The following is a 57,671-nucleotide window of genomic DNA, read 5'->3' as shown; positions in this document are numbered from 1 at the left end:
TTTTTTACTGCAATATCCTGAGATCCAACTAGATATTAGGCTCTCGAATACTTTAATTGATATTGAAGCGCAAGCAATGGATGTGGTGTTTAGGGTGGGTAATACGGTGGTTGATAATTGGATTGCGAGGCCACTTAAAGATATTCACTTTATTTTGTGCAGTAATTCGCAGACGGTGGCCGACAGTGTTAAGCATCCCACTGATTTATGTGCAAAAAGCGCTGTGATTTGCCAGCCGATGTCTATTTGGCAATTAGTAAATAAACAAAATGATGACGCTTATGATTTTCAACCCAGTAAGGGCATTCGTTTAGAGCTTGATGAAATTCAAATGCTCACACACGCGGTTAAAAAAGGCTTGGGGATTGGTTATATTCCTGACTATTATGCATTACCAATGATAGCTCAAGGTGAGCTTCAGCATGTTTTGCCTGATTGGCAAAGCAAGGCACGCACTTTATTTATGTTATATCGGGATCGTGACCATTTACCATTGCGCGTCAGATTATTCATCGAATATGTGCTAGCTAGATTTGAGCAAGGTTAGTATGCTTTTTTATTATTTTTCTGAACTGTTGGGCAAGTGAAATACAGCCTGTTTAGTTATTAATAGCGCCGGACTACAAATTTTAGTGCCTGTATATTAAAAGGAGATATTAAATATGCAAACCAATCTAGTGGTTGAACGGTTTAAGCAGCAGGGTTTTGTACAAATTAAACAAGTACTTAAACCAAGTGTAATCTCAAAACTGCAGCACTTTTGTGATGAGTTGGTTGCTCAAGCACAGTCACGCTATGTAGCCGGTTTACCATTTGATAATATTGCTGTTATGCAAACTGCAGATGAGCCTTTTGTTTATCGCATTAATGAGCTTTTTCAATTTCAGCCACAATTTGCTCAACTGCTAGCGCAAACCGAACTAATGAGTTACGTTGAAGCGATTATCGGCGAAGCTGTTTTACCTAGCTATGAGTCACTTGTGATAAAAAATTCATTAGATGCATGCGGATTTGATTGGCACCGCGATATGGCGGTGAGAACTCAAGAGCCTATTTTTACCGTGGGGGTGTATTTAGATGATGCAATAGCGCAGCAAGGGGCGTTAACAGTGATCCCGCAGTCTCATTGTAGCCAAGCAAGTGTGTGTGATTTAAAGCGCCAGCTATCCATTGCACAATTACAAAGTGTGGATATTACGGCCAATGCAGGTGATGTGGTAATTCACCATGTAAACACGGTTCATGCATCAGGAAGACAGAAAGGTTCAGCTATACGTAGAACGATCTATTTTGAGTTCAGAGCAGTATCACATTTTATTGATAATCCGTGCTTTCCTAGTGAGTGGATCGAAAAGCGGCAAGCGTTAATGGCTAACCTCAACGCGCTTAATTCAGCTGATATGCCTAATAATGTGCAGCTACCCAATGATTTGTATGTAACTCAAGTACGAATAGAGCCGGCGGAATATTGTATTGAGTTTGCCAGTTAACAGTATCAACATAGATATTTACATGTGTGTAAATCCAGCCTAAATATATAAATTTGCTCTGAACTAATACAGCCAATACAAGTTAAGCGACTACGATACAATTACGACCTTGTGCTTTTGCCTCATAGAGTGCTTTATCTGCGCGATTAAAAATAACTGAACTCGAGTCATCTGCCTGATAACATGTTACCCCAAAGCTTGCGGTCACTTTAGGTAAGCTCACTTCATCTAATTCGCTAATATACACTCGTAATCGCTCTGCAAGTTGATGGGCTTGTTGCTTATCTTGTGTGGGGGAAATAATTGCAAACTCTTCGCCACCGATACGAAACAGCATATCCATGGTGCGTATTTGTGGCTGTAATTGTGTCGCAAGATGTTTTAATAACTTATCACCTATTTGATGGCCATATTGGTCGTTAACTCGTTTAAAGTGATCAATATCCAATATTATTAAAGCAAATAGATATTCGCTTCGTGCTGCCATATTGATCTGGTTTTCTATTTGTTCTTCCCACTTGTGTCGGTTAAATACACCGGTTAAACGATCTTGGGTTGCTAATATTATTAATTGTTTTTCAATTTCCTCACGGCTAGTCATTTCCTGATTCAAACGTGATATAACAATTTTTATATCGTGTTCTAATGCTGCAAGCTCATCTTTAGTTTTGATCTTTTTTTGAAGTTCCAAGGGTAACTCATGGTGTTCAACAGAAGAATTTAACGTTTCGATATTAGATTGGATGCGTTGAATACGACGTAAAATAATTTGAATAATAAAGGTCGTTAACAGCAAGCCGAGGATGATGGCGCATATACCGAGTAAGCTGCTGACAAATAGAAAGTCTTTTTCGTGCTGATCTGTGTAATACGCATCATCAGAGGTTAATTTATTTAATTGCGCTATTATTTGTTTTTCTGCACTTTCTAGCTCAGTTGCCATTGTTTCGACTTGCAACCGCGCTTGCTCAGTAAGTTGATTCTGTTGGTAAACATTTTCTAAATAGTTTTCGAACTCGTCACTTTTTTGCGTATAGTTTTCAATTGTGGTGGCCACTTTTTGATGTGCTTCAGGCTGTAATATGACTTCTTTTAATGCTAATGAGCGATTAATCATTGCTACCGCTTTATCGAGCAATTGTTTTATTTTTTGTTTTTCAAAAGCAAATTGTTGATGTGGGTTGAGCGGCCTATCATCAATTTGGTTTTTTAGTTGAAATTGCTCAAATTGCAGGTGTTGTTCAAGCTCAATGAATTCCACTTGTTGCATTAACTGACTTAACGGAATATCCAGAAAAGCCACTACGCGCATTTCACGTTCAATTTGATTTACTTTATAGGCCGAAAAAACAATAACACAAAACAAAAACGTTAATAAAAAAACAAATAATCCACCAATTTTTTGCTTTATTGACGCATTGTACCAGTTGAATACCGACATAAAGTTCCTCACTGCTTAATAGTCCCTCAAGTATAGTTTAAAAAGCGCGTAATTTAGCTTATTAAGTCTGACCACAGCAAGCATTAATTGACTAACCTTAGGACAGATTAATCAAAGTTATTAGATACTTTATTTAATAGAGATGATGTGCAGTTGATCAACCGTGTACTTACTTGACGATTGAGTTCGTAATATTGCAGGCGTGCCTTGTAAGGGAATACTAGCACTAAATGAGTAGAACGTTTGTCATTAGCTAAAGTCGGTCATCTTTGCATCACATTTAGCTTTTGTGTATTTAGTCACGTAACTTGAAGACCCCGATAAGACTCATACAGGAAATGCTGAAAATAGCTCAAGTAGGTAAAGTGAATTTACTAATAAAGCTAATTATTGCCTTAAATCAATCATCGCTTTTTGGTTAATTATTTTTTAACAAAACGTAATGTTTTGTAATATTTCTATAGGGTTTGATCAAGTAACATGAGCCTTAGCATAGAGGTTAATTAATAAATACGCCTTTAGGATGGTTTTTGGTATTAACTTGTAAATTATTAGCTTTATTAATGTTGATCTAGTTTTTTTGTACTAATCTCATGGTCGCAATATTAATTATTTTTATCACAGTAACTTTATTTATTGGTATTTATATACCAAATTTTAAATGAAAGTTATTGCAAAATTAAGGTGCAGTTGATTAGCGCAGCTGGTGGTTTTAGCGGTTAGTTTACCTTTAAGTTTCAATACGTTATTTATATTGTGCGGATTACAATATGTGCAATCGTTAAATAATGTTATGAATCTATGTAATTGATTATATTTCAATTTTAGTGGTTCATACACTGAGGCAACCAAGCTGTAGAAGTGCAGAGCTTTATTTTGGCTTTGGTGTTGCAGTGAGCCGCAAACCAAAATAGGTCATGGAATGAATATAAATTTAGCGGCTAGGTTAGTTAAATTAGCTAACACGCGTGGTAGTGATACTGCATATCAATATTTTTATGACGATCAGCAACCTTGTAAAACACTCACTTATGCACAGTTAGATGAACGTGCTAAGCAAATTGCTCGGCACTTGCAGGAGCATTTTTCGCAAGGGGATAGGGCGCTATTGCTATTTAATTCTGGTTTTGAATTTGTGGAGGCATTTTTTGCGTGTCTGTACGCTGGCATTGTTGCTGTTCCTGTCTATCCTCCCAAAAAGAATCAAAATATTGACCGTTTAAGAACTATTGTTGTTGATGCTGGTGCTAAAGGTGCACTGACCACAGAAAAAATTAATGAAATAGCACGTCCATTATTTGAAGCTGAACCTTTATTGGCTGATTTAGCTATTTTTACCACTGACGCTGAACCCACTTATCAAATTGACACTATAGATTTTCAGCACTGCGAAGTAGCAGCTGACGAATTAGCCTTTCTACAATATACATCTGGCTCAACGGGTGAGCCAAAAGGGGTAATGGTTAGCCAAGCCAATATTCTCGATAATCAAGAAATGATGAAGCAAGCCTTTGGTCATGATCACAGCACCGGTATTGTCAGCTGGTTACCGCACTTTCATGATATGGGTCTTATTTTTGGTATTTTGCATCCGATCTATATTGGTGCACCAGCGGCTTTGATGAATCCGACTTACTTTTTACAAAAGCCGTATCGCTGGCTCAAACTGTTAAGTGATACTAAAGCTGTAACCTCTAGTGCGCCTAACTTTGCTTATGATTTATGTGTCGATACGGTTAAAAATACTGATTTAAAAAACCTCGATTTATCACATTGGCGCTCTGCATTAAATGGTGCGGAGCCCGTTCGAGCGACGACGTTGGAGCGCTTTGTAGAGAAATTTAAAGGGTGTGGTTTTCGCCGTGACAGTATTTCTCCTTGCTATGGTATGGCGGAAACAACTTTATTTGCAAGCGGTGGTAAATTATCACACTCGCCAACTGTGTTACGTCTTATCACTGCAGAATTACAGACAGGTAAAGTAACAAACGTAACGCATGGCGATGATGATTCATTTTGTGATTTACACACATCATCCGATAACTCGCCTTATTATGCGGTGTCGTGTGGCATTACGTGGCACAACCATACAATGGCCATTGTTAATACTGACACTAATAAACGCTGTGCTGATGGCGAAACCGGCGAAATTTGGATCAAAGGTGCAAGTGTTGCACAAGGTTATTGGGGAAAAGCCGCATTAACAAAAGAAATATTTCAGGCCTATATTGATGATAATGATGGCCCATACTTACGCACTGGCGACTTAGGCTTTGTATATCGCGATGAGTTGTTCGTCACTGGGCGCTCTAAAGATGTATTAATTTTTCGCGGTAAAAATTATTACCCACAAGATATTGAATTGACGGTAAGTAACGCAAATGCTGCACTTGATAATAACGGTGGTGCGGCATTTTCAATAATGTGCGAACAGCAAGAGCGACTTGTCATTGTGCAACAAGTAAAACGTACTGCGGTTCGTAAACTTGATCCTGAAGCGATATGTAAAGATGTGATCCAAGCGATTACAGAGCAGCATGGTATTACGCCCTATGATGTTGTACTGATAAAACCTGGGCGAGTATTAAAAACATCTAGCGGAAAAATTCAACGTCAAGAAAACAAACGTCATTACTTAGCGCAGCAGCTAACGCCACTTTATCAATTGCGTGGTTCTTTTGAGAGCGAAACGTTTGAGCCACAATCAGCAGATATATTCAGTAGCCACTGTGCACTTGAAGATGAACAACATGCAAATTTACTTAGCTTGTTGCAAAGCGTCGTTGCACAGGAAGTTGATGTGGACCCGCAATCACTTGCTGTTGATGCTTCATTTCAATCTTTAGGGGTTGATTCAATGAAGGCGGTGCGTATTTCGGGTGAGTTAATGGAATTGCATGATATTGAGTTAGAGCCGACAGTTTTATATGACTATCCATCTATTTCAAAGCTTGCTAATTATTTATGGCAATTTGATGCGATCCGAACCGCTGCTATATCATCAAATACAGTCACTATGCCCGCGGCTATACCCACACTAAATGAAGCTGCTCAATCTCTAAGGGACTGCACGGACAAAGACATTGCCATTATAGGGATGGCATGTCGTTACCCTGAAGCTGAAAGTATAGAGGCGTTTTGGCAGCTATTATGTAACCAACAAGATGCAATTGGACTGCCAAACGAAAGTCGCGGCATGTTATGCCCACATTTGGATAATACCCGTTTAGGTGGTTACATCAGTGGCATTGAACAATTTGATGCAAATTTATTTGGTATTTCTCCAACCGAAGCTAAGCATATAGATCCTCAGCATCGATTGTTGCTAGAAACCAGTTACCATGCCATTGAAGCCGCAGGTTATGCGCCGCTGCAATTATCGGGTGCAAAAGTAGGGGTTTATATTGGTATCTCGCAAAATGATTACTTCTTACTTTCTCAGCAATATGAAAAGCAAAATGCTTATTTAGGTACTGGTACTGCGCTGAGTATTGCGGCTAATCGGTTATCGTATTATTACAACTTCAGCGGGCCAAGTGTTGCAGTTGATACAGCATGCTCATCTTCGTTAGTTGCATTGCATTTAGCCATGCAAAGTCTTCACAGTGGTGAAATAGCCCAAGCTCTGGTGGGTGGGGTGAATTTGATCCTCAGTGATGAGGTAACGAACGCCTGTGAAAACGCGCAAATGCTTGCAAAAGATGGCCGTTGTAAAACGTTTTCAGACTCTGCAGATGGCTATGTACGAAGTGAAGGGGTGGGATGTTTATTATTAAAGTCGTTAGCGCAGGCAGTACAGGATAACGACCCTATTTACGGGGTACTAAAAGGCAGTGCAGTCAATCAAGATGGCCGCAGTAATGGCATTACAGCACCTAATGGCTTGTCACAGCAAAGTGTTATTAAGTCGGCGTTAGCTAATGCACAAATTGCAGCAGATGACGTGCAATATGTTGAAGCCCATGGCACTGGTACAGAGCTGGGTGATCCAATAGAAGTATCGGCGCTGAGTAAAGTATATAGGCCACAAACAAGCTTAGCTGAGCCACTTACTGTGGGCGCTGTGAAAGCGAATATTGGCCATTTGGAATCGGGTGCAGGCATTGCTGGTGTGATCAAAACCATGTTATGCATGCAGCATAAAAAAATACCCGGCCAAGCTCATGCTAAAGAGCTTAACAAACACATTGCTTGGCATAAAATTGCGTTAAAAATTAATCGTGATTTACAGCCGTGGCCTGTTGGTTCAGACAATGGTTGTATTGCTGGTGTTAGCTCGTTTGGTTTTGGTGGCACCAATGCACATATTATCTGTGCGAGTGCACCTCAACGTGCGGTCGATACCATTGATTTAGCCTCGCAAACGGGATTTTATCTGTTACCGTTATCAGCTAAAACTCCAGATGCGTTAGCCAATTTACTGACGCGTTATGAAACGAGATTAAAGAGTTTATCTGATAATGAATTTGATGCGCTGATCTACACAGCAGCACATCTGACTAAGTTTAAAGAAGCAAAACGTGCCGTATGCGGCGAAGATCGTGCAGGTTTATTACGTGCGATGCGTGGCTTAAATACAACTTCGCATTTAAGTGCGGCTGAAAATGATAAAGCTGCGACAAATTATGAGTTAGTAATGCTATTTACTGGTCAGGGCTCGCAATATCCTGCAATGGCAAAACAATTGTATGATACGCAAATTGTATTTAAAAACGCGATTGATGAATGTGATCATTTACTTGGCGATAGACTCGGCGAGTCATTGCTAACGGTTCTGTATCAGCAAAGCCATAAACAGTTTTTAGAACAAACTAACTGGACTCAAGTCGGCTTATTTGCGGTTGAGTATGCTACGGCCAAATTAATGATCCACTTTGGCGCCACTCCTAAGCTGTTATTAGGTCACAGTGTTGGGGAGTATGCAGCCGCATGCATTGCTCAGGTGTTTTCGTTAGCTGATGCTATTTTATTGATAGCTGCGCGTGGCCAACTCATGCATGAACTTGCTGATAATGGGGGCATGTTTGCAGTGCGTTGTAGTGAGCAAGTTGCCCAGCAAGTCATTACAAAATGCCATGATAATGGCAAGACTCAAATTGCAATTTCAGCCTATCATGGTGCTTCTGGCGTGGTGTTCTCGGGCGAAAACTCAGCGCTTGAGATTGCCATTGAGTTATTAAAAGAACAAAATCTGACGATTAAACAGCTCAACACAGCACGTGCTTTTCATTCACCACTTATGGATCCGATGCTTGATTATTTTGCTGCTATAGCAGCGCAAGTAAACTATAGAAAACCTTGTTATCCCTTGTTGTCGTCGGTGACTGGCCAGCTAGAAACTGACGCCTTAGCAACACCTCAATACTGGATCGAGCAGATCACTAAACCTGTTCGCATTGATTTATGCGTGAGCGAGTTAGATAAACGTGAGCATTTGTGCGCGGTAGAAGTTGGACCAAAACCTGTTTTGATGGTGTTATTGCAAGAAAACTTGCCCCATTTAGATGCTGAGTATTTACCTATATTGCACAGTCAAGGTGCTGATAAAACACGTTTAGTAACCAGTTTAGGGCGTATTTTTGAACTAGGCATTGAGCTAAATTGGGCGCATATTTATCCACAAATAAATATTCAAAAACAGCCATTACCCGCTTATCCGTTTGCAAAAAATGCACATTGGATAGTGCCAACAGCAAAGCAACCAGCGCTAAAAAGTACTGCAATGCAGGAAAATATGCAGGCCAATAAATCGGTAACAAACATAAACCAAGTTGTTGCACGAACTGAGCTTATTCGTGACATCGTACTCTCTAATCTTGCAAATTTATTATCATTACCAGTTGATGCTATAAAAACGAATGTTCCCTTACTTGAAATGGGGGTTGATTCATTAATGATAATGCAAGCCGTACGCACCTATGAAAGAGAATTTGGCTTAGAGTTTAGCGTACGCCAGTTTTACGAAGAACTAAGCACAGTGGATAGTTTATTGGATTATATTGCGCAACATAGTGACTTTTACCCACACACTGAAGATGCCCAGTTAACCTCGGATATTGCAATTGTAGAGCAGAATACCCCTTCGTACTCTGATACAACAACTTCTTCAGCCAATATGGGGTTTGATCAACAGACTATCATGGCAATTTGCCAGCAGCAGCTGCAAGCTGCCGCGAGTGTAACTAATGATTTTGGCCGTCAAAGCATTGCCGCGGTGACAGCGCAACAATTACGTTTTCTACAGGGCAGTGCTATAACCTCCTCGGCAAGTGTAACGCCAGACAATATGCCTCAGCAGCAAGTAAAAACAGTTGCAATGCCCGTAAATAAGCGCGCCACAGAACTTCCTGCATCGCAAAGTAGACAATTACACATGCAGCATCAGTCACCCGCTATGCAGCAGCATTTTGAACAACTAAAAGCTGATTATTGCGCAAAAACCAGCGCATCGAAAAAGCTGGTTGCTCAACATCGTGGCAACTTAGCTGATTGCAGAGCCTCAGCGGGGTTTAGGTTATCAAGCAAGGAAATGCTTTATCCGATTTATGCAGACCACTGCGAGCAAGCCAGATTATGGGATATAGACGGCAATGAATACATTGATATTACAATGGATTTTGGAGTTAATTTATTTGGCCATAAAGCCGAATTTGTGACTGATGCTTTAGCGCAACAAGTAGATCAAGGTATTCAATTAGGCTTAGCCAGTCCTTTAGCGTGTGAAGTGGCTGCTTTGATCAGCGAATTAACTGGTTTGGCGCGTGTGACGTTTTGTAATTCAGGCACCGAGGCGGTCATGACCGCACTGCGCTTAGCACGCAATTATACAAAACGTGACAAAATTGTGCAGTTTAGTGGGGCATACCATGGTCATTATGATGGTACTTTGGCGCACTCTGTGGGCCAAGGAGACATCGAGCCTATGTGCGCAGGTGTTCGCCAAGGCGCAGTTAATGACAACTTAGTATTAGATTACGGTAGCGCGCAGGCGCTGGAAATTATTCGTGCAAATGCACATACAATTGCTGCGGTATTGGTTGAACCGGTTCAAAGCAGATACCCAGAAATACAACCGTGGGAATTTTTAAAAGAGCTCAGAGCAATAACCACAGAGCATGGAATAGCACTGATTTTTGATGAGATGATCACCGGGTTTCGCGCTCATCCAGGCGGCGTACAGGGATTAGTGGGGATCCAAGCTGATATGGCAACCTATGGCAAAATTGTTGGTGGAGGGTTGCCAATCGGAGTTGTTGCCGGCAGTGCCGATTACTTAGACGGTATTGATGGTGGTGTATGGCAATATGGTGATCAGTCTTATCCACAGGCAGATACGACTTTTTTTGCTGGAACATTTTGTAAACACCCAATGGCAATGGCCAGTGCAAAAGCGGTTTTAAGCGAAATTAAACGCCAAGGACCACAGTTACAACAAAGGCTAAGTGATAAAACCAATTATCTGAAAACAACCCTTAATCGCTTTTTTGCTGATGCAATGATCCCAATTCAAATTGAAGCTTTTAGCTCTTTATTTCGTTTTAGATTTAGCCAAAATCTAGATATGTTTTTTTATGAAATGCTTAATCGTGGCATCTTTATTTGGGAAGGACGTAACTGCTTTTTATCAGCAGCACATACAGATGCAGATATAGAGATCATTATTACCGCAGTTAAAGACAGTGCCTTGAGTTTAAAGGTGGCAGGTTATTTTGGTAGTGACCGTGATGATAAGATGAGCTTGGCCACCTTAGCGGCGACATTTCCATTGACCGAGGCGCAGCAGCAATTACTTGCCTTAGCGTCAAAGTCACCTGAGGGGGCTTTTGCGTATCACTTACAAGCCGTACTTAAATTAACAGGTCAGTTAGATATAAGTCGCTTAGTTACCGCAGTTGATAAAACAGTACGCGAGTGCACTATTTTACAGTATGCAATTGATAGCGATACGCTTTGCCATAGGTTAGTGGCTGAGCATCGTCCTCAATTGTTAGTTATTAATCTACAACACTCAGATAATAATATCGCTGTAGCAACTCAGTTGCAGGAGTTACGTTACCATGCTTTTGATTTTAATAATGAAGTTGCATGTCGCTTTGCGCTACTAAGAGAAAATGATAATACTGCTTACTTAAGTGTGGTTACGCATCATTTACTCTGTGATGGCGTATCGTTGCAGATTATTTTGAGTAAAGTTGCCCAACACTATAACAACACCCAGCACTATAAAAACACAACAGAGGCGTTGGCAGCACCGGTAGACTTTAGTGCATATGTTAAAGCACTTGACCACTATAAAGAGTCTGCTAATTACCAGCAAGATAAGGCATTTTGGTTGGCACAACTAGCGCCAAGTATGCCGTTGCAACTACCAACAAACACTGCGATTGCAACGACAACGAACTATGCAGTATCGGTATTGACTGTTGAGCTTAATGAGCACACCAAAGGAAATATTGCTGATCTGGCTAAACAGCAGGGCTGCGGTCAATTTGCCACTTTATTGGGGTTATATATAGCGTGGTTAAGTAAGCTTAGCCAGCAGTCAATGATCACCGTTGGGATCCCTTGCTCTGATCGACAATTACTCCCTCAAGCTGATAGCGCAGAATCTTCCGATAGCGAATTAGTCGGGTATTGCACGAATATTTTACCAATTTGCATTGATGTTACAAACATCAGCAGTGTTCGAGAGTTAATCAAAACAGTGCAATCTGAATTATTAACTGCATTTGAACATCAACATTTCCCTTATTCAGCGTTAGCAAATGAATCGCTTAATTTACCTAATACTTTATTTAATTTAGATAAAGTTACTGCCTTACCGGCATTTACTGAATTGCAATTAAATACCATGCCAAGCAACACCTGTTATAGCCAATTCCAATTAAGTTGTAACTTAACTCAGTTTGCTAACAGTTGGTCACTCACCCTTGAATATCAACAAGATAAATTTACATATGAACAGGTAAATCATTGGTTATCTGGGTTAATAGGGTTGTTTAGCAACGCTGTTGGGACAGACGAACTAAACAGTGCGAACTGTTCATTGTTAGATGATTTACAAATAGCGACACTGGTTACTGAACAATGTGAGCGTGTTGATAAACAACTTTGTGTCGATTCTTGTATCGTTTCATTTGAATATGCTGCGACTCAATACCCTGACAATATTGCTATTACCTGTGATGGCCAAAGCCTTAACTATTCACAGTTAAATCAACGAGTAAATACCTTTGCTCATTATCTTATTGAGCAAGGTATTGGGGTCGGCAGCTTAGTCGCAATTGCACTACCAAGGCGTGCGGAGCTGATTATTAGCTTATTAGCGGTATTAAAAACGGGGGCTGCATTTTTGCCACTCGATATTACTTTTCCGCAAGCACGCATTGAATATATTCTGGCTGATGCACAAGCTGATTTACTGTTGTGTGACAGTTTTAGTGATAGTAGCCCAATTATTGCGAGCAACAAATTGCCCGTATTAGATATTGATACTGTGGTACTTACAGGCTTGCAAAGCAGTAATCCAGATCGCGTTATTGCTCCTTTATCAACCGCTTATGTTATATATACATCGGGCTCAACGGGGCAACCTAAAGGTGTGGAAATTAATCACCAAGGGCTGCAAAACCTGTTGCTCGCTATGACGGTACAGCCTGGAATAGAGCCAACCGATTGCTTGTTGGCAGTTACCACTATTGCATTTGATATCGCGATGTTAGAGCTGTTTTCGCCCTTAATTGTTGGGGCTAATGTACTGCTTGCGAGTGAGCAAACATGCAGTGACCCATATGCAATTACCGATCTAATAGCACATTTCCCAGTGTCTATTATGCAAGCGACTCCGACGTTATGGCGATTAATAATAAATGCAGCACCTGATTGTTTAGCTGGTATCAAGGTCTTGTGTGGTGGCGAACCGCTTGATCCAGCACTTGCTCAGGCGGTGCTGTCGCAGCAGGGGGATTTATGGAATATGTATGGTCCAACCGAAACCACCATTTGGTCTGCAATTAGCCATATTCAGCACAGTGATGATATTACGATAGGTTCAGCAATTGCTAATACGAGCTTGTATGTTATGGCTGAGGATGCACAAAGTCCATGTTTACCTCTACCTATTGGCGTGTGGGGGAGTTATGGATCGGTGGTTTAGGATTAGCGACTGGCTACTTACAGCAACCAGCACTCACAGCTGAACGTTTTGTTAGTCATGTTTTTAATGGTCAATCGCATCAGCGTTTGTATAAAACTGGCGACCGTGCAAGGCGTTTACTCGATGGCCGTATTGAACTACAAGGGCGGTTAGATCAACAAGTTAAACTAAACGGGCATCGTATTGAATTAAGTGAAATTGAACACCACCTGCGCTTGTTATTTGCGAACCAAGATGTACGTGTTTTTATCAAACCAAACAATCACGACCAGCCGAGTTTATGTGCTTATAGCCTTGAGGACGACAGTTTGGAAAGTGTTTGGAGTGTGAGTGAATTACGTCGTGTGCTATCACAATCATTGCCAAGTTATATGGTGCCAGAATCAATCTGTTGGTTAACGCAGTGGCCAACCACACCAAATGGAAAATTAGACACGAAAGCATTACCGCTTCCGACTGCGGCTATGCAATCGGCAATAGTACGTATTGCCCCTAGCTGCGCGACTGAAACGAGCTTACTGCAACATTATTTAGCATTACTTAAGGTTGCAGTGTTAGGTACCCAAGAAAGCTTCTTTGATTGTGGTGGTAACTCTGTACTCGCTATGCAGCTTGTGTCACGAATTAATCTGCAATTTAAAGTACGGGTGACGGTAGGCGATATTTTTGACTACCCTAGCGTTGCGCAATTAGCGCTACGAATTGACGATTTATTATCAGCGCGAGCAGCAAGTACCGAGCAAAGTCAGCCTCAGGTTACTGTTGTGAGCGATATAGTGAGCGGCCGTGATATTAGTAAAGCCCTTGATGATAGCAGCATGACTGAAATGGACTTGTAACATGGATAATGTAGCAATTAAAACTTTACTGGCCGAATTGGACGCACAAGGTATCTTCGTTTATTTGCAAGATGGGCGGTTAAAGTTACGAAGTAAGTTAACGACAGTCCCAGCACCAGAACTGGCAAAGATCAAAGCATGTAAGGATGAGCTGATTGCCTATATGCAACGTCATCATCTGCAACAAGGGGATTTATCAAGTGCGCAACAACGTATTTGGTTTATTGATCAATATGAACAGCAGTCAACTGCATACAATATGTGTGGTCTGTTGCAGCTGTCAGATTCATTGACAATAAATGAACTACAGCGGGCATTTGACACATTGTTGGCTCGCCATCAAATATTAACAACGCAATTTTTTAACACTGATCAAGGTGTTGTGCAGCGAGTTAATAGCCAGTTGCGCTTAGCATTGAATGCACTTGAGATAGCACGGCATGAAACACCCACACAAATAGTTGAAAAATTACACGATGAATTAAGTTACCGCTTTGATCTGGAAAATGATTTACTGATACGTGCAACGTTAATTGGCCACTCAGGTGAGGGTAAATGGTTATACATTGCGATGCATCATATTATTGCCGATGGTTGGTCTGTACGGCTTTTGGTGCAAGAATTATTGGCGATACTGACAAATAATAATAATACCGTTAATAATGCGGCTGCATGTAAACCTTTACAGTATTTAGATTATGTACATTGGCAAGGTCAGTTTAAACAATCACCTATATATCAACAGCAGCTAAGTTATTGGCAACAAGCGCTAACAGGGATGGAGTTATTTGAGCTGCCAACGAGTTATCCTCGTGATAAACAAAAAACCTATCAAGGCAAGAGCCAGCACAGTGTTATCGATACACGGCTGGTTACCGAGTTTGACAGTTGCTGTCAGCAATTAAGTGCTACTCGGTTTGTCGGGTTGTTAAGTGTGTTTTATGTACTATTACAGCGCTATAGCCAAAAACAGGATATTACGGTGGCGGTGCCTGTATTGAATCGTGAACAGCCCGAATTTGAGAATGTTATAGGGTGTTTTATCAATACCTTACCTATGCGAAAAATGGTGTCACCGCAGAGCTCTTTTGCACAATTAATAGCGCAAACTAAAGTGTTAGTGGCGCAAGGGCTAGCAAATCAAAGTGTGGCAGTTGAAGATATTATCGAAACACTTGGCTTAGCTAAATCGTCAGCACATTCAGCATTGTTTCAAATACTGTTTAATTATAACGGTGTAGATACCGGTACTGTGGAAACCGCAACATTGTCGGCTAAATTATTGCCATTAGATAACGGTACTGCAAAATTTGATTTAACCCTGAATGTAAGTGAATCAGAGCAGGGCTTAGATATTAGTTTTGATTATTGCAGTGCGCTATTTGATGACCATGTTATTCAGCAAATGAGCAATGATTTTAATGAGTTAGTTATATCTCTTGGCAATAACGCAGCACAAACTATTGCAACCGTTGAGTTACCCTCTGCGTGTTATGCCAGCCAGTTGTTAGGGCGTAAAAAAGATCATGAAAAAGTCAGCAGTGATGTGATTGCATTACCTGTACAGGTGATAAAGCAGGCTGAGCTTAGTGCTGAAAAAACAGCTTGTATTGAAGCTGACCAACATGGAAAAACCGCACGAAGTTTGAGTTATCAACAATTAGTGCAACAAAGCGCAGCACTCGCCAGCCATATTTTAGCTTTGCAAACTCATCATCAACAAACAACTGCAGCACCCATTGCATTATTGGTATCTCGCTCAATCGATGCCTTATTAACGATGTTTGCACTATTGCAAACAGGCCGTGCTTACTTACCGATTGAGCAAGGCACTCCAGTGGCGCGTATTGCGGAAATTTTACAGCAGGCAGGCTGTGAATATTTAGTAACATTTGATGATACAGCGCTCGAAAAGCAAGCAGTTACGGTATTAAATGAGCAACACATTACATTATGGCCTTTTGCGCAGCTGTCAAAAGCGGCGGTTAATTTAACTGGCTTACCCAATTTAAACCTTAATGACAGCGCGTACGTGATATTTACCTCCGGTTCAACAGGCGCGCCAAAAGGGGTTGAAATTAGTCATGCTGCATTAGCGCACTATGTTCAAAGTATTACTAAGCGACTTGAATTGAATAATGATACCAAGTCAGCTGTGGTTACAGGGCTTGCGACCGATCTTTGTTTAACTGGGATATATCCGGTATGGGCGAGTGGCGGCACTGTGGTATTAATTTCACCACATGTAAAAAGTGATCCTGTTGCGATTGTCGATACGTTCAGTGAGCAAGCAATTAACTTTTTAAAGATCACTCCCAGCTTTGCTGCTGAACTATTAGCCACTATTGCTGCGAGTCAAGTACCTCGCGCACCTCTTCAACAGTGGGTGTTAGGGGGGAATCATTAACAGCGCAATTAGTAGCGCAAATTCGGGCGCTCTATCCAAGCGCTAAATTAATCAATCATTATGGGCCGACAGAAACCTGCATTGGGGTGGCTACCTATGAAATTGAGGATCATCAAACTGCTGAGCAGATGAGTTATCCTATTGGTAGCGCGCTTGCGCATGTTGAACTTGCCATACTAGATGCACACCACGAACCCGTTGCCATGGGCATGCCTGGACAGCTTTATATTGGTGGTGAGAGTTTAGCAACAGGCTATATTCGTGCAACGGATCAGACTGCGAAAAGTTTTGTTGTGATTAACACGACCAAGGGACAACAACGCTATTATTGCTCTGGTGATAATGTTCGTTTGCGCAAAGACGGTGCGCTGGAATATTTAGGGCGTTTAGATAAGCAACCTAAGATCAGAGGCTTTAGAGTTGACTTACTTGATATCGAGGCAAAGTTAACGGCTTTATCAGTGGTTAAAAATAGTGCTGTGATTTGTCGCGAAATTGCCTCTGCAGATACTTTAGTTGCGTACTATGTGGCATCTAATGAAGGCCAGCAATTAACTGCTGAGGCCTTACAACAACGGATCAAAACGGACTTAAAGTGTGTATTACCAGAGCCTATGATCCCCAGTTTCTTTGTACTGAAAGAGCAATTACCTTATCTTGAAAATGGCAAAGTTGATCGTAAATTCTTACAACAACAAATGGTACGCAGCAGCGATACTTTTGTAGCGCCAAAAACGCTAATGCAGCAGCAAGTAGCGGCGTTATTTGCACAGTTAACAGGCTTTGCTAGGGTTGGTCTAGAAGATGATTTTTTTGCAATCGGTGGGCATTCCTTACTAGCAATTAGATTACTTAACCAAATTCGTCAGCAGTTTGGCGTTTCATTGTCACTTAAAGACATCTTCAATCATGCAACCGTTGAGGAGTTAGCCCAGTATTTAACCTGTAGTGAACAAGCTAGCTCAAAGGTGCAATTAACACATATTGATTTAGCTGGGGAACACCCGTTGTCATTTTCTCAGCGGCGTATTTGGTTTGTTGATCAGCTGCAGGGACACAGCCGTCAATATAATTTACAGGGCGTGTTTACGCTGCGCGGTGATGTTGATGTGGCGGCATTGCAGCAGGCATTTAAAGATATCATTAAGCGCCATACGATCCTAAGTTATAACTATAAAAGTACAGCTGATGCGCAGCCATGCCAATATTTTAACGGCCATTTAGCTTTTTCATTGCAACAGATAGACCTTTGCACACAAGCAGATCAACAGCAGCTGTTACAGAAGATGATAGTGGAAGATTATAATCAGTCATTTGATTTAACCTCACAGCTGATGTTACGGGCAAGCTTGATTAAAATAGCCGATCACCATTATCAGTTACTTGTTACTGTTCATCATATTGTTGCCGATGGCTGGTCTATTGGCTTGATATGCCGTGAACTCGCTAGCAATTATAATCAGCATATTGGTATGACAAACGCCACTGATTTGCAAACTCTAGAGCATAATTATATTGATTTTGTACATTGGCAGCATCGTATGCAAGCTGATCCTCAGTGGCAAATAAGTATTGACTACTGGCGTCAACAGTTAGCGCAATTACCTACAGTGCATGAGTTACCTACACAGTACGAGCGAGGTAACGATGTGCTCAGCGGCGGCGGTTTATATAAAACCGTGTTGTCGCCTGCATTAACTGAACAATTAAGATTGTTTATTGCAAACCAAGGTGACACTTTGTTTGTAACCTTACAAACTGTATTTACTTTGTGGTTTAGTCGAGTTTCTGGGCAATCAGATTGTGTGCTAGGTACGCCAGTTGCAGGGCGAGTTGCCGCAGAGCTTGAACCTATTATTGGTAACTTTGTTAACACGCTGGTGTTACGTAATAAGGTGTCAGGGGATACATGCTTTAACCAAGCATTAGCTGATGTAAAAGCAACGTTGAGTGAAGCACTGCTTCATCAACAGATCCCATTTGATCTCTTAGTGGATGAATTAGCCACCGAACGCAGTTTAGCAATTCCGCCGTTAGTACAAGTCATCTTTAGAGTAAACAATACGATAAATGAAAATTTACAGCTAGCAGGGCTATCAATTAAAGCCTCACAGAGCAAGGTGCGTAGCGCTAAACTTGACTTAGAAGTCTCAGTTATAGATACCGGTGACGTGCTAGAAATTGAGTGGTTATACGATACCGCACTATGGCATCAAGCGAATATAGAGACATTCTTTGCTCAATTTAGTTATGTGTTGCAGCAATGCTTGGCTGATCAAAGCGTCAAGCTCGCAGAGTTAATACTGTGGAGCCCGAGCCAGCACGCAGCGGCATTATCTCATAGTGACTCAATTGATATACAAAATACCCAACCATCGCCTTTACATGTGTGTTTTTCGCATTTTGCAAAGCAGCACCCGCAACACCCCGCAGTAAGATGTAATGGCCAAACCTATAGTTACCTCGCGCTTGAACAACGTGCTAATCAGCTTGCGCATTGTTTACTCGAAATGGATTTTGCTGCGCAAAGTCGAATTGCCATTTTGCTGCCATCAGGTGCCGCTATGGTGGTGGCGATACTCGCTATTTTAAAGGCACGTCATGTATACGTGCCGATACACCAAGATACACCAGTAAAAACGTTAAGTTATATTGTTGAAGATGCTGAGTTGATGATGATTTTAGCATTGAGTGAGAATGCCGACACGCTGATCAACAGTGGAGCAGATTTTTGCTCGTTGATGATCTTCTTGATGACGATTCTAACTTCGACGGCTACCCGCTGGAGCAGCCAGATGAACAACTCAGCCTCAATGTCAAAGATGATGATTTGAGTTACATTATTTATACTTCTGGTTCGACCGGACGGCCGAAAGGGGTGATGATAAACCATGCCAATTTAGCGGCTTATTTACAGCATGCGGTTGCGCATTATATGCCCGATAATTCAGCCCTTTGTAGCAGCGTATTGAGTACGCCTTTGGCGTTTGATGCAACGATCACTGCGTTATATCCAGCCTTGATGCAAGGTGGCGTGGTGGAAATTATTGCGCAAGGGGGTGAACAGTTAACCCAGCTGACGGAACTACTCTTTACAGCAACAGACGCTAAACTGTTTAAGCTCACGCCAGCTCATTTACGTGCCATTTTGGCATTATCGCAGCACTATTGTGTAAGCAATGTTACCCATACATTGGTGATCGGTGGTGAAGCACTCACAACTGAATTGTTGTTGGCGATCCGTGCAAAGTTACCACTGTGTCGTTGGATTAACGAATATGGACCAACAGAAACTACAGTCGGTTCAAGTACTTTTGTAATTGATCACAGTACCAGTGATGAGGTTTTACTGCGTCATAATGATGTCCCAATTGGTTTAGCTAACGATAATGTAACGCTGTTAGTGGTTGACCAATTTGATCAGCCAGCAGCAGTGAATATGCGTGGTGAATTACTTATTGCAGGACCTGTTGTCAGCCCAGGTTACATTAATCAGACTGAGCTTAATAATACCAGCTTTATTACTTTGCAGCTGCCTAGCCAGCAGGGTGGAAAAGTGACCAAGCGTTTTTATAGAACAGGCGACATAGCGTTATGGCAAGCTGATGAAACAGGTACTGCTTGTTATTTAAGATACTGTGGACGTAAGGATCAACAGATCAAGCTGCGCGGCTTTCGAGTTGATTTAGCCGCGATTGAGCAGCTGATCCTGGAACTCCCTGAAGTGGCTGATTGTGCGGTGACGGTTGATAGCAAGCAGCAAACGTTAGCGGCACATATTGTATACCATCAACATGAAAAGCCATTAGCCGTTAACACCATTAAATCGCATTTATCGCATTACTTAGCGCCGTATATGATCCCCGCACACTGTTATGCTATTACTGTGATGCCACTGACGAAAAACGGCAAGATTGATAAAGCCACATTGATAGCTGACGCACTTAATTGTTTACAGCCAACTAGCACAACACACAGCAAGCACGCGCAAACACCATTACAGCAATATTTGTTACAGCTGTTTAGTGAGATTTTACTCACTACACATATTGGTTTAGACGATAACTTTTTTGATTTAGGGGGGCACTCGTTATTAGCAATCCGCTTGATTGGTAAGATTCGTGAAGGTAAGCAGCTCGACATAACATTACCGCAATTATTTAAAACTCCAACGATTGCAACGTTAGCGCAAGCATTACAAAACTGTGAAAAAATTCAGCCACACCAAGAGATTGTGAAAATATCTCGCCAGCAAGCGCTACCTCTTTCCTATGCACAGCAACGATTATGGCTTATTGATCAAGTACATAATGAAAGTGTGCAATATCATATGCCAGCTAGCTTTGTGTTTACGGGGAAGTTGGAGCTGACTGCATTGTCGGGCGCGTTATATGCACTTATTGAACGCCATGAAGTGCTGCGTACCGTTATTATTACACGCGACCAAGGCTCAGCGCCTGAGCAATGTATTAATGAACAATTTGAGATCCCACTTGAGCTGCACGATTTAAGTATGCTTAATCGTGAACAGCAAGATCACCAATGGCAATCACTGTCGTCACATGCAAGTAGTAAAGCGTTTGATTTGGCAAGCGACGTTTTACTGCGTGTGGTGGTTGCTAAAATTAGCAATGAGCAAAGTTTTGTACATTTTAATATGCATCATATTGCAAGCGATGGCTGGTCAATGGCAATTTTAGTTCGCGAGTTTATTGCTTTTTACCGAGCTGCAAGTGCTGAACCGCGATTTGTTTTACCTGCATTATTACAGCAACCATTAGCTATCCAATATGCCGATTTCGCTTATTGGCAGCGTTTAGTATGCAGTGAAAGTGCCTTGCATGAATCACTTTCTTATTGGCGTACTCAGTTAACAGGTGCCCCTTTTGTTCATCAATTACCAATAGAGCAGCCTCGAGCAATCCAACAGCAGTTGCAAGGGCAATGTTTTAACCAGCATTTGTCCGCTGCAACGACTAAAGCTATCCACCAACAATGTGCCACACACGGTGTTACTTTATATATGTGGTTACACACAACCTTTTCCTTGTTAATGATGCGATTGAGTGAAGCGACGGATATTTTAGTTGGCTCTCCAGTTGCTGGTCGTGAACAGCCACAAATAGCTAATCTAATTGGTTTTTTTGTTAATACCTTAGTGATCCGCACCCGCAGTGAAGGACAGCAAAACTTCACGCAGTTATTAATGCAGCAAAAACAGGTGATTTTAGATGCTTTTAAACATCAACAAGTGCCATTTGAACAATTAGTTGAAGTACTGCAGCCTGAGCGAAACTTAGCACATCATCCTTTATTTCAAATTTTATTTGCACTGCAAAACAATGAAACGAGTGATTTTTCACTGCCAGGTTTACATATTGAAATGCAGCCACACGCAGCACCAAAAATGAAATTTGATTTAGAGGTCAATGCAATTGAGCAAGGCGATGGCATTGAGCTGCAGTGGAATTTTAGTGAGACATTATTTAATGCCAGTAGTATTACTGAATATGCAGCAGCATTCGAGGTATTGATTGATGCGATACTAAGTGACCCTCTTATGAAGTTGCAGCTATTACCTGTAGTGTCAGCAACCAAAGAAAATGTGCTGCTTAACTTATCTTCGCCACCCTATGCAAGGCACACTCAGCCACTTAACCTTGTCACGCAAATCGCACGTCAAGCTGAACAATATCCAACACGTAATGCGGTCGTTGGCCCTGATGGTGAAGTGTTGAGTTATGTTGAATTACAGACTCAGTCACAGCTGTTAGCCAATTATTTACAAGAACAAGGGATAACCGCCGGAAGTAAAGTTGCTTTATGTGTTAGCGCAACGGCACAAATGCTGGTCGCCATGTTAGCGATTTTAAAAACCGGCAGTGCCTATGTGCCGATTGATCCAAAATTACCAGTATCCAGAGTGCAATTTATTATCGATGACAGTAAAGCACAGTGTTTGATCACACAGTCAGCGTTTGCTAAACAGTATCTAACGGATGAGCTCGGGAGTCTTATTGCGCCATTATGTGTATTGCTTGATGAGCCAAACAGTTGGCAGTATGGCTCACTCAATGGTTCGAAAAGTGCACTGCCTGCGTCATATTCGGCGGATGATCTTGCATATATTATTTATACATCAGGAACCACAGGCACCCCAAAAGGGGTGATGATCAGCCATGGTAATTTAGCTTGTTACTTAGCACATGCGCAGTGTGAGTATCTATCAGCTGCGTTAACAACCAGTGTGGTGAGTACGCCATTGGCATTTGATGCTACGGTCACTTCGTTGTGGGCACCATTACTAATGGGTATCAATATTACACTACTTGCTGATGATGAGCAGATGCTTGAGCAGCTTGCAAAGCAGATATTCAGCTCTCAAGCCTGCTTATTTAAAGTTACTCCTGCACATTTACAAGGCTTACTTGCGTTTGCTCCAGCTGCTGCAGTAGCAACTGCACATGTGGTTGTCATTGGTGGTGAAGCATTACCCACTCAGTTGCTCAAATCGTTAACTCAGTATTTGCCTAATTGCCAGTGGGTGAATGAGTACGGCCCAACTGAAGCGACGGTAGGTTGCAGTGTTTATCATTGCGAGCTTAAGCAAATTAGCGAGCTTGAACGGCGTAAAATGGCCCAAGTGCCAATTGGTCGGGCGATTGCAGATAGTCAGTTGGTGATATTAGATGAACATCAGCAATTAACCGCAATGGGTGCCATTGGCGAGCTTTATATTGCCGGTGACAATGTTGCTCAAGGGTATTTAAATCAAGCGAGTTTAACGGCGCAAAGTTTTGTGTGGTTACCTTTTGGGCATCAGCAAACTGTGCAGCGATTTTATCGTACTGGGGATAAAGTGCGTTGGTTGCTTGATAAACATGGCCAACCAGAACACCTGCTATTTTGTGCACGAGTCGATGAACAAATTAAGTTGCGCGGTTATCGCATTGAGCCAAGCGAAATTACAGCACAGTTAGTCCAGCATAAAGAGATTAGTGAGGCATGTGTAATATTAAATAAAGACACTGAAAACCTTGAGGCTTACTTAGTGCTTACGCCAAATAACTCATTGATTAAAGCGTTTGGGCAAGAGCAGCAAATAACACTCTTAGGCGCACAGCAACAGGCTATGTTTAGCAACTACCTTACGAACTATTTACCTGCTTATATGATGCCAACAAAATGGCATGCGATAAGTGCTATTCCCCTGACATCTAACGCAAAAGTTGACAGTAAACAACTGCTTCAATGGGGACAATCAGTCGCAGTAGCAACTGAAAATGTGCCGCCGCGTAATGACTTTGAGGCAGCCTTGGTCGATATCTTTGCAGAGCAGTTACAAGTTGACTCTGTTGGCATCACCGATAACTTTTTTGCGCTCGGGGGGCATTCATTATTGGCAACACAATGTATGGCGTTGCTCAAGGCGCGGTTACAGGCTGATATTCCAGTGAGAGTTCTGTTTGAAAGGCCGACAATTGCGGCTATTGCTAGCTGGTACGCCATTCATCAAGCCGCTAATAACGCCATGAGTGAAAATGATAACTCAGAAGAGATGTTTTTGTGATGGAAAATCAACTGCTAGAAATTGAAGAGTTAATCGCAGATGCTTTACGAGCAGGTGTTACTTTGTATGAAAAACAAGGTGCTTTAGCATTTAAACAAAGTAACGGTTTTCCAAGTGAACTTAAAGCTCGGATCATTGAGCATAAAGCGGCGATTATCCGCTATTTTCAGCAACAACAGTCAGTGGTTACGTTGCAAAGTAATATGGACGCAATTGCCATCGCTGAGCGAGATAGATGTTTGCCTTTGAGCTTTGCTCAACAAGGCTTATGGTTTATTGAGCAGTTACAAGGCAGCCAACAATATTATATGCCTGCTGAGTTTACTCTAAAAGGCCATATAGATGTGCCGTTGTTACGCGCGGCAATCAAACACATTGTTGGTCGCCATGAAATATTACGCAGTCAGTTTATAACTGATCCGCAAGGTATACCGTATGTGCAAGTAACAGACACCTTTGTGACGCCTTTTCAGTGGCTGGATGCGTCAACATTCCCAGTTACACAGCGACAAAGCCAAATAAAAGCGGCGCTGATACAACATCAAGCTCAGCCATTTGATTTGAGTCGAGATGTATTAATACGAGTGCTATTGGTATCCGATAATGAGCAACATTATTTAGCATTTAATATGCATCATATTGTTAGTGATGGCGCGTCAATGCAAATATTTGCTCAAGAATTACAAACCATTTATACGCAACTACTGCAAGGTAATGTCGAATTAGACTCGTTACCAATTCAATATGCTGATTACGCTGCGTGGCAACGAAATACCTTAACAGCAGAGTACTTTACAGCAGCAATTAATTATTGGCGTACAACACTTGGCGATCTTGAACCGTTGCAATCACTACCAACGGATAAAGTTAGATCGAGCGTTCAAAAGCAGTCTGGTTTAGTTTATCGGCAACGGTTAAGTCGCTCGTTTGTTGAAAAAATACAACAACATGCGGCGAGTCAATCAGTCACACCATTTATGTGGTTGTTAAGTAGTTTTATGTTATTTATTGGCCGTATTAAACAAACGGAACAGGTACTGATCGGCACGCCAACTCAGGGCCGTGAGCATCCACAGCTAAACGATTTAATCGGTTTGTTTGTTAATACCTTAGTTATGCATGGTGTATTGCCGGATGAATTAACTTTTAATGCATGGTTGCAGCAACAAAAAGAACGTATTTTACAGTCGTTTGAATATCGCAATATGCCATTTGATAAACTGGTTGAAGGGCTCAATTGTCAACGCGATTTAAGTCATCATCCTTTAGTACAAATTTTCTTCACCTTAACTGTTGATGAGCAACCAACCTTTCAGTTACCGGGTGTTGAAATAGCTGAGTCTCGCAGTGAAGCGCGAGAGCACCACAGCGCAGTAAAATGTGATTTGGAGCTTAATGCAGTTATCGACAACCAAGGTTTAACAGTTACTTGGAAGTTTGATGAAGCACTTTATGAGCTTGCGACAATTACTCACTGGGCAGATAGTTTTGCCGTATTATTAGCAAACATTGTTGCTGCACCGGATACCCAAATATCAAAATTGGCATTGCTTGATGAACAGCAGCTACAGGCATTAACTGACGCTGCCACATCGCAGCAAGCGGATAGTACAAGTTGGGATCAAAGCGCCAGTATAGTGAGTGTATTTGAACAACAAGCAATCAGGTTTGCTGACCAGTTGGCGCTAGTCGATGAGCACGAAGCACTCACTTATAAACAGCTTAATGAACGGGCAAATCTACTCGCCAGAGTATTATTAAGTCAGGGTGTTGAAGCGCAAGATATGCTGCCAGTGAGCGTAACCCGCAATGTTAATTTAGTGGTGACGTTATTAGCGGTGCTAAAAGCTGGCGCTGCTTATGTGCCTATTGATCCCAATTATCCTCGCGATCGGATCAGTTATATTGTAGACGATGTCCAGAGTAACTTAGTGTTGTGTGATAACAGTAGTCTCGGGTTGTTTTCGCAGCATAACTTAACGTACATAAATATTGATGATTGCACGATCTACACAGCTATTAATCAGATTAGTGATACACAAAACCTCGAGTTAGCTATTTGTCTATCCCACTTAGCGTATATGATTTACACCTCTGGCACTACTGGACGGCCTAAAGGCGTGCAAATTGAACACCGCCAAGTGATCCGATTATTGTGTGTACGGCCGAGTTTATTTGATTTTAATGAGCATGATGTATGGACTCTGTTTCATTCATTTTGTTTTGATTTTTCGGTGTGGGAAATGTACGGCGCGTTACTTTTTGGTGGACGCTTAGTTATTGTGGATGCAGATACCGCAAAAGACAGTGATGCATTTGCAAATTTATTACTAGATCAACACGTCAGCGTGCTAAATCAAACCCCCAGTGCTTTTTATGCGCTACAAACAGCAATGTTAACCAAGCCTTCGCAGCGTATACAGCAGAGCAAAATTAGATACGTCATTTTTGGTGGCGAAGCATTACAGCCCGTTAAGTTGACCCCTTGGGCAAAACGCTTTAGCGACTGCCAACTGATCAATATGTATGGCATTACTGAAACAACGGTTCATGTGACTTTCAAGCGTTTATATGACGCAGATCTGGTATCTGGTGCAAACAATATTGGTCGGCCAATACCAACGACCAGTTGCTACGTTTTGGATAAGTTTCGTCAGTTACTACCTGTTGGCGCAGTTGGTGAGTTATATGTAGGTGGGGATGGGGTTTGCAGGGGGTATTGGCGCCGTGATGAGCTCAACGTTGAGCGCTTTGTGGCAGATACATTTTCTTCAGCTAACGCAGCTAAAAAACTATATAAAACGGGTGATTTAGTACGTCAGTTAGCAACTGGCGAATTGAGTTATATGGGCCGTATTGACGACCAAGTTAAAGTACGCGGTTACCGTATTGAACTGGGTGAAATAGAAAACCAGTTACGTGGCCACCCTAAGCTGAGTAGCGCAACAGTGTTACTGAATACTCAACAGCCGACTAATCCACGGATCACAGCATTTGTTATCGTCAAAAGTGATGCCGTATTTGCTGCACTCACAAGCGAAGTACAACAGTTTTTACGCACCACATTACCCGAATTTATGCTGCCAACGAATGTTATTGCCGTGCTGCAGATGCCATTAACGGTGAACGGTAAAATTGATAAAAAAGCACTCTTAGCGCTGGATCAATTACAGCTTAAAGCAACTGCAGATGAGCCTCCAGGATCGGATGACGAACAAGCAATCGCTGCGGCATTTGAGGCGATATTAAAGGTTTCAAATGTGGGTAGGCAAGGGCACTTTTTTGAATTGGGTGGGCATTCATTATTAGCTAGCCAATTAGTCAGTCACTTAGCGCAACACGCTCAGTTGTCGATTACTTTAGCTGATCTGTTTTACGCGCCGCAGGTCCACACACTCGCGTTAGCGGCTGCGCGCAATAAAGCTGCCAATTACACTGTAGCATCAGCAGTTATCCCGAAAGTGCAATCAGTAACGCAATTACCGGTATCTTTTGCTCAACAACGATTATGGACCATAGATCAATTGCAGCCGGAAACGTGCAATATCATATGCCAGCTAATTTTGAACTGCATGGTTTGCTTGATGTTGATACATTTCAACGCGTGTGTGACGCTATCGTGCAGCGTCATGAAGTGTTGCGTACGTTTATCACAGTCGGTAAAGCAAACTTACCTCAGCAAGTGGTCCAAGACACATTTCCATCGGTGTTAAAGATCATAGATGCCAGTGAACTTAACGATGAGCAACAGCAACGACTGTGGTTAAAAACGCTGCGCGATGACAGCCAAACAGCCTTTGATTTAAGGTGCCAGTTACCGCTGCGTATTATTTTAGTTAAGCTGCATGCAAAGCATTGGAAGTTACGGGTAAATATGCATCATATTGCCTCTGATGCACATTCTTTAGCAATATTAGCGAGTGAATTTGAAGCGTTTTATCAAAGCTTTACGAGTCAAACTCGGTTGCCTGAACAGCTTGCGCAACCTTTATCAATTCAATACGGGGATTATGCTCATTGGCAGCGTAGTCAGTTACACCAGCAGCAGTTAGATAAACACCAAGCATTTTGGTTACAACAGTTACAAGATGCCCCACCGATACATCAAATACCGCTGGATAAAATACGTCCTAAACAGCTTACGTCCGCTGGTGCGAGCTATCAAATACAGCTAGATAAAACCACGGTTTCGGCGATCCACAGGCAATGCCAGCAGTTTGATGTGAGCTTATTTATGTGGCTGCATAGTGCTTATGCCGCATTTGTAGCTAGGTATAGTCAGTGTGATGATGTTGTGATTGGTGCGCCATTTTCAGGGCGTTCACAAACGCAACTAACTCCCTTAATTGGATTCTTTATTAATACACTGCCGATCCGTTGTCAATTGCGCGAAGATATGTGTTTTGAAGGGCTACTCGCACAGCAAAAACAATTAATTGTTGCCGTTGGTCAGCATCAAGCCATGCCATTTGAAAAAATTGTTGATGCTTTGCAGTTACCGCGTGGCATGAGTCAACAGAGTGTTTTTCAGCTTACATTTTCGTTAAACCCAAGGTTAAATACACAGTTTAAATTACCTAATATACAGGTTACAGCGATTGATGAGCAGCCACCGCAAGTAAAATTTGATATTGAGCTGGCATGCAGTGAAGATGACGATGAGTTACGCTTTAGCTGGGCTTATAACACGGCGTTATTTACCCCACAAACAATTCAAACCATGGCTACGGCATTATGCACTTTAATTAGGTCATTCACAGCCGATCCGCAGGTTGCTATACAGTCAGCTACAATGTTGACAGATAAACAGCTGCATAACTGCGTGCTCAAAGGTGAGCAACGGCTAAATAAGCCAGTTGCAACCGTCATAGATGCATTCACTGCTGTAGCCGAACAGCATGCTAAAACTGACACTGGCATTATTGAGGCAGCCTCAGGGCAATTTGCGAGTTATCAGCAAATTCATCAGCGTAGTGAATTATTGGCAAAATACTTGATACAGCAAGGCTTACAAGCTGAACAGCCTGTTGTTGTAAGCATGCAAAGCGGCATTGACTTAATAGTTTCATTGCTAGCGATTATGAGAGCGGGTGGCTGTTATGTTCCTGTTGATCCGAATTATCCAGCATCTAGAATTGCTTATATTATTAATGATTGTGGTGCGCAGTGGCTTATCACTCACACTGCATTTGCAGCGCTGTTAGAAGATAATTGTGGTGCGAACAGCCAGCTTATTTACCTTGATAATGAGCAATTTAAGCACACTTTAAACCTTGCATGTAATACACTAAGTCAAGTGCAATTACCCAAAATAGAGGCGGCGCAATTAGCGTATGTCATATATACCTCAGGCACAACGGGTAACCCTAAAGGGGTAATGATCCCCCACCAAGGGCTGAGTAATTTATGCCGTTGGCATCAACGCGCATTTGCTGTTGATAAATCAAGTATTGCCAGTCAAACAGCAAATATCGCGTTTGACGCTGCAAGCTGGGAGATCTGGCCTTATTTAAGCGCCGGAGCAAAGCTGGTAATTGTGCCGCGAGAAAGTTTAGATAACCCGCAAAAATTAGCGCAACTACTTGATGAACATCATGTGAGTCATTGCTTTTTAGCCACCCCAATCGCTGAAATAATGTTGGCAGATCACGCTTTTACGCCTGTTACTTTGCGTTATTTACTGGTTGGCGGCGACAAGTTAAAAACATGCCCCTCAGCTGCAAAACCGTATTGTATTATTAATAATTATGGCCCTACAGAGACCTCAGTTGTTGCCACCTCGGCTGAGGTTGGTAAAACAACGGAAGAGCTGGGCATGGCTCCAGATATAGGCTATGCGATTGATAATGTAGAGTTATTAATTGTTGATCAGCAGGGGCAGCCGGTTGTGTCTGGCATGATTGGTGAATTATATATAGCTGGTGCAGGATTAGCGCGAGGCTATTTGAACCGTCCAGAGCTTACAGCACAGCGTTTTATTTACTTAACGACAGTTGCAGAGCAACAACTGCGAGCCTATAAAACTGGTGATTTAGTTAGGCAATTAAATAACGGTCGTATTGCCTACATTGGCCGCAATGATGCACAAGTTAAATTACGCGGTTACCGTATTGAACTGTCTGAAATTGAGTATCACTTACGTGCTATTGTTGGCGTAACGGATTGTGTTGTTAGCGTGAGTGAATTGGCTGAAGGCCATAAGCAGCTGTTGGCTTTTATTGTCACGCCACAGATAAGTGATTCGCTCCAAGCGCAATTTAAGCGCCAAAGTATAGCAAGTCTTAAAGTTAAGTTACCGGATCACATGATACCGAGTGAGCTTATTCACGTAGATGAAATTCCCCTGACGGCACATGGCAAAATAGATCATCTGCAATTACATAAACACCTACGCACACCAAGCGAACAAATTGTTACACAGCAATTAAATCAAGGACCTGCAGCACAACAAGCAAGCGGATTAAGCAGCTTACTACTCACTTTGTATCGACAAGTATTAAATCAGCCGATGCTGCAAGTTGATGATGATTTTTTTGCGGCGGGAGGGGACTCAATTCTCAGTATTCAAATTGCCAGTCGGGCAAGAGCGCAAAATATTAGTTTGTCAGTAGCTGATATTTTTAACTTTAGTACCGTTGCAGTGCTAGCTGAGCAATTGGTACACAAACAGCCACAACGGAAACAGGTTGAGCCACAGCAAAGCTTTTCAGGCGCATTGCCATTACTTCCCATTCAACATTGGTTTTTTGAACAACAATTTGTAGCAGCTGATCATTGGAACCAGTCACTCTTACTCAGTGTTGATAAAACAGTGACTGTGCAACATATTAAAGAGTTAACATGCGCTTTATTAGCGCACCATGATAGTTTGCGGTTAGTCGTTGATGATAAAGGCCTGCAAAAGCAATTTTTTATAAAACAGCATCTTAGTGCAGATCACGTTTGCCATTTTATTGATCTAGCTGAGCACAATGATGATTGGTCTCAAGCATTAGAGAAAGTGTGTGAAGTGCAACAAGGAGCTTTTCGCTTTGATGGCACTGCATTGTTGCAAATCTGCCATATAAAAACCCCAGCTCAGCAAAGTGATAACCGCTTGCTGATCATCGCCCATCACTTATTAATTGATGGTGTATCTTGGCGCATTTTGCTTGAAGATATTAACCAAGCGTTGTCAGCTGCAAAATTACAGCAGAATATTTGTTTTGCTTCTCGTACTGCTAATTTATATGACATTAGTCAATTTTTAATTGCGCAAGGTAAAGATGAATATGATTTAAAACACTGGCAAGCATTGGTTGCTGTGGCGACTAAGCCCAGCTTTTTTCGTTTTGTAAGGCAGCAAGAGCCAATCAAAAAACAACTGCAACAACATACATTAACACTCCCATGTGCAGCTACGCAGCAGCTCTTGACGACAGCAAATAGACCTTATAATACCAGTATCCAAACGCTACTGTTGGCCGCGTTACAATGGTCTGCAGTTAGGCATTATGACTTGGACGATCATCTTATTATCCTTGAAGGACATGGCCGAGAGTTACTTAATAATCAACTTGATAGTACTCGAACGCTTGGCTGGCTTACTGCTATGTATCCATTTCGATTATTTAGCAATACGCAAAATATTGCCGATTTGATCTGTGATATGAAAGAGCAATTAGCCAGTCTATCGACTAAAGCTAGTCGATATGGAGCCTTACGTTATTATCATCCTGATGAGGAGACCCGCCAATCGTTGACTATTACGACGGAGAATCATCTATTTTTTAATTATTTAGGCCAGCTAGATAGTGCGCTGCAACATAATGGTTTATTAGATGATGCGCCAGAATCCGCGGGCAGTTTGCATAGCCAACATAATCACGCCTACTATGGTCTGCAATTAACAGCAGCAATAGTCAATGAGCAATTGTCGATGCATGTGGAGTATGATGGTGCCCGTATAGCTGAAGCCGATGTCGCTTCATTTATGACGCATTATCAAGCAAGTATTATGACGGTGCTTGAACATTGCATACAAGACGACATTAAGCGCCATACGGTAAGTGATTTTCCACTCTTGCCAACGATGGCAAATCATCAGTTACAGCATTTATTAGCCCCTTTTAAGCAATCAGCCATTGTTGATATTTACCCGCTAAGTGCACTGCAAGAAGGTATGTGGTTTCACAGTCAACGAACTGGTGAAGTATCACAACATAGTGCTTATTATGAACAAACGACACTGTTACTTGAGGGGGCATTTGACATCGAAGCTTTCGAGTATGCATGGCACCAGCTACTTGATACACATAGCATATTACGTACTGCGTTCGTAGCAAGCCCAGTGGGACCAGTGCAAATCGTGGTTGATAAATACCATGTACCATTGCAGGTTGACTTGGTAACTGAAGCAATTATGCAGCAGCAACAACAATCAATACTTGATGAGCAAGCCTATATTACTGCTATTGCAGATCAGGAATATCAACAAGGTATTGATCTAGCTGCGGCGCCTTGTATGCGATTACGTTTGCTTGCTCTGAGTGATACAAAAATGGCATTTATTTGGACATACCATCATTTGATCATGGATGGCTGGTCATTACCTGTTTTGTTTTCAGAGTTATTACAGCATTATCAGGCTCGCCTTGCAGGGCATGGTTTATCTCTAAAAAAAGATAACTATAGCGACTATATTAAGTATCTACAGCAACAAGATAAAACAACCGAGCAACAATTTTGGCAAGGTTATCTAGCCAATATAGATCAGGCAACATTATTGGTTGAGCATATTGCGCAGCGCAAGCAAGGCGATGATATCAACACGGTGTCTGAGCAAACCTTAGTGCTTGAGCCTGAATTGTGTTCACAATTGGTTGAGTTTGCTCGTCAACAGGGTTTAACAGTTAATCATTTACTGCAAGGTGCCTGGGGTTACTGGCTGAGTGTTTGTTGCAATTCAGATTACGCCTTATTTGGGCAAACAGTATCTGGGCGACCTAGCCAACTTACTAACGTTGAGCAACGGGTTGGTTTATACATTAATACCCAAGCTGTGTTGTTAACCACATCGGGTGAGCAGTCGGTGTTAGCGTATTTAAAGTCAGTTAAGCAAAGCTTATTAGCTGTATCTGATTATGCACATACTCCATTAACCCAAGTACATAACTACAGTAATATTGCTAATGGCAGTCCATTGTTTGATGCTTTGTATGTATTTGAAAATTTCCCGACAGATCCATTGGCTGAAATTGCAAATATGCCATTTAAGGTGTTAGCGAATGACAGTAAAGATCTCACTCATTATCCAATGACTTTAGTTGTTGGCCAAGCTGAGCAACTCTCATTGACCTTGAGTTATCAAAGCGCACTATTTAATGATCCGCTTGCCAGTCATTGTTTGGCTATGTTGCAGCAGTTATTACAAGCGTTTGTAATGGCACCTGAGCAACCATTGTCTAGCTTAGCAATTGATTTAGTAGATCATCGATTTACAACAGGTATAGATAAGGTAGCTGAGTTTAGTTTATCAGCTAATCAAGTGGCAGATGTAAGCTGGGATATAGCAACAACATTACAACAACGATTTACACAAATTGTAGCAAGTTATGGTGAGTCAACAGCGTTGAAATATTATAATGATGACAATAACCTACCAGTTAAAACAATGAGTTATAATGAGTTGGATGCAGCCGCTAACAGACTGGCTAATTACTTACTCACACATACGCTAGGCTCTGACAGAGCTTTGACCATAGGGATCTGTTTGAGCCCAGGTTGTGATTTGATTGTCGCTATTTTAGCGAGTTTAAAGATCGGTGCGGCTTATGTACCGATTGCATCTAGTTTACCATTAAAAAGGCGGCAGTTTATGGCCGCTGATGCAGAGCTTGCAGTATTGCTAACGTGCGAACAAGACTGGCAGGGCGCATTACCGCCAACACTTAACATCGATCTTCATACTTGTGCTGCGGCACTTGCTTTACAACCTAATTACAGCCCAACAGTAACTTACACACCGCATGATTTATGCTATGTGATCTATACCTCAGGTACAACAGGGGTGCCAAAAGGAGTTATGGTTGAGCAACACAGTGTTATTAACTATGTGCAGTGCTTACAAAAAAATTATGCGATCACTTCGCAAGATAATTACTTACAGTTTGCAAGTTGCAGCTTTGATGTATTTGCAGAGGAGGTTTTTTGTACTTTGCTAAGCGGTGCAACTTTAGTGATGGCCGATCAACAAAAATTACTCGATACCCAGTATTTAGCTAAACTATCGCAATATAGTCAATTGACCTTAATGAGTTTACCTACAGCCTATTGGCATCAATTAGCTGCAGCACCAGTAACACTTGCCGATCAGTTACGCATTATCACAATTGGTGGAGAGCAAATGCAAGCCGCAATGTTGCAGCAATGGCAAGCTTATTACAGTGATAATATTATTTTGATCAATGCTTATGGACCAACAGAAGCAACTATTTCTGCAACATTAATTGAGGTAACTGATTATACAGGTTCTGAAGTACCGATTGGCCAACCAGTGGCAGGGCTACAATTACACATTCTAGATAAATATTTAAGAGCGGTTCCCTATTATGTTAGTGGGCAGCTGTACCTCAGTGGAAAAGGGTTAGCAAGGGGTTACCTTAACGATGTAAAGAAAACGGCTGCTGCATTTATTATTGAACCAAAAAGCGGCGTTAGGTTATATAAAACGGGTGATAAAGTGCGTTGTACAAATACCCAAGAAGTAATGTTCTTAGGGCGTTTAGATGAACAAGTTAAAATTCGCGGCTATCGTGTTGAGTTACCCGAAATAGAACGTCATTTACTTGCGTTGCCACAAATAAACGCCTGTGCTGTAGTGGTTCGTAAAGATAAAAGTGGCAATGAGCAGCTAGTTGCATTTGTTGATGTGGGTGAGCTAGAGCGAGCCAGTGAGCAACTAATTCGTGCTTTAGTTGGTGTGTTGCCCGAGTATATGGTGCCACAAAATGTTCAATTTGTTGACAGCTTACCCTGTACAAATAATGGCAAAATTGATCGAAAACAGCTTAGTAAAACAGCGCAACAATTGAGTAGTCATAATGACTTTTCATATAGTGCGCCGATCACGCCATTGCATAAATTATTGGTTGAACAATTTAGTCAGTTGTTAAACATAGAGCAAGTGGGGATCAACGATGATTTCTTTATGCTGGGTGGTCATTCATTACTGGCAATGCGCTTGGTATCACAATTGAGCTATCAGATGCAGTTAACGGTATCTATTGATATGTTATTTCGCCACCGTACTGTAAACGCTTTAGCTGAGGCAATAGAGCAATTACAAAAAAGCCACGCTGCTGATTTTCAGCCTACAACTTTAGTCTGTTTACAGGCCGGTGAACAAGGGGTTCAGCCGGTGATTTTAGTCGCCGGTGCGGGAGGGTTACTGATGATCTATCAAGCATTGGTTAATCAACTAGATCAACGTATTCCTGTTTATGGTTTGCAGCCAGATCTGATCGCTTTAGAGCCAGATATTATTAATTCATTGTCACTGACCGCACACCATTACTGCAACGCGTTAATTGAGCAGGGGATAGACGCTAATATTCACTTGGTTGGTCATTCATTTGGAAGCTTTGTTATTCATCAAATGGCGCAGCAATTAGTACTGCGCAATAAAGCTCCAGCCTCACTGCTAGTAATTGATACGCCTATGCCTAATTCAGCTGTGCTAGAACTGCAAGACAGGCAAATAGCAGCGTTACTAATAGCGAACCTGAGTGAATTTTTTCAATTGAACTTAACTGACGATGAGCAGCAGTTATATTGCACGCTTGCTGATGAACTACAAACAAAGTGGTTAAGTAAGCATTTAGCTGCTGCGGGCTACCAGTTCAGTGCTCGTCAATTGCTAACACTGCAATGCGTATATAAAGCGCAGTTACAAGCAAAGGTAGAAATAAAGGGAGAGTTACTTGAGGTGCCGCTTATGGTTATAAAAGCACACGATACCAAAGAGTTTGCAGGCCAATTGCTTGCTGATGATATGGGCTGGCGAGTAGTTAACCCTGAACTTTCGGCAATAGAGATCACAGGTAATCATCTGTCAATCTTACAGCATCAGTTTGTTGCTGCAATCGTTGAACAAATTGCAAGTAAATATACACTTTATTAACAAGTGGGTGAAAAATGTTCTACAGTAAACCTCTACCTATAAAAGGACGGGAATGAAATGGATCAGTTATTAGCAATAGATATGGATTTTTGCACTGACAATAGCGATTGCCGTGTGCATGATATGAGCGCTCAAAAGCAAAGTGGTTTGGCATGGGTTAAAGCCAATACTGACTTAATAAATGATTGGGTAAATCAAGATGGTTTAGCGCTACTGAGAGGGCTAAATATTGTGAGTACTCACCAATTTAGTACTATTTTAGAAACTATTTTTGGTGAGCCTCTAAAGCAGTATGTTTATCGTTCATCGCCACGCACTGCGTTGAAGAATAATATTTATACCACCACAGAATACCATGCAGATCAGGTGATTTTACAACACAACGAAAATGCATATTCGAATAATTGGCCTAAGAGAATGGGGTTTTTCTGTGTGGTGCCAGCGACGACTGGGGGCAATACGCCCTTGGCCGATAGTCGTGCGGTGTATAACCACATACCCATGCGGATCAGAGAAAAGTTTGAGCGGTTAGGCGTCATGTACGTGCGAAACTACGGCGATATTGATTTACCTTGGCAAGAAGTGTTTCAAACACAGAGTAAAAGTGATGTTGAACAGTATTGCCATGCAAACGACATACAGTTCGAATGGGTCGATGGCGATAAATTGCAAACACGCCAATGCCGCCCTGCTGTTGTCACTCACCCTTCAAGTGGTGAAAAAGTCTGGTTTAATCAAGCCCATCTTTTTCATTGTTCAAGTATGGACAGTGCCGTGGTGCAATCAATGCGAAGTAGTATCGGTGAAGCAAATTTGCCCCGTAATGCGTACTACGGTGACGGCACGGACATTGACCCACAAGACATAGCAGCAATCAATGATGTGTATCGTGGGCTTACATTCTCTTATCAATGGCAGCGTAATGATATTTTGTTGCTTGATAACATGCTGTACACCCATGGACGAGAAGCATATAGCGGTCCTCGAAAAGTACTGGTTGGCATGGCTTAACTGTTTGTTATTACAATAAGTTTACTAAGACTATTTTCACTTTGTTAGCAGTGATGATTTTGGCAAAGAGATGTGGCTATTTACAGGAGAAGAATAATGAAATGGCTTATGCATGTAAAGTTTAAAATCATGATTGTCTGCTTATTAAGTTTGATTTTAGCGTCTTGTTTGCAAAAAAAGAGTGTAGCAAAAAATGTCACTATCACAGCGGCTCAGATAGAAATGATTGCTGCAACAGTGCAAGAATATTGTGACACTTTAGTCTTTTTTGGCACTGTGTATATTACTTCTGCTGATGCGGTTGTATACGAGGCTAATTGTGGACCGCAAAATATGCAATATGATATTGCAAATACTACAGAGTCAAAATACCGAATTGGTTCTAACACTAAAGCATTTGCGGCAACCATGTTAATGAAAATGCTCAAAGGAAAAGATTTAAGAACACAGACTATAGGTGACTATCTACCTTGGTTTCCTAAAAATCAATGTGCGGATGTGTCATTGCACAATTTATTGACTATGTCTTCAGGCATTAATAATTACAGTGATAATGAAGACGTTTATGATAATTATGGTTGGCGGCCGTTTCTTTATGATCAAACGCTAAATTTAAATGGGCCTGAAGATTTCAGTAATCGTTTTTGTACTTGTACAGAACAAGATGAAAAACCGACATTTACTCCGGCTCTAAGTATCAATATAGTAATTGTAATTATTATTTGGTCGGCAATATTATTGAGCAAATAGCTGCGGGTAGCCAAGGCGATATTGACCGTAACTTTTGGTTCGAAAACCTTCTTAAAGAACAGATATTAGATCCCATTAATATGAACGATAGTGGTTCATTTAGCGCCATTGGCGTGTATCAAAATATGACCACAGGCTATATCTCAAATCAAAACCCATATTTACCACTAGCCAATGGCAGACCGCCATTAGTTGGCGGCCCTGCGCCATACGAGAATATTTTAAAGAATCCTTATAGCAATCCATTGGTACTTTATTCTGCTGGTGATATGTACTCAACAGTGACTGATATGCATAAGTGGGATCAGGCATTATACACAAGTAAAATTTTAGATGAGGCACAAAAATTAGTGGCATTTGCACCTTATTCTAATACCGGTAACAGTACGCAATGCGAATACTATGGTTATGGTTGGTTTGTTACATTTATTGACCCTTTACAGTTTGGCAAAGTTGCCGATTGTCCATCAGATCCTGCTGATGCAAACCTGCGAAAATATGAAAAATTTTTACAGTACTCAGGTAGTTATCCTTATTCATGGGTGACAAGCTTTAACCGTTTAGTGGAACGGGATCAATCAGTGATGGTCTTTAGTAATTACGTTAAAACAGGACTAGAGTCGGACTGCATTGCAAGTGAGATCAGAAATATAATTTTTTACAGTGATAAGCACCGAGAAGATAAGTGCCAAGCGATATTAATTGATGCGTAAAGTTGTGTTGATGAATTGGTGAATGTCAAAAGAATTGAATTGATTAGTTTCTTGTACTGGCTGTGGGCTAAGTACTAATAAAGTTGGAACCAAACCTGAACAAGGAGTGGTTGTAGTCCAATTACTGTTTGCATGTTTATGCAAAGTATTACTTTTCTTTTCATGAATATGAAAAGAAAAGTGAAAAAGGGCAAGTTACTGACTAAAGTTTTACTAGAGCAGTAATTTGGTGGGTTCAACAACTGTTAATTTAATTCATAGAGGAAAAAATATGACAGCGGCAAAAACAGCGAAGGACGAAAAGGCGAATACTGACACCGTTTCTGAGCAACAAGCAGATCTCGTTGAAGCAGAAAATCGAGTTGCTGTAGCGCAGATCATCGTCGATAAGTATAGCAAATGGTCATTTGGCAGCGGACTTATTCCAATTCCAGTGGTTGATTTGGTAGCTTTGACAGGTATTCAAATAAAAATGATTGATGAGATTGCTAAGGTATATGGCCAATCCTATAGTGAGAATAAGCTGCGAGGCACTATTAGTGCGGTAATTGGTGGCTCTTTTCCACAGACATTGGGAGGGGCTGGCTTGAGTAGTTTCCTTAAAGCTATACCTATCATTGGAACGCTTAGTTCCATTGCATTTATGCCAGTGATCTCGGCGGCATCTTCGCATGCAGTCGGTTCTACGTTTATTCGACACTTTGAAAATGGCGGTACATTGATAGACCTTAATTTAGCGAGTATTAAAGGTGATATCTCTGAGATCGCAGCGAAGTATCGTAAAGACAAAGGTGATGCAAGTGCTCAACAAAGCCAAGCTGCAGTGTAAGTAGAATGAGCTAAACCCTAAATAAACCAGCAGTTATTGCTGGTTTATTTATCAATTGATTACAGCTTAACTGAAAAGGAATTAATAATGATCGTCATTTTATATTTAGGATTATGTTTATTGTGTGGTTACTGGGGGCGAAACACTTTTGCAGGCCCGGTAGGCTTTTTTTGCTGTCGCTGATGCTGACACCTTTTGTCGGTTTATTAATATTAATTTTTGCGCACAAAAAAGATGCAACACATAGCCAAGATACATAACAAGTAATACAGCGACATGGATAACAACGTTTAACGCTCAATTAGTTATATAGCTTAGTTAAACCACTGGTTTTAAAGCAGTGGTAATATTATTCAGCTGTACGTTAATGTGTGTTGATAAAGACCATCAAAAAACAATAAAAGATTCTAAAATGGTATTATACGATTTAATTAGTCGAAACATCACAGTTAAAAAAAGAACGTTTGCTGCGCTAGGTTGTATTTCCGGATTAGCAAATGCCCTCGTTTTAGCGCTAATAAATAATGTTGCGGAAAATATTGCTGATATTCACCGCGAAAATCATATTCTTTATTATCTCGCTTTATTTTCGTTAACCATTGCTATTTATGGTCTCACCCAACATAGATTAATGACTAAAGCTGCAAAAATGGTTGAACAAGCCATCGATGGGTTACGTGTCGAGTTGTTTGAATGTGTTCGTCATACTGAACTGGCGACCTTAGAGAAGATTGGTAAAGAGAAAATTTTTACTACGCTAAGCAAAGAATTACAGACTATTTCTCAGTCTGCGCAATTGTTTGTGATTATAGGTCAGTCAATTAGCTTAGTTTTTTTTACATCTATGTATATTGCATATCACTCCTTTGTGGCTTTCATTGTGTTGGCCGTATTGATTATGCTTGGCGGCAGCATTCACCGGCTTCGGGCAGACGAAATACAAAAGAATATGCAGCAGTCATTTGAGAGCGAAAACAAATTAATTCAACGCTTGTCTGATTTACTCGATGGCTTTAAAGAAGTAAAGCTAAGTGTTCCAAGAGCGGATGATCTTGAATATGAGTTTGCAATGGACTCAGCGCGCGCTAAACGCTCTAAGACGAAAACACAAACTTTGTTTGCCAGCGATTTTATTTTATCGCAAATCAGTTTTTTTGCGGCAACTGGGGCTATGGTTTTTATTGTACCGGTGTTATCGCATGTCTACACCGATGTGGTTATTAAAGTTACCACAGCTTCGCTGTTTTTAATTGGCCCAATCACCAGTATTGTCGGCGGTATTCCTATTTTTACCGCTGCCAGTGAAGCTGGACAAAATGTGTTAGCGTTGGAAAAGGAGTTACAGTCTGAACAGGAAAAAACTCAACATACTAAATCGGCTCATGCTGAGCTCGCAACATTTGAACAGATACAACTAAGTGGTGCATATTATCAGCATAATCGTGCACCTGGTGAACATGCCTTTGTAGTTGGTCCCATTGATTTTCAGCTGCAGCGAGGCAAAATTACTTTTATTACTGGGGGAAATGGGAGCGGAAAAACTACCTTTATTCGTATGCTCACAGGTCTATATGAGTTACAGGCTGGAAAAATACTCCTCGATGGTCAACAGCTCAATGAAACTTCACTGCAAGGTTATCGTAGCTTGTTTACTGCGGTATTTTCTGACTTTCATTTATTTAAACAGCTGTATGGTATTCACGATACAAAACAACAAGAAATAGATGAATGGTTGGCATTTTTAGAAATGAACACCAAAGTGAGTATCGTCGATGGTCAATTTAGCACTGTTGACTTATCGTCAGGGCAGCGAAAGCGCTTAGCGTTATTGAGTACAATTTTAGAAAATCGACCTGTATATATTTTTGATGAATGGGCTGCCGATCAAGACCCTATTTTTAGGCGTAAATTCTACGAGCAAGTATTACCACGACTCAAAGCAAGAGGAAATACAGTGATTGCAATTACCCATGATGATACATACTTTCATTTAGCTGATGCCCATTTAAAAATGGTGGAAGGGCAGTTAACCGATAATAACGATATTGTAAGCAATGGGGTCTCATCATGAATATTGTCATTACTCCCGATTTAACTCTGTTGGTGCTTGCGGGTTTACTACTTGCATTAATAATCACAAATATCAGTATGCGTTTTATTAAACGTTATAAGCCTAAATTTCATAAACGTATTTTGTCATGGCGTTTTAGAGCTGGGATCACATTACTGGTTTTTATGTTTCTAGGCATGGTGCTGGTGCCAGTGATGTTTATTAAAATTGATTCAGGCCAAGTCGGAGTTTTGTGGAAACGTTTAGGCGGTGGTACCTATTTGGAAAAACCGTTTGATGAAGGAACAGTGTTAGTTCTGCCTTGGGATACGCTAACGCTTTATTCAAGTCGGTTTCAAACTGCTGATGAAACAATTCACGCTATTACTTCCCAAGGCTTACAAATTTCGTTAGATGTGACTGTGCGTTATCGGCCAGTGGTTTCACAAATACCTTATCTACATAAGTTAGTTGGTACGGATTACCTAAAAGAAACAGTATTACCAGAAGTTAATTCTGCGGTGATCATGATTGTATCGCGTTATACGGCAGAGCAAGTGTACGGTAATATGCGTTTACAAGTGCAAAATGAGCTTCTAGATGAAGTTTTAAAGGAACTGCAATTACAAGAGCAGACAATTTTACAGCAAGAAAAAGCGACGCACTCAGGGCAAGTGCTAGTTAATTTGGATGATATGCTGATCAAGCGCGTTAATATACCAGAAAAGGTACATAATGCGATTATCGCAAAAGTGAATCAAAATTATTTGAACGAAGAATACGACATGCGTTTAGTTGTTGCTAGAAAAGAAGCGCAGCGTAAGAAGACCGAAGCAGAAGGGATCAGAGATTTTCAGCAAACAGTCAGTGGTGGTATTTCTGAAACATATTTACGCTGGCGAGGGATTGAAGCTACAGTGGAGTTGGCCAAATCTAACAATAGTAAAGTTGTAGTGATAGGTGGTGGTAAAGATGGTTTACCATTAATTTTGAACACAGAAACAACGCAAGGCTCAGTCGGCCCAAGCCCTGTAATACCTAGTACCACAGCTGAAAAAACGCTAACGAACGATCCTGCTTTACCATTCGTGCAAACGCCTTCCAGCCCAGAAAAAACATTTTATCAGTAATAGCAGCATTATTAGCTCGCATATTAAAAACATAAAGTAGCTGTTTATAGATAAAAAGGTGTCGATATTGACACCTTTTAGTTGTGTTGCTCAATCTAGTTTCAGTAACAATTCATTTTTATAAAGTCCATAAGTTAATTTTCTTCACCTATGAGGTTTATTTTTATCGTTTGTTGAAATTGAGCTAACACTCTAAAGTTCAATTGTCGGCACCAGATACGACACGATTTAGGCAAATAATCAAATAGGAATATAATCATGAAACGTACACTTATCAAAACTATTGCTCTTAGCTCACTATTAACATGTTCAGCTGTTGCTCTGGCTGATCAAAGTGATTACAAATTAATGGTTATTGAGACAGCAACAGCGCCACAGCCAGTTGAACAATCATTTAATAATTGCGCACTAAACGTTAAATCAAAAAATTACGCGCAAGCAGAAACAATTTGTACTAAAGCGATTGCGTTGCTAAAACAAAGCGAAGGCCCAAAAATGAAATTACGTGAATTAACATCGTTTGCATTAAGTAATCGCGGTGTATCACGTATGATGGCTAAAAATGATACCGCTGGTCTTTCAGATTTATATGAAGCTGCACAAATGGCTGATAGCGCGATGGTATCGCATAACCTTACTCGTGCTAAAGAATACCTATCTTTATAAATTAGGCCTTATTACTTGAATTAAAGCCCCATACTGTTAACTCAGCATGGGGTTTTTGCGTTATTAGGCTATGGCTTATCCTGCCACAGGGGTATTGTCAGTGGAGATGCCTTTAAGGCTTTTGATCAGCATATAAATACAGGTGGTGAATAAACAACCGCCTAAATACAACATAATGCCGTTAGCTGAAGCAAATAGGTTGGCAGCAAGCAAAGGCCCAAAGACCGAGCCAAAGCTGTAACTCAGTAACATAATTTCCGTTGCTGAGACTATTTTTTCGATTGGCAATGCGTCACAGGCTAAGGTGATGGCAATGGGGTAGAGTGCAAAACTTGCAGCCCCTAAAATAAAGTAACTGGCCATCAATACGTTGAAGTGTACAGCTTGCATAATACCAACTACACCCATCGCGCCAAATAAACAAAATAATGCCATTAATAAGCTTTTTGCCATTCGTGTTGATAAATAACTCACCAACGGCTGTACTAACATACCGCCTAAAATAATCACCGCCATCAAGGTGCCAGTAAAAGCGGCCTGCTCACTTTGGGCAGAGATATATACTGGCATTAAACCGTATATTGGGCCAAGTACTAATCCTGATACCAAACAGCCTAAAATTGCTGGGCGACTGAGCTTTTTTAACTCAGTTAATTGTAGTTTTTGCGAGTGCTGACTTTGCGGTTGCCCTGATTTAATCAGCAGCGGTGCTAACATCGCTAAAAATAATAGAGCAATAACAAACAAATAGGGGAGTGGGCCACTGGTACCAAGCGGATCGATAGCTAGTTGGCCAACGGCGCTGCCACCGTACAGGGATGTCATATACAGGCCTAATCGTTTAGCTCGTGCTTTGGCAGTGTCAGTCATTAGTAACCAAGATTCAACCACCACAAATACCCCAGCTACGGCGATACCAGCTACAAAGCGGGCTAAAAGCCACACGTTGGCATTAGGTAAAATAAGCTGTGCTGCAACACTGAAAATTAATAACCCCAGAAATGCCAGAAAAGCATGACGGTGGCCTACTCTTGCAACAATACGCTCAATAAAAAAGCACCAATTAATAAGCCAAGATAAAAGACACTAGCTAACCAAGAGGCAAGTTCATTATCAAGCCCAAAGGCGCTCAATGATAAAGGAATTAGGCTCATTAAAAAGCCTGAGGCAATAGCAAAAAAAGACAAACCAATAACAGGCGCAAGTGGGTTATTTGGTTTATGACTGGCAGCGAGCTCAACCATTAAAGAATCCGATTTAAAGGGCATAAATAATTGCGTTGGAGTGTTTTAATAGCTGGCAATTATTTTTGGTTGGTTAATTTTGCGGCGAATTTAATCCGATTTTGAACACAAGTAAAGTTATATTTGAATATTTACTCAACATTTTATTTAGAACGCTAAGTTAGGTAAATTAACCGGTTATTTACGTCATTTTGGTATCATTTTTTTAGCGAAATTGTTTAAAATTTGTAGTTGTTTTATCAATCTAAATAATAACTTGGTATGCTGTGTTTTTATTTTTCATCAAGAGGCAATAGTAAAAATGAACCAGCTAACAATCGCTTTAGTCGGGCTTGGGGATATAGCACAAAAAGCATATTTACCTATTGCCACGCAACATGCACAGATCGATCCTATTTTTTGTACACGAAACCTGACAACATTAACGCAGTTAGCGAAGCAGTATCGGGTTCAAAAGTGCTTTACAGATTACCAAGCGGTACTGGCGTAAGCCCGATGGGGTGATGATCCACACTAATACTGAGTCTCATTTTACGTTTGCGAAGCAGGCACTTGAACAAAAAATCGCTACGTTTGTGGATAAGCCATTAGCGTATAGTTTTAGTGAGGTAAGTGAACTTATTGCGTTAGCAACTAAACATAACACGCCATTATTTTTAGGTTTTAATCGTCGCTTTTTACCAATTATGGCCGATATTGCAAAGCCACAAATACGCCATCTTAAATGGCAAAAAACCGCTTAAATTTACCAGCACAGCCACGCACTTTTATTTTTGATGACTTCATCCATGTGGTTGATAGTTTATGCCATTTTGCAAATGTAGAGCGTTTTGATCAACTTAACCAGTTACAGGTGTTTTCACAGCTAGATCCACAAGGCTTATTGGCAGCAATACATGTTAGTTTTGAGTTTGAGGGGCGGTTATTTCAAGGCGCTATGGATAGATTAAGTGGCTGTAATGAAGAAGTGGTTGAAATAACCGGTTTGAATGAAAAGTGGCGGTTTGAATCGCTAACCAATATGACCTCTATGGTCAATGGAATACAGCAGAGCGCGATGCAAAATGATTGGCAAGCAACGCTATATAAACGGGGCTTTGAGTCAATGCTAGAGGCATGGCTAACGGCGGTTAAAACGCAGCAGGTAGACCAATTACAGCTTAAAAAAGATAGTTTAACACATGAGTTGTGTGAGTGGCTGGTTGCACACGTATCAAACAATAATGAACTATTTCACTGTTAAACTATTTCAAGGAAGTTGTAATGAAAGTGATGAAGTACATGGGACTAACGTTCTTTACAGTCCTTGTTATTGGGCTGCTCATACCTGAAAAAATAGTGATCCCAGTCAAAGGTGCAACAGCAAATGATTGGCATCATAATACCTTTTGGTATAGCCCTTGGGGTAAATCAGGTGTACACAAAGGGATAGATATTTTTGGCAAAAAAACACACGGCAGTGGTTGCTTCGGTAAGTGGTGTGGTGCTGTATTCAGGTGAGCTAAAGCGCGGTGGTAAAGTGGTGGCATTACTTGGGCCTAAGTGGCGACTGCATTACTTTGCCCACTTAGAAAGTTATTCGGTAAGTGCAGGAGACTATGTTGCAGTCAGTGAGCTGATTGGTAGCTTAGGAGACACGGGGAATGCGGCAGGTAAACAACCTCACGTACATTACTCTATTTTATCGTTACTACCGTACCCATGGTTAATGACCGCGCAAAGCCAAGGCTGGAAGAAAATGTTCTTTTTAAATCCAGATGAAAAACTACGCTAAAATAATTGCCGTTATTTTCACACTTATCCAGCTGATTAACTTAAAATACCGGTAATTCACTCTTTTTATTTAGGAATTCAGCAGTAATGAATTCTATTGCAGTTAGCCTGTTTGGCAGGATGTTTTCTAATAAAGCCATGTTGGCGTTTGATCACCATATGTTGACTATTTGCCAAGGTAACTCAACTAGACAAATAAGTTGGAGTGATTTGGAGGCACCGCCGTCGTTTGCTTTCGGCTTGTTTGGTCAAACGATTTCTTTTGTTACGGCACAACAAAATCATACATTTTCGCTGCTGGCATATGGTGCTCACCGTAAATTTCAAGCTGAATTTGAACGCTATTGGGTGAACGCTAATGAAGCTAAGCTTGACACTTTTCTTAATAAAATAACAAAACTGGTCAAGCAGCGATATTTACGCCAGTCTTATGTTAGTCGTATTCAGCGGTTGGCACAGCAAGAGCATGACCGTTGGTTGCCGTGGATAAAAAACAGCCCCGCATTTGTTTTAGTGGATAAAAAAATAAACGTATTAGAGCAATATGCAAACTGGGATGCTGCACTTACTCAGTATCTACAACAAAAATACGTTACTAAGCAACTTAACCTACACCACGCTTTTTTTGACCGTGTTGAAGCAAATCCATTAACACTAAGTCAAAGACGTGCTTGTGTGATTGATGACGATAATAACTTGTTATTGGCTGGCGCAGGCACCGGTAAAACCAGTGTTATGATTGGCAGGGCTGGGTTTTTAGTGCAAAGCCAGCAGGCAATTTATAGTGATATTTTATTGCTGGCCTATGGTCGCAAAGCTGCTGATGAAATGGATCAACGGATCGAAAATAAGCTCGCCACCGATAAAATAAAAGCCGCTACTTTTCATAGTGTCGGACTGGCGATTATCTCACAAGTTGAACGTGCTAAACCGACTATGAGTGTATTTGCAGAAGACGAAAAAGCGAAAGCAAAATGGGTGCAGCAGTGCTTTGAATCATTGATTGAAAACAGTGCCGAGTATCGTCATCTGGTTTTAGATTATTTTAGTAAATACTATTATGTTGAAAAAAATGAATTTGATTTTAAAACATTGGGTGATTATTACAGCTACTTAAATGATAACGATATCCGTAGCCTAAAAGGCGACAAGGTAAAAAGCTTTGGTGAGTTATATATAGCTAATTGGCTGTTTTATCACGGCATAGATTATCAATACGAAGCGCCTTATAAAGTTGACGTAAAAACCATTGAACGCAGACAGTACAAGCCTGATTTTTATTTACCTGAGTACGATATTTACATTGAATATTACGGCATCGATGACGCTGGCAATACTGCGCCTTACATTGATAAAGCGCAATACCATAGCGAAATTGATTGGAAAAATACCACTCATGCCAGTAATAACACTCACTGTATAGCTTTGACTTATGGGCAACATAAACAAGGTAAGCTGTTAAACGAACTTGAACAAGCGCTTTTAAGTGCGAGCGTGAAAACACAGTTATTGCCCTTAGAATCACTGCTCGAAAGCTTAAAAGAAACTGGCAGGATCACCGTATTAGCTGCGTTATTTAGTCAATTGCTGAGTTTATATAAGGCGGCTTATTTAACTGATGCTGATGAAGTTGATGTCATTAAACGCTCCCTTGACGCCAAACAAACAACCCAAGCGTTGGCGCTATTAAAACCAATTTTATCTAACTACAACGCTCACTTGCAGCAGCGCGGTGAAATTGACTTTGATGATATGATTATCAAGGCAATCGAGTATGTTGAGTCGGGCAAGTTTAAATCGCCTTGGCGTTATATTATGGTTGATGAATTTCAAGATATATCACAGCCAAGAGCACGATTGGTTAAAGCACTTCGCGATAGCAACAAGGGTAGTTCAGTATTTGCAGTGGGTGACGATTGGCAAGCAATTTACCGATTCAGCGGCGCTGATATTAAGTTGACCACTGAGTTTGCAACGTATTTTGGCTTTACTACGCAAACGGCGCTGGATCTTACGTTTCGTTTCAATAATAAAATTGGTGAAGTTGCCTCAGCATTTATTAGTAAAAATCCCGCGCAGCTTGATAAAACGATTACTTCTTTAACTCAGGTTTCACATCCTAGTGTGTCGTTATTAAGGCGCAGTAGTAATGCGTCTATTGGTTATAAAAATAGTTATTACAGTGACATTCCTGAACTATTAAATGGTGCGATTGATGACATACTCTGCACAATACACAGCAAGGCATGTAAACCCACAACCGTGTATTTTTTAGCGCGCTTTTGGTTTCAGCTACCAACAAATACGGATATTAAAACCATGAGTGTTAAATACCCGTTGTTAAAAATTCAGTCGCAGTCTTTTCACGCCTCAAAAGGTAAAGAAGCCGATCATGTTATTATTATCGGATTACAAAAGGGTAAACATGGTTTTCCATCTGAAAAAGTTGCGCCCGCAATTATCGAAGCTTTATTACCAGCGCCAGAAAACTTCGCTTACGCACAAGAGCGACGGTTATTTTACGTTGCACTAACGCGCGCAAAACACCGCGCCTACATCATTGCTGATATGACCAATAGCAGTTGTTTTGTCTCGGAGTTAATTGCTGAACATGACATAGAACTGGATGAATTTACTAGTGATGTTGATCAATTACATATCGCAGATATAAACTGTATGCGCTGTGATAGCGGGGTATTAAAAAACACAGTGGTCGTTTTGGGCCATTCTACGGCTGTTCGTTATTTCCGCGTTGTGAGCATAAAGAAAAATCGTGCGAGCAGTGCCAAAGCCCAATGACTCGCAGTCGCTATACAGGGTTTAAATTATGTATAAATACAGCCTGTAACCATCTAGTGCCAACGTGTGATAAATGCGGTGCTGAAATGGTATTACGCAATAGCGCAAAAGGGCAGTTTTGGGGATGCAAAAATTATAAAGGTAATGATCCACTTAGCTGTAAAAATGGCAAAGACAGTAAGTCAATTCAATGGCCCGAGCTTGCTTAACCTATAGATAGATAAGGGCTAAATAGCCCTTATCTATTGTTTAATTTATTGCATCGCAACAGCAAGTTTATGATACAAACCGATACCGATAAGTACGTTAAATGGGAAAGTGATGCCTAGTGAACTGAGCATAGCCAGACCTATATCGGCTTTGGGGATTGCGGCTTTTATAGCGGCAGGCGCTGCAATATAAGATGCGCTGGCCACTAAACTCCCCAAGATAACGATTGAGCCTAACTCAAGCGCTAATAAAGTGCCGACACTGACTCCAATCGCGCCTAATATTAATGGACTGATTATAGCAAATAGTGTCAGTTTCCAGTGATGCCAAGGTATAGGGCGTAATGTTTGCGCTGCCGTTAAACCCATTTCGAGTAAAAATAATGCAAGCACGACTTTAAAACTATTGGTTAATAATCCAGTTACTTGGCTGCCTTGCTGTGTGCCATACATCATACCAATAACAACACCGCCTACGAGGAGAATAACGCTCTTATTGGTTAAGGTTTCATGCCAGAGTGCTTTAAGCGATAAGGTATTATCGGCACTATGTTGTTTATCAAGTCGTCGATAAAGTAACAGCCCGACGATAATCGCGGGAAGCTCTAGCATCACTAAATACAGGGTTACTTCAGCACCTACTGCTAGCTGCGCCGATTCAGCATAAGCGAGGGCGACTGCAAATGTCCCCGCGCTTACGGAGCCATAATGGGCGGCGATACTTGCGCTGTTCGCTACCGAAAGTTTGATGACATATTTTAAAATAGGGTAGAGCATTAAAGGTATAAATGCGCCAAGCAGCATCACCGAGCCCATTTCTGGCAATAATTGCCAACTAAGATTGCCGTGTAATACCATGCCGCCTTTTAAGCCTATGGTCAGCATCAGCAGCAAACTTAAGGTCTCGTAAGTTGCTTTTGGAATAACGAGATCAGAACGTAAAATCCCCGCAACTAAACCCAAAACAAAAAACATTACAACAATATCTGGCACACCTTTCTCCTATTAATTTAAAGTTGCGCTATTGTAGATAAAATCATGCATTGTAAATAATAAAATGATTGGTAGTTAGTTATAGGTTATTATCTATGGGCTGATTAATACCTGAGGGGATGTGATAGCGATGGATTTAAGACATATTTCTTTTCGGCTGCTTGAAGTGTTTATGAGTGTAGTAAAAACCGGCTCGATCAGTGAAACCGCACGGCGTTTACACTTAACTCAGCCAACGGTTTCGCTGCAAATTAAACGTTTACAAGAGGCTGTAGATGAGCCGCTGGTGATTATGCAGCAACAAAAACTGCATGTCACAGAAGCCAGGCATGAGTTATTTAGGACTTGCCAACGAGTGTTTGGCCACTTTGATGATTACAACGATTTTTTAGCTGAACTCAAAGGGGGTGAGCGCGGGCGATGTAAAATCGCTATGGTGAATACCGCACAATATATTTTGCCAAAATTACTCGGGCCCTATAGTAATTTGCATCCTCATGTTGAGTTGCCTCTTGAGATTGGCAATAGAGCAGAGGTGTTAGCGCGCTTTGAACGCGGTGAAGATGATATTTATGTATTTAGCCATCCACCGTCACTTGAACATGCAAAAGCGGCACGCTTTTTAAAAAACCCGCTTGAGTTTATTGTGCCTACTGATCATTCATTAGCTAATCAACAACACGTTGCACTTTCTGAGCTAGTGAAATACCGCTTTTTATTAAGAGAGCCTGGCTCTGCAACTCGGATGTTATTTGAGAGCGAACTGCAAAGACGCGGTTTAGTACTGAGTAACAGCGTGCAAATGGCAAGTAATGAGGCTATTCGCGTTGCAGTATCATCAGGAATGGGAATTGGTGTGCTGTCTCGCCATGTGTTGCCAATAGGAGATCATGGCTTCAAAGTATTAACTGTAAGTGATGCAAGCTTAGCAAGTCATTGGTACTTTGTTATCCGCACTGATCGGCATATTGCTCATGCTGCGCGTAGTTTTTTAACATTTGCCCAAGACCACCTTGAACAATACTTAGATGGCCGATGGGTACGTAATGAATTGCATGGGCTGAATCTAAGTTTAGCTGATCAGCAAATTCGTTAGTTGAAAATTCAACCTAGTGAACGAATGATTTTACCGCATTAATTAATATCTGGCGTGGAGTCTCTTAAAACGAGAGTCGGCTGGAATACACGATTAATTGTAATGCCAGGGCGTTTGTAAATGTCTTTAAGTACAAGGTTAGCCGCCATTCTGCCCATCTCTGGGACTGGGTTATCTATGGTTGTTAGAGTTGGGTAAAGGTAATTGGTGAAAATCACGTTATCGTAGCCCATAATGGCGAGATCTTTCGGTAAATTAAAACCGTGTTCTCTGGCGAACTTCATTGCACCTGAGGCCATCTCATCATTGGCACAGACAATTGCGCTAAATTGCGCTTTATTTTCAATAAAATGTTTTAAGCCATCATTGCCGCCGGTTTCTTTAAAGTCGCCTATGTAAAAAAGGCTTTCATCAAAGGCTATATTGTATTCAGCAAGCGCTTTTTTATGTCCTACGAGTCGGTCTGACGCATCAACTTTAAATTGTGGACCCGCAATATAAGCAATATTTTTGTGACCTTTATTGATCATCGTTTTAGTGGCAAGATAACCGCCCAGAACGTTATCAAGACTAATACAGTTGTCTTTAATTTCCTCAACATAACGGCTCATTAAATAAATGGGGATTTTTCCCTTACTAAGTTCAATTAGATATTCGTCCGATACTATTTCCACATGGGCAATTATGGCATCACAGTTACGACTGATTAAAAATTCAAAGCCATTTTTCTCTTTGTCTTCGTCACTGTGCCCTGCGGTAATAATAACATGCTTACCTGCGGCACGAAGTTGCTGCTCTATCGCCGACATCATTTGGCCAAAGAATGGGCCGTCTAGTTCAGAGACTAAAACACCAACACTACTGGTACGACTCGATGCTAAAGAACGGGCAATAGAACTGGGTTGATAGCCAAGTTGCTGCATTGCTTCGAGCACTTTTTTCTTGGTTTTTTTACTTACATAATCATTGTCGTTCAGAACCCTTGATACCGTAGAGAGAGAGACACCTGCAAGTTCTGATACTTGATAAATTGTAGCCATTAATTTCCTAGCGTGATTATTCGCACTTTATAAAAACGTATTGATAATGAAATATAATTTACACATTACTGCGTCTAAAAGCCAAGTCTTCCGTGATTTTCTGCGTCATTGCGGGTGTCAACGGATAGATAAGCATCAAGGCGGCACCTAAAAAAGCAAATGCTGCGGGGATCCAACTCATTAATAGTTGCATGCCAGGTAATGATTGCGTAATGGTTGCTTCGTTCATGCCGTTATAGCCATAGCCTGCCAATACCACTAATACTAATGCCCCAGCGAAACCGCCGCCAGTTTTTTGCACAAACGTCCCTGCTGAATAAATTAAGCCTGTGGCGCGGCGTTTGTTTTTCCACTCAGAATAATCGGCAGCATCTCCTAACATGCTAAAAAACAGGGTAGGCATCATGGCAGCAAAAAATTCAGCTGCACAACCAAAAGTAAATATGGCAACAATGTTGTCAGCAGGCACCCAATAAAATGCTGTGGTTAATAAGCCACTTAATATTAAAGAGATGATAAATAAATTACGTTTGCCTATTAGTTCGGCAAGTTTACCAGTGGCAAGAGCGCCGAGGATAGACACCACTAATAACGCAACGAAGTATTGGCCTGCCATCAGTTCGCTGCCAACCTGATATTTAAAGTAATAAGCAATTACACCATACTTTATACCGTTGAACATCATGGTCAAAAAGCCCATGCCTAATAAAATTAACCAAGGCTTGTTGGTGAGCAAATCAACCATATCACGTTGAGTTCCCGTGAGATTTTGATGATCTTTGTTGAGTAATTTTTTTATCACAACAGTCATCATAGTCATGATAAATGCAAAAAATAGCCCACTGTAGATTTCGCGATAGTAAAAGAACAAGGTAGTTGCCAATAATGGCAGAATAATAAAGGGTAAGTTTTTAGTTAAATCTTTGAGCTCTGATTTTAAATTACCACTGGTTGTTTTGTGGGGTATTACCCGCTCTTTGGTGCTAACAAAAGTGATCACCATCAAAACAATTAGTAATGCTGCAAATAAGTACATGGTTAACTGATAACCTTTGGCGTTATCGCCATCGCCAAAATAAGCAACCAGTTCAGGTAAAAAGCCCATCACTAATAAACCGCCTGCAAAGGCTCCGGCAAAGCGAAAACTCGATAGTTTCGTGCGCTCGGTATCGTCTGGACTCATTACTCCCATTAATGCAGAGTAAGGCACGTTACTCACCGTATAAGCTAACGTTAAGCCTATGTAGGTAACGTAGGCGTAAATTAACTTGTTGGTGTCATTGAAATCAGGTGTGGTGAAACACAACACCATGAACAGTCCTAAAAAAGGAGCAGACCATAAAATCCACGGTCTAAATTTACCAAACCGAGTGGTGGTTCTGTCTGCAATCATTCCCATAATAATATCGGTTACACCATCGGATAACCTAACCACCAAAAATAACATAGCTGCGGCCGCAGCCGATATGCCAAATGTGTCAGTGTAAAATACTGCTAGGTAGGCAAGTGCACCTCGCCAAACTAAGTTGGCTCCGGCATCACCCATCGCATAACCGATTTTTTCGTATAAAGGAATTTTGTTCACTGTGTGTTTCTTATTGTTGTTTTTAAAGGAGCACTAGCTAAGTTTACCGGCTAGTAATTAAACTACTATACGCAAGGCCACTGGCTTTTACAGTACGTTGTTGAGTTTGATAATCAACATAAACGATACCAAATCGCTTTGAATAGCCTTCAGCCCATTCAAAGTTATCCATTAAGCTCCATGCAAAGTAGCCATGGATCACCACACCTTGTTCAGTTGCGTTATGCAATGCGTTTAAGTGTTGCTGATAGTAAGCTATGCGATCTGAATCGTTAACTTTACCATCTATCATCTTGTCGGCCATTGCTGCGCCATTTTCAGTAATATAAATCGGTGGTAGGGTATATTTCTCATTTAACGATACTAATAATTCAGTAAGTGCTTGCGGGTAAATTTCCCAACCAATATCAGTTAATAGGCCTTGATGTGGGCGCTCGTCATAAAAATCATCAGCGCTTGCTTGGTAATGTAAACGCGTATAAAAATTAACGCCAAGGTAATCTAATGGCTGCGCAATAATTTCCATATCACCGGGGTGAATATCTGGACGCTGCTCTGCTGGAAGTTGCTCAATAATATCTGGGTATTTGCCAGTCATTACAGGGCGCATATACCAATGGTTAATATAATCATCAGCAAAGGCTGTGGCTTTAAGATCTGCGTCACTTTGTGTTACCGGGTAACAGGGAGTAAAGTTGAGTACGATACCATTAAGTGTCTGTGGGCTATTTTTAGCCAGCATTTGCATCGCTAAACCATGACCTAGTAATAAGTGATGGGCAGCTTTTCGGCCAAATTCCCGACCGACAATACCTGGGGCATGCACACCAATTTCATACCCTAAATAAGAGCTGCAAAAAGGTTCATTTAAGGTTGAATATGAATAAACACGATCACCAAACGCTTTGCTAATAAGATCTGTGTAGTGAGCAAATTCATAGGCGGTATTACGATTTAACCAGCCGCCTTGATCTTCTAAATACTGCGGTAGATCCCAGTGATATAAAGTGACAAATACCTTGATGTTGCGGCGTTTAAGTTCATCTAGAAGATCAGTATAAAATTTCACACCTAATGGGTTTAAACTACCATCTTGATGCATCACGCGCGGCCAAGAAATTGATAAACGATAGGCATCAACGCCCAAAGAATCTATTAACTCAATATCTTGAGGCCAACGAGTGTAGTGTTCACAGGCGATTAGACCATTTGAGTTATCGGCAATTTTATCGTCTTGAGCACAAAAGGTGTCCCAAATACATGGCAGACGATCTGCTGCACCACCTTCAATTTGAAATGAAGCAGTTGCTACGCCAAAAGTGAAGTCTTTGCTCAGTAGCGGCGAGTGTTTAGGTAAAGATAATTGTTTCATTAATAGAAAACCTCTGCTTTCTTTTTATAGTCCGTGATGCTGTTATTTTTAGCTTTTAAAGCTAACATACCTGAAAGCGCTTCCATATTTAATTTGATTAATGCCAATAGATGGTATTTAATGACTTTAAGGAAGCGCTTCCATATTTAGGTTAGTGACTATTTCTTAACAGGTCAACAGTTAAATTTTAATTTCAATGATGACAAAAAATAGTTCTACCGTTGCTTAGATGAATAAACCGCTTGGTCTCGCTTTTGTAATACAGCAGGTACTTAGAGTCTTTTAAGCAGCAATGAGTTGATAATAGATAGGTATATAAAAATGAAAACACACTTACACACAGCTAAGTTACCTACACTAAGTTTGTTAGCTGGATTAGTTACTCTGGCTGGTTGTTCAGCAAGCGAAAGTAAAGATACGTCTCAAAATAATAGAGCTGTTGAACAAATGCAGCAGCAACAATCGCTAGCTATTTGGCCAAAGCTGAATAATGTGGTTCGAGCTGATCCGCAAATTGAGTCTAAGATTGCTCAGTACTTGCAGACGATGACATTAGAGCAAAAAGTTGCGCAGATGATTCAACCTGAGATCCGCGATATAACGACTGATGATATGCGTAAATATGGTTTTGGCTCGTATTTAAATGGCGGAGGCTCATTTCCGAACGCGAATAAACATGCCACACCACAAGATTGGATTGCACTTGCTGAACAGATGTATCAAGCATCGGTTGATGATTCTCTTGATGGCATCGATATTCCTACCATGTGGGGCACCGATGCTGTACATGGTCATAATAACGTGATTGGTGCAACGTTATTTCCACATAACATTGGCTTAGGCGCAGCAAATAATCCCGCTTTAATAGAAAAAATAGCCGCTGCGACGGCAATCGAAGTGATGGTTACTGGTATTGATTGGGTATTTGCGCCGACTGTTGCTGTTGTACGTGATGACCGCTGGGGTCGAACTTATGAAGGGTATTCTGAAGATCCAGAGATTGTCCGCCGGTACTCAGTTGCCATTGTTAACGGCTTGCAAGGCCATGCCGATGGTGATTTTTTAAGTCATAAGCGGGTGATTAGCACAGTTAAACACTTTTTAGGTGATGGCGGTACCGTCGATGGTGACGATCAAGGTAACAATATCGATTCAGAGCAAGCCTTGTTTGATACTCATGCTCAAGGCTACATTGGTGGTTTGTCGGCTGGTAGTCAATCTGTTATGGCGTCGTTTAATAGCTGGCATGGTAAGAAAAATCATGGCAATAAATACCTGCTTACCGATGTACTGAAAACGAAAATGGGCTTTGATGGCTTTGTTGTTGGTGATTGGAATGGCCACGGACAAGTTGTAGGTTGTAGTAACGAAAGCTGCCCACAGGCTGTAAACGCGGGGCTTGATATTTTTATGGTTCCTACGGGGGCGTGGAAACCACTTTATGAAAATACGATAGCGCAAGTGAAAGCCGGTGAAATTGCCATGAGCCGAATTGACGATGCTGTTGCGCGTATTTTAAGAGTCAAACTAAGAGCGGGTTTATTTGATAAACCGAGCCCTGCAAAACGTCAGTTCTCAGGTAAAACGCAGTTAATTGGCGCGCAAGCGCACCGCGATATTGCGCGACAAGCTGTGCGTGGATCACTGGTGTTATTAAAAAACAACAACAATACTTTGCCGATAGCGGCTAATTCACGAGTATTAATTGCCGGAGATGGCGCAGATAATATTGCTAAGCAAGCGGGGGCTGGAGTATTACTTGGCAAGGCACCAATAACGAAAATACCGATTTCCCTGGTGCTACGTCAATCTTTGCGGGTTTAAAAGCGCAGATCACGGCCGCAGGTGGAGAGGCCATTTTAAGTCCTGATGGACACTTTACACAAAAACCTGATGTGGCGATTGTGGTGTTTGGAGAAGAACCTTATGCAGAAGGCCACGGTGACAGGGATAATCTTGAGTTTGAGCGTAATAATAAAAAGTCGTTAGCGTTATTAAAACAGCTTATATCTAAAGGCGTGCCGGTCGTATCGGTATTCATTTCAGGTCGACCAATGTGGGTTAACGCTGAGTTAAATGCCTCTGATGCGTTTGTCGCCGCATGGCTACCAGGTACAGAAGGACAAGGTGTGGCCGATGTCTTATTAACTGACGCAGGAGGTGATATTCAGCATGACTTTACTGGTAAATTGTCGTTTTCATGGCCAAAATCACCACTGCAAACCGCAGTAAATAAAGATGATGTAGACTATTCGCCACTATTTCCTTATGGCTTTGGTTTAACCTATACAGATAAAAATACCCTGGCAGATAATTTAAATGAAGACTCAGGTGTTGATATAGCTAGT

25 protein-coding genes and 5 pseudogenes (2 of these 30 running past the window's edge) are annotated in these 57,671 nt (G+C 41.2%); 24 read left to right on the top strand and 6 right to left on the bottom strand.

Translation table 11 applies throughout. The annotated features are described in order from the left end of the window. Both P4S61_RS00655 and P4S61_RS00650 read left to right on the top strand, forming a co-directional pair. Positions 1 to 547, top strand: partial view of a LysR family transcriptional regulator gene (locus P4S61_RS00655; protein ID WP_145233038.1) — the 3' portion only. It extends 347 nt beyond the left edge of the window; the window shows 547 of its 894 coding nt (coding positions 348-894); its start codon lies off the left edge, out of view; the stop codon is at positions 545 to 547. Between the two features lie 115 nt (positions 548 to 662). Next, positions 663 to 1,490 (top strand): phytanoyl-CoA dioxygenase family protein, encoded by an 828-nt coding sequence (locus tag P4S61_RS00650; protein ID WP_337117607.1) that lies wholly within the window; start codon positions 663 to 665, stop codon positions 1,488 to 1,490. A gap of 82 nt (positions 1,491 to 1,572) precedes the next feature. Here the strand turns inward: P4S61_RS00650 and P4S61_RS00645 are convergent, their stop codons facing one another. After that, positions 1,573 to 2,931, bottom strand: coding sequence for a GGDEF domain-containing protein (locus tag P4S61_RS00645; protein ID WP_337117606.1), 1,359 nt, complete (start codon positions 2,929 to 2,931; stop codon positions 1,573 to 1,575). A 922-nt stretch (positions 2,932 to 3,853) separates the two neighbouring features. Here P4S61_RS00645 and P4S61_RS00640 point away from each other — a divergent pair. The 14 genes and pseudogenes from P4S61_RS00640 (at position 3,854) to P4S61_RS00575 (ending at position 43,212) form a co-directional block, all read left to right on the top strand. After that, positions 3,854 to 13,087, top strand: a complete 9,234-nt coding sequence (locus P4S61_RS00640) for an aminotransferase class III-fold pyridoxal phosphate-dependent enzyme (RefSeq protein WP_337117605.1) — start codon at positions 3,854 to 3,856, stop codon at positions 13,085 to 13,087. Further along, positions 13,036 to 13,926 carry a phosphopantetheine-binding protein gene (locus P4S61_RS00635; RefSeq protein WP_337117604.1) on the top strand — a complete coding sequence of 297 codons (891 nt, stop codon included), beginning with the start codon at positions 13,036 to 13,038 and terminating at the stop codon, positions 13,924 to 13,926. The genes P4S61_RS00640 and P4S61_RS00635 overlap by 52 nt, the downstream gene beginning before the upstream one ends. A 1-nt stretch (position 13,927) precedes the next feature. After that, positions 13,928 to 17,260: pseudogene (locus P4S61_RS00630) on the top strand (AMP-binding protein); the annotation flags it as partial. A 41-nt stretch (positions 17,261 to 17,301) separates the two neighbouring features. Then, complete coding sequence (locus tag P4S61_RS00625; protein WP_442961582.1) at positions 17,302 to 19,167, top strand: condensation domain-containing protein; 1,866 nt, start codon at positions 17,302 to 17,304, stop codon at positions 19,165 to 19,167. Then, a complete protein-coding gene (locus P4S61_RS00620; RefSeq protein WP_337117601.1) occupies positions 19,065 to 23,903 on the top strand; it encodes an amino acid adenylation domain-containing protein in 4,839 nt (1,612 codons plus the stop codon). The genes P4S61_RS00625 and P4S61_RS00620 overlap by 103 nt, the downstream gene beginning before the upstream one ends. Then, a pseudogene (locus P4S61_RS00615) lies at positions 23,903 to 27,292 on the top strand (amino acid adenylation domain-containing protein); the annotation flags it as partial. The gene P4S61_RS00620 and the pseudogene P4S61_RS00615, both read left to right, overlap by 1 nt. A 119-nt stretch (positions 27,293 to 27,411) precedes the next feature. Then, complete coding sequence (locus P4S61_RS00610; RefSeq protein WP_337117600.1) at positions 27,412 to 36,063, top strand: amino acid adenylation domain-containing protein; 8,652 nt, start codon at positions 27,412 to 27,414, stop codon at positions 36,061 to 36,063. Between the two features lie 57 nt (positions 36,064 to 36,120). Continuing rightward, a complete protein-coding gene (locus P4S61_RS00605) occupies positions 36,121 to 37,074 on the top strand; it encodes a TauD/TfdA family dioxygenase (RefSeq protein ID WP_337117599.1) in 954 nt (317 codons plus the stop codon). Positions 37,075 to 37,170: 96 nt separating this feature from the next. Then, entirely contained in the window at positions 37,171 to 37,824 is a 654-nt protein-coding gene (locus P4S61_RS00600; protein WP_337117598.1) for a serine hydrolase domain-containing protein, read from the top strand. Continuing rightward, positions 37,797 to 38,537 carry a serine hydrolase gene (locus P4S61_RS00595; RefSeq protein WP_337117597.1) on the top strand — a complete coding sequence of 247 codons (741 nt, stop codon included), beginning with the start codon at positions 37,797 to 37,799 and terminating at the stop codon, positions 38,535 to 38,537. The genes P4S61_RS00600 and P4S61_RS00595 overlap by 28 nt, the downstream gene beginning before the upstream one ends. Before the next feature lie 271 nt (positions 38,538 to 38,808). After that, positions 38,809 to 39,366 carry a YcjF family protein gene (locus tag P4S61_RS00590; protein WP_145233045.1) on the top strand — a complete coding sequence of 186 codons (558 nt, stop codon included), beginning with the start codon at positions 38,809 to 38,811 and terminating at the stop codon, positions 39,364 to 39,366. A gap of 412 nt (positions 39,367 to 39,778) precedes the next feature. Beyond that, a complete protein-coding gene (locus P4S61_RS00585; RefSeq protein WP_182734362.1) occupies positions 39,779 to 41,437 on the top strand; it encodes a cyclic peptide export ABC transporter in 1,659 nt (552 codons plus the stop codon). Further along, on the top strand, positions 41,434 to 42,546 hold the full coding sequence (locus tag P4S61_RS00580; RefSeq protein WP_145233046.1) for a prohibitin family protein: 1,113 nt from the start codon (positions 41,434 to 41,436) through the stop codon (positions 42,544 to 42,546). Before P4S61_RS00585 ends, P4S61_RS00580 begins: the two co-directional genes overlap by 4 nt. A gap of 258 nt (positions 42,547 to 42,804) precedes the next feature. After that, positions 42,805 to 43,212, top strand: coding sequence for a hypothetical protein (locus P4S61_RS00575; protein ID WP_182718887.1), 408 nt, complete (start codon positions 42,805 to 42,807; stop codon positions 43,210 to 43,212). A 75-nt stretch (positions 43,213 to 43,287) separates the two neighbouring features. On the opposite strand, the pseudogene P4S61_RS00570 reads toward P4S61_RS00575, so the two are convergent. Further along, a pseudogene (locus P4S61_RS00570) lies at positions 43,288 to 44,456 on the bottom strand (MFS transporter). Positions 44,457 to 44,757: 301 nt separating this feature from the next. Between P4S61_RS00570 and P4S61_RS00565 the strand changes: the two are divergent. From P4S61_RS00565 to P4S61_RS00540, 6 genes and pseudogenes are all read left to right on the top strand, one after another. Continuing rightward, positions 44,758 to 44,946 (top strand): hypothetical protein, encoded by a 189-nt coding sequence (locus tag P4S61_RS00565; RefSeq protein ID WP_337117595.1) that lies wholly within the window; start codon positions 44,758 to 44,760, stop codon positions 44,944 to 44,946. 10 nt (positions 44,947 to 44,956) lie between these two features. Further along, positions 44,957 to 45,199, top strand: coding sequence for a Gfo/Idh/MocA family oxidoreductase (locus P4S61_RS00560; RefSeq protein ID WP_337117594.1), 243 nt, complete (start codon positions 44,957 to 44,959; stop codon positions 45,197 to 45,199). Further along, positions 45,181 to 45,699: a hypothetical protein gene (locus P4S61_RS00555; RefSeq protein WP_337117593.1), complete on the top strand. Its 519-nt coding sequence runs from the start codon at positions 45,181 to 45,183 to the stop codon at positions 45,697 to 45,699. Before P4S61_RS00560 ends, P4S61_RS00555 begins: the two co-directional genes overlap by 19 nt. Before the next feature lie 20 nt (positions 45,700 to 45,719). Beyond that, positions 45,720 to 46,230, top strand: a pseudogene (locus P4S61_RS00550) (M23 family metallopeptidase). An 86-nt stretch (positions 46,231 to 46,316) separates the two neighbouring features. Beyond that, entirely contained in the window at positions 46,317 to 49,028 is a 2,712-nt protein-coding gene (locus tag P4S61_RS00545; protein ID WP_337117592.1) for a UvrD-helicase domain-containing protein, read from the top strand. Beyond that, complete coding sequence (locus P4S61_RS00540; protein ID WP_337118862.1) at positions 48,926 to 49,237, top strand: topoisomerase DNA-binding C4 zinc finger domain-containing protein; 312 nt, start codon at positions 48,926 to 48,928, stop codon at positions 49,235 to 49,237. Before P4S61_RS00545 ends, P4S61_RS00540 begins: the two co-directional genes overlap by 103 nt. Before the next feature lie 45 nt (positions 49,238 to 49,282). Here the strand turns inward: P4S61_RS00540 and P4S61_RS00535 are convergent, their stop codons facing one another. Next, positions 49,283 to 50,230, bottom strand: coding sequence for a sodium-dependent bicarbonate transport family permease (locus tag P4S61_RS00535; protein WP_337117591.1), 948 nt, complete (start codon positions 50,228 to 50,230; stop codon positions 49,283 to 49,285). Between the two features lie 130 nt (positions 50,231 to 50,360). Between P4S61_RS00535 and P4S61_RS00530 the strand changes: the two genes are divergently transcribed. Next, the gene (locus tag P4S61_RS00530; RefSeq protein WP_337117590.1) at positions 50,361 to 51,326 is read left to right on the top strand and encodes a LysR family transcriptional regulator; all 966 of its coding nucleotides are present in this window, start codon (positions 50,361 to 50,363) and stop codon (positions 51,324 to 51,326) included. A gap of 38 nt (positions 51,327 to 51,364) precedes the next feature. Here P4S61_RS00530 and P4S61_RS00525 read toward each other — a convergent pair whose 3' ends face one another. Genes P4S61_RS00525 through P4S61_RS00515 form a run of 3 tightly spaced genes read right to left on the bottom strand, consistent with a single transcriptional unit; the run spans position 51,365 to position 55,323 of the window. Next, on the bottom strand, positions 51,365 to 52,366 hold the full coding sequence (locus tag P4S61_RS00525; protein ID WP_145233053.1) for a LacI family DNA-binding transcriptional regulator: 1,002 nt from the start codon (positions 52,364 to 52,366) through the stop codon (positions 51,365 to 51,367). 58 nt (positions 52,367 to 52,424) lie between these two features. Continuing rightward, positions 52,425 to 53,951 carry an MFS transporter gene (locus P4S61_RS00520; protein ID WP_145233054.1) on the bottom strand — a complete coding sequence of 509 codons (1,527 nt, stop codon included), beginning with the start codon at positions 53,949 to 53,951 and terminating at the stop codon, positions 52,425 to 52,427. 43 nt (positions 53,952 to 53,994) lie between these two features. Then, positions 53,995 to 55,323, bottom strand: coding sequence for a GH1 family beta-glucosidase (locus tag P4S61_RS00515; RefSeq protein WP_182734311.1), 1,329 nt, complete (start codon positions 55,321 to 55,323; stop codon positions 53,995 to 53,997). A gap of 321 nt (positions 55,324 to 55,644) precedes the next feature. On the opposite strand from P4S61_RS00515, the pseudogene P4S61_RS00510 reads away from it, so the two are divergent. Continuing rightward, positions 55,645 to 57,671, top strand: a pseudogene (locus tag P4S61_RS00510) (glycoside hydrolase family 3 protein) (it continues 549 nt past the right edge of the window).

It is taken from the genome of Pseudoalteromonas sp. B160 (assembly GCF_037162485.1).
Classification (GTDB): domain Bacteria; phylum Pseudomonadota; class Gammaproteobacteria; order Enterobacterales; family Alteromonadaceae; genus Pseudoalteromonas; species Pseudoalteromonas rhizosphaerae.
The sequence above is the reverse complement of the archived record's forward strand: the minus strand, read 5'-3'. Positions and strand labels throughout refer to the sequence as shown.

Coding starts and splice junctions, on each gene's coding strand:
- P4S61_RS00650 (WP_337117607.1), top strand. CDS start 663: ATGCAAACCAATCTAGTGGTTGAACGGTTTAAGCAGCAGGGTTTTGTA.
- P4S61_RS00645 (WP_337117606.1), bottom strand. CDS start 2,931: ATGTCGGTATTCAACTGGTACAATGCGTCAATAAAGCAAAAAATTGGT.
- P4S61_RS00640 (WP_337117605.1), top strand. CDS start 3,854: ATGAATATAAATTTAGCGGCTAGGTTAGTTAAATTAGCTAACACGCGT.
- P4S61_RS00635 (WP_337117604.1), top strand. CDS start 13,036: ATGTTTACCTCTACCTATTGGCGTGTGGGGGAGTTATGGATCGGTGGT.
- P4S61_RS00610 (WP_337117600.1), top strand. CDS start 27,412: ATGGACCATAGATCAATTGCAGCCGGAAACGTGCAATATCATATGCCA.
- P4S61_RS00605 (WP_337117599.1), top strand. CDS start 36,121: ATGGATCAGTTATTAGCAATAGATATGGATTTTTGCACTGACAATAGC.
- P4S61_RS00600 (WP_337117598.1), top strand. CDS start 37,171: ATGAAATGGCTTATGCATGTAAAGTTTAAAATCATGATTGTCTGCTTA.
- P4S61_RS00590 (WP_145233045.1), top strand. CDS start 38,809: ATGACAGCGGCAAAAACAGCGAAGGACGAAAAGGCGAATACTGACACC.
- P4S61_RS00585 (WP_182734362.1), top strand. CDS start 39,779: ATGGTATTATACGATTTAATTAGTCGAAACATCACAGTTAAAAAAAGA.
- P4S61_RS00580 (WP_145233046.1), top strand. CDS start 41,434: ATGAATATTGTCATTACTCCCGATTTAACTCTGTTGGTGCTTGCGGGT.
- P4S61_RS00575 (WP_182718887.1), top strand. CDS start 42,805: ATGAAACGTACACTTATCAAAACTATTGCTCTTAGCTCACTATTAACA.
- P4S61_RS00565 (WP_337117595.1), top strand. CDS start 44,758: ATGAACCAGCTAACAATCGCTTTAGTCGGGCTTGGGGATATAGCACAA.
- P4S61_RS00555 (WP_337117593.1), top strand. CDS start 45,181: ATGGCAAAAAACCGCTTAAATTTACCAGCACAGCCACGCACTTTTATT.
- P4S61_RS00545 (WP_337117592.1), top strand. CDS start 46,317: ATGAATTCTATTGCAGTTAGCCTGTTTGGCAGGATGTTTTCTAATAAA.
- P4S61_RS00530 (WP_337117590.1), top strand. CDS start 50,361: ATGGATTTAAGACATATTTCTTTTCGGCTGCTTGAAGTGTTTATGAGT.
- P4S61_RS00525 (WP_145233053.1), bottom strand. CDS start 52,366: ATGGCTACAATTTATCAAGTATCAGAACTTGCAGGTGTCTCTCTCTCT.
- P4S61_RS00515 (WP_182734311.1), bottom strand. CDS start 55,323: ATGAAACAATTATCTTTACCTAAACACTCGCCGCTACTGAGCAAAGAC.